Raw genomic sequence first — 55641 nt, 5'->3', positions numbered from 1 at the left:
CGCTTGGCAGGCTGGCCGCATTTCGGGCAGCTGCATTCGTAGAACTCGGGCATGCGTGCCAGTGGCGAGCCAGCGCCGTCCGGCACCACGTCTTCCGGCAGGACGACCGGCAATTGGTCTTCCGGTACTGGCACGTCGCCACAGCTTTCGCAGTGGATGATCGGGATCGGGCAGCCCCAGTAGCGCTGGCGGCTGATGCCCCAGTCGCGCAGGCGGAACTGGGTGCGCGAGGCGCCGAGGTTTTTCTTGATAAGTGCGACTTCGATGGCGTCGAAGGCGCCCTGGAAGTCCAGGCCGTCAAACTCGCCGGAATTGATCAGCTCACCGTGCTCGCCGTAGGCGTCTTGCCACGGGGCCGGGTTGGTGTCGCCCGAGCTGGTGCGCACCACGGATTTGATCGGCAGGCTGTACTTAGTGGCGAATTCGAAATCGCGCTCGTCGTGGGCCGGCACAGCCATGACTGCGCCATCGCCGTAGTGCATCAGCACGTAGTTGGCGACCCAGACCGGCAGCTTTTCACCGGTGAGTGGGTGCTCGACGAACAGCCCGGTCGGCAGGCCTTTTTTCTCCTGGGTGGCGACGTCGGCTTCGGCCACGCTACCGCCTTTGCATTCGGCGATGAACGCTTGCAGCTCAGGGTTGTTCTGGGCGGCCTGGGTGGCCAGCGGGTGTTCGGCGGCCACGGCGACGTAGGTCGCGCCCATCAAGGTATCCGGACGGGTGGTGAAGACTTTGAGTGCGCCCGCTTCGCCGATCGAGTCGACGTTGTACGGGAACTGCACTTCCATGCCCTTGGACTTGCCGATCCAGTTGCGTTGCATGGTCTTGACCTGCTCGGGCCAGCCCGGCAGGTCGTCAAGGCTCGACAAGAGTTCATCCGCGTAGGCGGTGATCTTGAAGTAGTACATCGGGATTTCGCGCTTTTCGATCAGCGCGCCGGAACGCCAGCCGCGCCCGTCGATCACTTGCTCGTTGGCCAGGACGGTCTGGTCGATCGGGTCCCAGTTCACGGTGCCGCTTTTTTTGTAGATCACGCCTTTTTCGAACAGGCGAGTGAACAGCCATTGTTCCCAGCGGTAGTAGTCCGGCTTGCAGGTGGTCACTTCGCGGGACCAATCCACCGCCAGGCCCAGGCTGCGCAGCTGGTTCTTCATGTAGGCGATGTTTTCGTAGGTCCACTTGGCGGGGGCCACGTTGTTTTTCATCGCGGCGTTTTCCGCCGGCATGCCGAAGGCATCCCAACCCATGGGTTGCAGGACGTTCTTGCCTTGCATGCGCTGGTAGCGCGAAATCACGTCACCGATGGTGTAGTTGCGCACGTGCCCCATGTGCAGCTTGCCGCTGGGGTAAGGGAACATCGATAGGCAATAGAAAGTCTCCTTGCCTGGCTGTTCACTGACTTCAAAGGACTTCTGCTCGTCCCAGAAGGTTTGGGCGGCATTTTCTATTTCACGGGGCTGATATTGTTCGTGCATGGCTACTTTTGAACTGAATAGGGGTGGCCTAATCCTCTTCGGTGCATGGCTCGGGTTGATCGACACCAAAAAGCGGCGCGTCCGTGCCCAAACCCTGCGGGAAGTGGAGTTACAGGAAGCGCCGTAGCATACATGACCCCACTCTATCGAGGGAAACCCTGATTGCGCAGGCAGGGCCGTCTGTCGCGGCGCCAGGCAGGTACAGCCACGGGGGCTACGCTGTTTATTGGGGAGTGAGTCATATCTTCAATGAGGTGAGGGGATGGTTGAATCGCAGCGAATCGTATCGAAACCGGATATCTACGAAGGACTGATCGACCGATTGGGTCGTGCATTGGATGCAGCGAGGACGGCGGGCCGATTGCGTGATGAACGACCTGTCGAGTTGGAACTGCGCGGCTTGAGCCGTGCGGAGCTGGAACTGATCAAGGCTTATCTGGAACGCAATGGGTGCAGCGCGCCTCCTTGGGTGGCAACCCCGCCCATCAAGGAGCCTACGCATTCAGCCAAGGTGGTGTGGCTCAAGGACTTGTCGGCCGGTCGTGGCCCGGAAAAGCTCCGGTCCGCCCGCTACAAGTAATTCATTGCCCCCCTGAACGGCATCACCGCCATTTCACTGTAAAGATTGTCGCTAAACCCCGTTACACCTTAGGCTTCGGGCATCTATGGAGATGCCCGATGCCTATTCGTTATTTCATCAAACAACTGCTGCTGCCGCCCGGCATTTTCTTGCTGCTGCTGGCGTTTGCCTGGTGGTTTCGTCGCAGCCGCCCGCGCTTGGCGGCTGGCTGCTTCGCCCTGGGTTTGGGGGGCATGTGGCTGATCAGCCTGCCGGTGGCGGTGGAATGGGGCGCACGGGCGCTGGAAAGCGAGCCGCCGTTGGCCCGTGAGGACTGGTCGACCCTGGCCCAGCGCGCCGATGCCATCGTGGTCTTGGGCTCGGGGCGTGAACGCGGTGATCCGGCCTGGGGCACCGACCAGCCCACGGGTATCGGCCTGGAGCGCCAGCGTTATGCCGCACGATTGGCCAAGGCGTCCGGGCTGCCGGTGCTGACCACCGGCGGCCTGCATTACGGCACGCCGCCCAGTGAGGCGGCGTTGATGGCGGTGTCGATGCAGGATGACTTTGGCGTGACGGTGCGCTGGAAAGAAGAGCGCAGCCGTACGACCTGGGAAAATGCGCAGATGAGCGCCGAGATCCTACTGCCCGAGGGTATCAAGCGCGTGGTGGTCGTTACTCAAGCCTGGCATATGCCGCGTTCGGTGTGGAGCTTTGAGAAGGCCGGCTTTACCGTGGTGCCGGCACCCGTGGGTTTCCTGGGCGTGGACAACGCCAGGCCGCTGGGCGGGTGGATGCCGGAGTTCAAGTCGGTGTGGCAGAGCGGGCAGTTGATCAATGAAGCGGTGGGGCAGATAGGCTACCGGTTGTTTTACCGATAACACCGCAAATCCAAATGTGGGAGGGGGCTTGCTCCCGATCGCGGTCTATCAGTATCGGAGGTACCGACTGACATTCCGCTATCGGGAGCAAGCCCCCTCCCACATTAAGCTCGATTTGATTCTGTCAGACGGTTTTGGCCATCCGGCCCGCCAGCAATGCCCAACCAAACAACCCCAGGCACACGATGATCAACGGCCATGAACGCCATTGCAGGTACGGCGTGAGGTTGTGCATTGGCACGACTTCTCCGTAGAGGATGCCTCGCTCGAATTGCGGGATTTGCGCGGTGATCTGCCCAAAAGGGTTGATCAGGCCGGTCACGCCGTTGTTGGTGGCACGGATCATCCAGCGTCCGGCTTCCAGCGCACGCATCTGCGCCATTTGCAGGTGCTGCAGGGGACCGATCGAGCGGCCGAACCAGGTGTCGTTGCTGATGGTCAGCAGCAAATCGCTCTGGGCTGACAGCCCGGCAGCGAATTCCGGGTACACCACTTCGTAGCAAATGAACGGCGCAATCTGATAGCCCTTGGCCTGGAGCATCGCCTGGTCGGACGGGCCGCGCGCGAAGTCCGACATCGGCAGGTCGAAGAAGGCAATCAGGCCGCGCAGCATGTCCTGCAGCGGCACGTATTCACCAAAGGGCACCAGCTTCTGTTTCAAGTAGGTACCGTCGCCTTCGCCGACCACGGTGATGCCGTTGAAGTAGCGCTTCTGGTGGTGCACTTCCTGGCGGATCGGTACGCCGGTGATCAGCGCGGTGTGCCGGTCGGCGGCGAACTTGCCCATCATGCCCAGGTAGCCCTCGACGGACTCCTTGAGCACCGGCACCGCTGTTTCCGGCCACACCAGCAAATCGACACGCTTGGAACTGAAGCTCATGTCGCGATACAGCGCGAGCTGCGCGTTGAGCTGCTCCGGGTCCCATTTCATGCTTTGTTCGACATTGCCCTGAATGGCCGCCACGCTCAGCGGCGCGCCAGACGGGCTGGTCCAGGCGTGATGCTTGAGTGCCAGGCCGATCGCCCAGGGCGCTACCAGCAACACCAGGCCTGCGCCAATAAACGCGTTGCGCTTAGTGGCCAACAGGCGCGGCAGGTTGCACAGCAGCGCTGCGGTGAGCGCCAAGGCAAAGGAAATCAGCCACATGCCGCCCACGGGCGCCAGGCCAGTGAGGGGGCCGTCGAGTTGGCTGTAACCGGAGTACAGCCACGGGAAACCGGTAAGGAACCAGCCGCGAAATGCTTCCTGGCCGACCCACAACGCGGCAAACGTCAGCGCATCCGCCAACGGCGCCTCATTGCGGCGCAACCAGCGCGCCCACAGCCAGGCGGGCAGGGCGAAGAACCAGGCAATCGCGGCGGTAAACAGCAGCATCAAGAAGCCAGCCAGCAGCACCGAGGCGCCGCCGAAATGGTGGATGCTGTAGTAGATCCAGCTGGTGCCAGCGCCAAACAGGCCAAAACCGAAGCACCAGCCACGGCCCAGCGCCTGCCGAGGGCTCAATTCACGCAGCCCTACATAGAAGAATCCGACCGCTACCAGTGCAAATGGCCACAGATCGAACGGCGCCAGCGCCAGTGTAGTGATAGCACCGGCCACCACGGCCAGCACATTACCGGGCCAGCCGGGAGCGGTGAGACGGCGCATTTCAGTCCTTAGCGAGCAATAGGTGTCAGGCGGATCAAGTGAATCCGGCGGCTATCGGCATTCAGGATGCGGAAGCGATAAGCGCCGATTTCGGTGGTTTCGTTACGTTTTGGCAGATGGCCAAACGCACTCATCACCAAGCCGCCGACGGTGTCGAACTCGTCGTCGGAGAATTCGCTGTCGAAGAACTCGTTGAAGGTCTCGATCGGCGTCAATGCCTTGATCAGGAAGTCACCGCTGGGCAGTGGCTTGATGTAGCTGTCTTCTTCAACGTCGTGTTCGTCTTCGATGTCGCCGACGATCTGTTCCAGCACGTCTTCAATCGTGACCAGGCCCGCCACGCCACCGTATTCGTCGATCACAATGGCCATGTGATTGTGGTTGGCGCGGAACTCGCGCAACAGCACATTCAGGCGCTTGGACTCAGGCACGAAGGTGGCCGGACGCAGCAGGTCCTTGATGTTGAAGCTGTCGCCATTCTCCTTGAGGATCAGCGGCAGCAGGTCCTTGGCCAGCAGGACGCCCATGACGTCGTCATGGCTTTCACCGATCACCGGGTAGCGCGAGTGCGCCGAGTCGATCACGGCCGGGAGGAATTCCCGTGGAGTCTGGGTCGCCTTGATGCTGATCATCTGCGAGCGCGGGACCATGATGTCCCGTACTTGCAGGTCAGCCACCTGGATGGCGCCTTCGACAATGGCCAGCGCTTCGCTGTCCAGCAACTTGTTCTGATGGGCCTCGCGCAGCAGCTCAAGCAGCTCCTGGCGGTTTTTCGGCTCGTGGGCAAAAGCCTGGGTCAGTTTACCCAGCCATGACTTCTGCCCGTTGCTCGATCGGTCTTCGCTCATAGCGATTACTCTGAATCCTTTATTGTTACAGTTGAGTGTTTTTAAGCGTCGTCGTCTGCATACGGGTCCGGATGACCCAATTCTGCAAGCAACGTTTGTTCCAGTGTTTCCATTTCCTCGGCTTCGTCATCGTCTATATGGTCGTAACCCAAGAGATGCAAGCAGCCGTGGATGACTAGATGAGCCCAGTGGGCCTCAAGTTCCTTGCCCTGTTCCTTCGCTTCGCGCTCCACCACCTCGACACAGATGACCAAGTCGCCCAGCAACGGGATATCCAGCAGTTCATCCGGCACGTCGGCGGGGAAGGACAGCACGTTGGTCGCGTAATCCTTCTGGCGCCAGGTGTGGTTCAGCTCGCGGCCCTCGGGCTCGTCGACCAGGCGAATGGTCAGTTCCGAGTCGGCGGTGCGCTGGCGCAGGGCCAGGGCGCACCATTCACGGAACTGTGCTTCGCTGGGGGCGGGCGCTTCGGTGGCCAGCTGCAGGTCTAGCTCAAGCATCGCGGCGCACGTCCTTGGCCGGCGCATCGTCGCGATGGTCGAAGCGCTCGTAGGCTTCGACAATACGCTGCACCAGCGGATGGCGGACCACGTCCTTGGGCATGAAGTGCGTGAAGCTGATGCCCGGTACGTCCTTGAGCACCTCGATCACCTGGGCCAGGCCCGACTTGGTGCCCTTGGGCAAGTCGACCTGGGTGACGTCGCCAGTGATCACGGCGGTAGAGCCGAAACCGATCCGGGTGAGGAACATCTTCATTTGCTCGACCGTGGTGTTCTGGCTTTCGTCGAGGATGATGAAGCTGTTGTTCAGGGTGCGCCCGCGCATGTAGGCCAGCGGGGCGATCTCGATCACCTGGCGCTCGATCAGCTTGGCCACGTATTCAAAGCCGAGCATCTCGTAGAGTGCGTCGTAGAGCGGGCGCAGGTACGGGTCGATCTTCTGGGCCAGGTCGCCGGGCAGGAAGCCGAGCTTTTCGCCCGCCTCGACCGCCGGGCGCACCAGCAAGATGCGGCGCACTTGCTCGCGCTCCAGTGCGTCGACCGCGCAGGCCACGGCCAGGTAGGTCTTGCCGGTACCGGCGGGGCCGATGCCGAAGTTGATGTCGTTGCCGAGGATTTCCTTGACGTACTTCTGCTGATTCAAGCCGCGCGGGCGAATCATGCCTTTTTTGGTACGCAGGGCCACGCTGGCTTCGGCCACAGGATTGTTGGCCAGGTCTTCCACTGCCGATTCCTGCAGGTACAGGTGCACCGTTTCCGGCGACAGTTCACTGCCTTTGGTTTCGCGGTAGAGACGGCGCAGCAGGTTTTCTGCGGACGTGGTGTGTTGAGGTTCACCAATGAGCTCGAACTGATTGCCGCGGTTGCGGATCTCGATGCTCAGGCGTTGTTCGATCAGGCGCAGGTGCTCGTCGAACTGTCCGCACAGGTTGGCGAAACGGCGAGCTTCAAAAGGCTCGAGGAGAAAACGATGGGGTTCTACTATGGGTGCGTTCAAGGTCGCTTTTAGCCGCCCTTTGGCTGTTGAGGTGAAATAGAGAATAACGCCAGAGGCGCGGGTACGAAAGCACTTATCTAACCCTGATGCCATGCAGTTCAAATGTGGGAGGGGGCTTGCCCCCGATAGCGATGTGTCAGCAATAAATGTGTGATCTGATTCGCCGCCATCGGGGGCAAGCCCCCTCCCACATTGACTCGGTGTTAATCAGGTCATTATTGCAACAACGACCCACGCAACGAATGGGGCTGAGCCGCATCGATGTGCACATCGGCAAACTGGCCGATCAGGGTCGGATTGTCGCAACGGAAGTTGACGATTCGGTTGTTCTCGGTACGGCCCTGCAGTTCACCCGGGTCTTTTTTCGAGTAGTCGGTGACCAGGATGCGTTGGGTGGAACCGACCATTTGTCGGCTGATCTCGAAACCCTGCTGGTTCAAACGATGTTGCAAGGCGTTGAGACGCTCTTTTTTCAGCGCTTCCGGGGTTTCATCCACCAGGTCGGCCGCCGGGGTGCCGGGGCGCTGGCTGTAGACGAACGAGTAGGAGAAGTCGAAACCGACGTCTTCGATCAGCTTCATGGTCTGCTGGAAGTCTTTCTCGGTTTCACCGGGGAAGCCGACGATGAAGTCCGAGCTGATGCAGATGCCCGGCACCGCCGCGCGCAGTTTGCGCAGTTTGGACTTGTATTCCAGTGCGGTGTGGTTGCGCTTCATCGCTGACAAAATGCGGTCCGAACCCGACTGCACCGGCAAGTGCAGGTGCTTGACCAGTTCCGGCACTTCGGCGTGGGCCTGGATGAGGCTGTCGGAGAATTCCAACGGGTGCGAGGTGGTGTAGCGAATCCGTTCGATACCGTCCACCGCTGCGACCACGCGGATCAGCTCCGCCAAGTCGGCCAGGCGGCCGTCCTGGGTCAGGCCGCGATAGCCGTTGACGTTCTGGCCCAGCAGGGTCACTTCGCGCACGCCGTTTTCGGCCAGGTGGATGATTTCCGACAGCACGTCGTCAAATGGCCGGCTGACTTCCTCGCCACGGGTGTAGGGCACCACGCAGAACGTGCAGTACTTGCTGCAGCCTTCCATCACCGACACATAGGCGCTCGGCCCGTCGATACGCGGCTCGGGCAAGTGGTCGAACTTTTCGATTTCCGGGAACGAGACGTCAACCTGCGGCAGCTTGGTGATACGGGCGGCGTCGATCATTTCCGGCAGTCGGTGCAGGGTCTGCGGGCCGAAGACCACGTCGACATAGGGCGCGCGGTCGCGGATCGCAGCGCCTTCCTGGCTGGCCACGCAACCGCCGACGGCGATCACCATGTCCGGGTTGGCCAGCTTCAATTCGCGCCAGCGGCCCAGCTGCGAGTACACACGGTCCTGGGCCCGCTCGCGGATCGAGCAGGTATTGAGCAGGATCACGTCGGCATCTTCGGCGCGGGCGGTGACTTCCAGGGCCTGGTGTTCACCCAGCAAGTCGACCATGCGCGAGCTGTCGTACTCGTTCATCTGGCAACCGTGGGTTTCGATGTAAAGCTTCTTGGCCATGGGAATCGTCAACTGGTGGTAAAGAACCGCGCATTATAGGGGTCATGCCCATCGGTTCCTAGCGCTGTGCATCGGGTGCCATGCTATAGTTCGCGCCCTCTTTTATATCCCCCATGTGTTCCTCGCCCACCATGACCAAACGTGAAGCTCCAATCTATAAGGTGATTTTCCTCAACCAGGGCCAGGTGTTCGAAATGTACGCCAAGCAGATCTATCAGAGCGATCTGTGGGGTTTCCTGGAGGTGGAAGAATTCGTCTTTGGCGAGCGCACCCAGTTGGTCGTCGACCCGGGCGAGGAGAAGCTCAAAGCTCAGTTTGAAGGCGTGGTGCGCAGTTTTGTGCCGATGCATTCGATTGTGCGCATCGATGAAGTCGAGCGCCTGGGCACGCCGAAGATCAGCGAGGCGCGGGGCACCAGCAATGTGATGCCGTTTCCGATGCCGATGCCTGATAAGTAAAGTTCATTGTAAATTTGTAGGACGCTTCTGAAATGTTCCTGTTGTGCATGGACATTCTGCTGGAAAAGTAGCAGTTTTCGTCTGTGCGCCGAGGGCGTCATAGATGCATTAATAATAAAACGCCTCGAAGTTTCCCTTACTTCAGCACAGTTACATCTCGCCATTAGTTAACACCGAGTTTCTTAATCACGCAGTCATTTACGAACGTACCTGTTCGGGAGTAGCCCTGTGCGCGATCCTCGCTATGACATCCTGTTTGAACCGGTACAAATCGGCCCGGTTCGCACCCGCAATCGCTTTTATCAAGTTCCCCACTGCAATGGCATGGGCCATGTGCATCCATTGGCCATGGCACGCATGCGTGGGGTAAAAGCCGAAGGCGGGTGGGGCGTGGTCTGTACCGAGGAGTGTGAAATCAGCCCGCTGAGCGAGTTCTCTCCCTACATAGAGGCGCGCTTGTGGGATGAACGCGACATCCCGGCACTCGCGCGGATGTGTGAGGCGGTCCACCAGCACGGTTCGCTGGCCGGTGTCGAGTTGGCGTTCAATGGCTACTCCGCCCCCAACCGCTACAGCCGTGAAATCCCCTGGGCACCCTCCCATACGCCGGTGCGTGGTTACGACCCCGTACAGGCGCGGGCCATGACGCGTGCCGATATCCAGCAGTTGCGCGCCATGCACCGCGCGGCCGCACTGCGGGCGCGGGAGGCAGGTTTTGACATCATTTATGTGTATGCCGGGCATGACCTGAGCGTGCCGTTCCATTTCCTCACGCCTCGCAACAATCGGCGGACCGATGAGTACGGCGGGGTGTTGGAGAACCGCGTGCGGCTGCTGCGCGAGCTGATTGAAGACACCCGCGATGCGGTAGGAGACCGGTGTGCTGTGGCGGTCCGCCTGGCGGTGGATGAGCAGACAGCGGGTGGCTTGAGTCGCGAGGGCGAAGGCGCTGAGATTTTCTCGATGTTGGCGGACTTGCCGGATTTATGGGATGTGAATGTCGCCGATTGGTCCAACGACAGCATGACGTCGCGCTTTGCCCCGGAGGGGTACCAAGAGGCCTTCCTGTTGGGGCTCAAGGCGCTGACCCGCAAGCCGGTGGTCGGTGTTGGGCGGTTTACCTCGCCGGACACCATGGTCTCCCTGGTCCGCCGCGGCGTACTCGACCTGATTGGCGCGGCCCGCCCTTCGATTGCCGATCCTTTTTTGCCGAAGAAGATTGAAGAGGGGCGCGCGGAGGAAATTCGTGAGTGCATAGGCTGCAATGTGTGTGTCAGCAGCGACCACACCAGCACGCCTTTACGTTGCACCCAGAACCCGACCATGGGCGAGGAGTGGCGACGCGGCTGGCACCCCGAGTCGGTCCAGCGAGCGCATCAGCCTGGGCGCGCGCTGGTGGTCGGCGCCGGGCCCGCAGGGCTCGAGTGCGCACGGGTACTGGGAGCGAGGGGGATGGATGTAGCGCTGACCGACAGCCTGCGCACGCTGGGTGGGCGTGTGGCGCTGGAGGCTCGCCTCCCCGGACTGGCGAGTTGGGCACGGGTTATCGACTATCGACTGGATGCCCTGAGCCGCCTGGCGTCGGTCGAGATTTATCGGGAAAGCCCCTTGCAAGTCCAGGACGTGCTCGATTTCGCGGCCGAGCACGTGTTTATCGCCACCGGCTCACACTGGCGGCGGGACGGCTTGGGACGCGCCCTGCGTCATCCGTTACCGGGCCTGGAGTGCCTGCCCGTGCTGACGCCGGACGACGTGATGGCCGGTGTGTTGCCGCCGTCACCGGTGCTGCTGTTCGACGATGATCACTATTACATGGGCAGCGTGCTGGCCGAGTATTTGGTGGCGCGGGGTGTGGAGGTGATCTTCGTTACGCCGGCGGCGGATGTGGCGACCTGGACCCATAACACCCTTGAGCAGCATCGCATCCAGCGTCGCCTGCTGGAGTTGGATGTCACGATCCTCGCGTCCCACACGCTGGTCGGCGGCATGCCGGAAGGCGTGATCGCCGGGTGTGTCTACACCGAGCGAACCCGCTTCATTCCCGCAGCGTCCTTGTTGTTGGTCACCTCGCGAGCGCCCGAGCAAGCGTTGTATCAGGCGTTGCATAACGCCCCCGAACAGATGCGCGCGGCCGGTATCACCACGCTGACGTTGATCGGCGACTGCGTGGCGCCGGGCACCCTTGCAGCAGCGGTGTATTCAGGGCATCGCATGGCACGAGAGTTTGATATGCCTGCTGATTCCTTAGTTGTACGTCGAGAGATTCCTTTTATCGAAGTGTAGTCAGTCCTGCTGTTTCATTAATAACGAGGAATACAATAATGAAAAAAATACTCCTGATGTTATTCGTCACACTGTTTATAAACACGCCTCTCTTTGCCAACGAATATACGGTAATACGTTTCGGTGTTGATCCCAACTACGCCCCGTTTGCTTACAAGGACAGTAAGGGAGCGTTGACAGGTTTCGAAGTTGATGTAGGCACTGCCATTTGCAGTAACCTCAACGTTCGTTGCCAATGGGTCGAAAGCGACTTCGACGGCCTGATCCCCAGCCTGAACGCCGGCAAGATCGATGCGATCCTGGCTTCAATGACGGTCACTGACGCACGACAGAAGGTGATCGATTTCTCCTCGGAGGTTTTTTCCAGCCCCACCGCCATGGTGTTCCGCCCAGGCACCGAGTTGTCCAAGGGCAAGGCCGTAGGCTATTTGCAGGGCAGCACCCAGGAAGCCTACGCCCGGCAAGTGCTCGCCAAACAAGGCATGAGGATCGTGGCTTATGCCGATCAGGAGCAGGTGTATGCCGATCTGGTGGCGGGTCGTTTGCACACTTCACTGCAGGATGCCCAGCAGGCGCAGAGCGGTTTTTTACACTCCGACCAAGGTGCGAAGTTTGTACTGGGGCCGTTGATTGAGAGCGAACTGATGCCTTCCAAAAGTGCCATCGGCATCGCCAAAGGCAATCAGGCCTTGAAAACCCTGCTGGATAAAGGGCTGGCGGCGCTACACGCTGATGGTACTTATGCCCGGCTGCAAGAGCAGTATTTCCCGGGTGTGAGCATGTTCAGCGGCCAATGACCGGCGAGGGCGCAAAATGCTACCCACTTTTACGCAATTCGCCGCGACCCTGGACGGTTTTGCGCCGCTGTTATTGCGCGGTGTCTGGGTCACGCTGCAACTGGCGTTGCTGTCACTGCTGCTGGGGCTGGTCTTCGGCTTGCTGGGGGCCGGCGCCAAGTTGTCCAAGGTCAGGACCTCGCGCATCTGCGCACAGCTCTACACCACCCTGATCCGTGGGGTACCGGACCTGCTGTTGATGTTGTTGATCTTCTACGGGCTGCAAACAGGCTTGAGTCGTCTGACAAAGGCGGCGGGCTGGGTCTACATCGAGATCGACCCTTTCAGCGCTGGCGTGCTGACCCTGGGGTTTATCTACGGCGCCTATTTCACAGAAACCTTTCGCGGCGCCTTGCTGGCCGTGCCCCGCGGCCAGTACCAGGCCGCCAAGGCCTTGGGGATGACCTTCAGCCAGGGTTTTGTGCACGTAATATTCCCTCAAATGATGCGCTTCGCCCTGCCTGGGCTGGGCAATAACTGGATGGTTTTGCTCAAGGCCACTGCGTTGGTGTCGATCATCGGCTTGGCGGACTTGGTCAAAGTGGCCCAAGTGGCGGGCAAAAGCAGCCAGCAGTTGTTGGCCTTTTTGCTACTCGCAGCGTTGATCTACTTGGTGCTCAGCAGTGTTTCAAACGCCGCATTGCGCTGGCTGGGGCGCCGCTACGGCGCCGGTGTGCAGGAGGCATCATAATGATTGAGCTGATCCAGGAATACTGGCGACCATTCCTCTATTCCGACGGTCAACAATTGACCGGCCTGGCCATGACCTTGTGGCTGACCAGTGCCTCGCTGTGTTTCGGCCTGCTGCTGGCATTGCCGTTGTCCATTGCCAGGGTGTCGTCCCGGCGTTGGCTGCGCTGGCCGGTACAAAGCTTTACCTACCTGTTTCGCGGCACGCCGCTGTATATCCAGTTGCTGATCTTCTACACCGGTATCTACAGTATTGCCGCGGTGCGTGAGCAGCCGCTGCTGGATGGTTTTTTCCGCGAAGCACTGAACTGCACGCTGCTGGCGTTCGCCCTTAACACCGGCGCCTACACCACGGAAATACTGGCGGGCGCCATTCGTGCGATGCCGCGCGGTGAAATCGAGGCCGCGCGATCCCTGGGGTTTGACGGCTGGAAGCTCTATGTCCACCTGATCATGCCCTCGGCCTTGCGCCGCTCATTGCCGTATTACAGCAATGAAGTGATCTTCATGCTGCATTCCACCACGTTGGCGTTCACGGCCACGGTGCCGGACATCCTCAAAGTGGCCCGGGATGCCAACGCCGCTACCTTCCTGACCTTCCAATCATTTGGCCTCGCCGCAGCCCTTTACCTGTGCATCACCTTTGCCTTGGTCGGTCTGTTCCGCCTGGCTGAACGGCGTTGGCTGCGCTTTCTTGATCCCGGCCGATAGGGGACCGATATGCAGACTCAAGTGCACGCATTACTGGCGGCTGTGCCGGGTACGGCGCGGCAGATCCATAGCTTTCATTACGGCCCCCTCCATGCGGCGGGCAAGGTCTACCTCCAGGCGGCGCTGCACGCCGATGAACTGCCGGGGATGCTGGTTTTATCGCACCTCAAGCAGCAGCTCGCGTATCTGGAGGCGGCCGGGTTGTTGCGCTGGTCGGTCGTACTGGTGCCGATAGCCAACCCGCTGGGGTTGGAGCAAGTGTTGATGGACGTACCGCAGGGACGCTTCGATAACGACAGCCGGGAGAACTTCAATCGGTTCTTCGTGGATGTCAGCCAGCAGGTCGGTGATTGCGTGCAAAGCCTGTTGACTGATGAGCCAGCCGGCAATCTGCAATTGATCCGTTCGGTCCTGAGGCAGACGCTTACCCGCCAAGTGCCGGCGACGTCATTGCAATCCATGCGCTTGGCCCTGCAGGCGCTAGCCTGTGACGCCGATATCGTGCTGGACCTGCATTGTGATTTCGAAGCCGTACAGCACTTGTATCTTTCACCGGATTTCTGGCCACAGGTGGAGCCCTTGGCCCGCTACCTGGGGGCTAGAGCCTGCTTTCTGGCAAAAGAAGCCGGTGGGCAATCGTTCGATGAGTGCTTTACGTTGTTTTGGGCGCAGATGCAGGCGCGTTTTGCCGGGCGCTTTGCGGAGCCAGGGTTCGCCGTGACCTTGGAATTACGCGGTGTTGCCGATGTGGACCACGGGCTGGCGCGTCAGGATTGTCAGGCGTTGATCAACTACCTGATTCAGCGCGGTGCCATTGATGGCCAGGCGCCGCAGCTACCGCCATTGCTCAGCCCGCCCACACCGCTGGCGGGCGTTGAGCCGGTGATGAGCCCGGTGGGAGGCTTGATCGTGTTTTGCGCGAAGGTGGGGGATTACCTGGCGGCGGGGCAAGTCCTGGCGGAGATTATCGATCCGATCACCGACCGCGTGACGCCCATTGCGTGCAGGCGTGAAGGGCTTTTGTATGTCAGGTCCGTGCGGCGAATGGCGACTGCGGGTATGACGATTGCCCATGTCGCAGGCACGAAGGCTTACCGGCAGGGGTATCTGTTGTCGCCTTGATAATCAGGGCAGGGGGGAGAAGGGCGAACGCCCATCCGCGCTCTGCAGTTCTTGCAGGTAATTACGGAAAATCTGGCCGAGTACCTGGGTCGCCACTTCGAGTTCATCGCGCTGCATGTGCTCGGCCACTTCGTCGGCCGTATCCAGCGCATCTTCCGCACCGTTGACCGCCGCCATTTTCAGCACGATATACGCTTGGACGTTATTGGCCGGTACGCCTTCGCCTTTGAAGAACATGTTACCCAGCTCGAATTGCGCTTGCGCATGGCCCTGCAACGACGCTTTCTCGAAGTAGCTCAAGGCTTTGTTGAGGTCGCGTGCAGGGTTTTTGCTGTCGTGGAAGTACTCGCCCAACTCGTATTGCGCTTGCGCATCCCCGCCGTCAGCCTGTTTCTGGCACGCGCTCAGGGATTCGGCCTGGCTGTCTGGCTGGGTATTGAGGGTGCAGCGACCCATCGCTGGGATTAACAACGAGTTGCCGCCTGCTTGTGCATGTGCCAGCAGCGGCTGAAGGAGCAACAGGCAGCCCAGAACCAGGGTGCGGCCGGTGCGTTTCATGGGAATCGACTTACCTCTGACGGGGCACGCGGACCCTCGTGGGATCCAATAAGCGCGCATTATGAAATAAGCAGGCCTCTGCTTACAAAGTCTTTACTCGTTTTTCTGCTGGTTGGGCAAGTTATCTGCCGGATTGCAGGTAATTTCTCGAAAAAACTCGGAAAGCTCTGTAGGCAAAGTAGCAAATCAGACACCGTTTGGGCGGTGTCTGATTTTTGCGGCCAATTATTTCAGTGCGGCGAAGGCGCGTTCAGCGGCGTCGAGGGTCAGTTTCAGCTCGGCGTCGCCATGGGCGATTGAGGTGAAGCCGGCCTCGAAGGCGCTCGGCGCCAGGTACACGCCGCCTTCCAGCATCAGGTGGAAGAAGCGTTTGAACAGGTCGGCATCGCTGCCCATCACGTCATCAAAGGTGACGATATCGTCGGCACCGCTGAAGTACAGGCCGAACATACCGCCCGCCTGGGTGGTAACAAAGGGGATACCGGCGGCATCGGCGCGCTGTTGCAGGCCGTCGAGCAAGCGCGTGGTGTAGTCGGTCAGCTCGGCGTGGAAGCCTGGACGGCTGATCAGGCGCAGGGTGGTCAGGCCGGCGGCCATCGCCAGCGGGTTACCGGACAAGGTGCCGGCCTGGTACACCGGGCCCAGCGGCGCGATGTGCTGCATGATCTCGCGTTTACCGCCGAAGCAGCCCACTGGCATGCCGCCGCCGATGATCTTGCCGAAGGTGCTCAGGTCCGGCGTGACGCCGTAGTGAGCCTGGGCACCGCCGAGGGCGACACGGAAACCGGTCATCACTTCGTCGAAAATCAGCACCACGCCGTGCTTGTCGCACTGCTCGCGCAGGCCTTCGAGGAAACCCGGCGCCGGCGGTACGCAGTTCATATTGCCGGCCACCGGCTCAACGATTATGCACGCCACGTCCTGGCCCACTTCATTGAGCATCTGCTCGACAGCGGCGATGTCGTTGAACGGCAGGGTCAGGGTGTGTTTGGCAAACGCCGCCGGGACACCGGCCGAGCTCGGCACGCCCTGGGTCAGTAGGCCGGAGCCGGCTTTCACCAACAGGCTGTCGGAGTGACCGTGGTAGCAGCCTTCGAACTTGATGATGCTGTCGCGGCCGGTGAAACCACGGGCCAGGCGGATCGCGCTCATGGTGGCTTCGGTGCCGGAGCTGACCATGCGCACCATTTCCATCGACGGCACGATGGCGCACACCAAGTCCGCCATTTCGGTTTCCATGGCGGTCGGCGCACCGTACGACAGGCCGTGTTCCAGCTGCTTGCGCACCGCGTCCAGCACGTCCGGGTGGCTGTGGCCGAGGATCATCGGGCCCCAGGAACCGACGTAGTCGACGTAGCGTTTGTCATCTTCGTCGGTGACGTAGGCGCCTTCGGCATGCTTGAAGAACAGTGGCGTGCCGCCGACGCTCTTGAACGCACGCACGGGGGAGTTCACACCGCCGGGGATGTGTTTCTGGGCATTGGCAAACAGCGTTTCGGAACGGGACATGAGGGGGCTCTCTAAACTGAAATTTTAAGCAGATCGTTGAACGCGCGAGCGCGGCGCGTGACTTCCTGCGTACTGTCGGCGCCAAACAGGCCGTGCACCACCGCCAGCAAGTCGGCGCCGTGCGCCACCAGCGGTTCGGCGTTCTCCAGGGTGATGCCGCCGATTACGCAGATTGGCAGCTGCACGCGCGCACGGGCCTGGGCCAGCATCTCGACCGTGGCAGCCGGAGCGCCGGGCTTGGTGTTGGAATTGAAGAAGCGGCCGAAGGCGACGTAGCTGGCGCCTTCCTTGGCGGCCTGCTCGGCCAGTTCGATCTGGCTGTGGCAGGTCGAGCCGATAATGGCTTTGGAGCCCAGCAGTGCGCGGGCCGGGGTCAGTGGGCCGTCGGTCTGGCCCAGGTGCACGCCGACGCCGAGGCGCGCGGCCAGTTCAGCGTCGTCGTTGATGATCAGTTGGGTCTTGTAGCGCGAGCACAGCTCCCGCAGCTTTTCGGCTTCGCGCAGGCGGCGGGCTTCGTCGCTGCTTTTGTCGCGGTACTGCAGCAGGGTCACGCCACCGTCCAACGCCGCTTCGACGTAGGCGAGGAATTTGCCGGCCAACAGTTGGCTGTCGGTAATGGCGTAAAGGCCACGTAGTTTCATCAGGCAGGCCTCGTGCTTTTAAGAGCAGAAATCCAGCGGCAACCGGCGCGGTACAAACTGGCCCTGGCCGAGTTGTTCAGCGTCACGCAGGGTGCGCCAAGTGTAGTTGAGTGCCGATTGCACGGCGCTGACCAAGCCTTCGCCGTGGGCAATCCGACCAGCCAATGCACTGGCCAGCGTGCAGCCCGAACCATGATAGCTGCCGGGCAGGCGCTGGCAGGTAAAGGTCTGGCGCGTGCCGTCGCGGCTGTATAAGCGGTTGTGCACTTCGTGCTCGTCGCCGTGGCCGCCGGTGATCAGCAGGTGCTTGATATACGGCAGCAGCTTCTCGGCGCATTCGTCCGCGGTGCCTTCAGGCAGTTCAGCGAGGATGCGCGCTTCGGGCAGGTTCGGCGTGGCGATCAGCGACAGCGGTAACAGCCGCTCGCGCATCGCATAGCCGACTTCGTCCTTGCCCAGGCTGCCGCCGCCGCCGGCACGCAGCACCGGGTCGCATACCACCGGCAGATGCGGATGCGCCTGCAGCAGCTCGACCACGGTGTCGACCATCGCGGTGGAGCCGAGCATGCCCAGCTTGACCGCCGCCACGTCCGAGTCGCTGAGCACGGCATTGGCCTGGGCCAGTACCCACTCGCGGTCGAGCACGCGGAAATCGCTGACATTGACGGTGTTCTGCACGGTCAGGGCGGTGACGGCCGGGGCCGCATGGCAACCCTGGGCGAGCAGGGCTTCGATATCTGCCTGCAAGCCGGCGCCACCACTGGGATCATGGCCGGAGAGACAGAGGACAACGGGGCGAGAGCTGTAGGTATTCATGGTGCGCGAGCTTACCACCAAACGCTTTTGGCGGGGCCGTCTGGCGATGGTTGAATTTTGTCCGGATTACCGCGCTTTTTTGGCACGGTGCTGGCCGTTAAAACCGTCTGGGACGCTTGTTCTAGAGCCTTTCAAAAAATTATTTCAATGGTGTCCAATAGCCTTTAATGGCTATGCTAGAGTGGATCCAAACGACTAACTGTATGACCGGTGTACGTCATCTCAAAAGGAATGGGGGGGCTTTTTGACATAACCGGACAGGCCACGCTGGGGCTCTATGCGCTATTTGCTGATTTTATTGTTGTGCGGGCTGCCGATGCTCGCCAGCGCCATCGAGTTCAACCAGGACACGCGAAGCCTGCCGCTGGGCCGAGCCATGCAAGTGCTCGAAGACCCGACCGACGCCCTCACGATTGCCGACGTCAGCGCGCCTTCCGCCGCCACGCAGTTCAAACGCCACGATAAAGACACGCTCAACGCCGGCTACTCGCGCTCGGTGTTCTGGCTGAAGGTCAATCTGCATTACCTGGCCCAAAACCCCGACGTGCAACGCACTTGGTTGCTGGAGCTGGCGTACCCGCCGCTCGACCACCTCGACCTCTACCTGCCCGACAGCGCCGGCACCTACCGCCTGGCCGGGCGCACGGGGGATGCGCTGCCGTTTTCCGCCCGTGAGATTCGCCAGAACAACTACCTGTTCAAGGTCGACTTCACGCCGGGCGAGACAAAAACCGTCTACCTGCGCCTGCAAAGCGAGGGTTCGATCCAGGCGCCATTGACGCTCTGGTCCAGCACGGCCTACCTGGAACAACAACCGCTGCGCCTGTATGTGTTGGGCCTGATCTATGGCGTGTTGCTGGGGATGCTGGTCTACAACCTGTTCATCTACCTCAGCGTGCGCGACACCAGCTACCTTTATTACATCTTGTATATCGCTTCGTTCGGCATGTATCAGCTGTCGGTGAATGGCGCGGCGGTGGAGTATTTCTGGCCGAACAACCCCTGGTGGGCTAATGCCGCGACGCCGTTCCTGATCGTTGCGGCAGCGCTCTTCGGCAGCCTGTTTGCTCGCAGCTTTTTGCACACCGCCCAGCACAGCCGCTGGATCAACCGTCTGCTGCTGGCGCTGGTGGCGGGTGGTGGCGTAGTGATGCTGTTGTCGTTGATGACCAGCTACGCCCTGGCGCTGCGCCTGGCCACCGGTTTGGCATTGGTGTTTACCGTGACCATCTTTGTCGCCGCCATCAAGGCCTGGTATTGCGGCCAGCGGGTGGCGCGCTATTTCATCATCGCCTGGTCGGCGTTCCTGCTGGGTGGGGTGGTGAATACCCTGATGGTGCTGGGCTACCTGCCCAATGTGTTCCTGACTATGTACGCCAGCCAGATCGGCTCCGCCATTGAAGTGGCGCTTTTGTCCCTGGCCCTGGCCGACCGCATCAACGCCATGCGCGAACAACAGGCGCAGATCCTCTTCGATGCCAGCCAGAAGCTCGAGGTGCTCAACGCGCAACTGGCCCGCAGCAACCGGCTCAAGGATGAATTCCTCGCCACCCTGACCCACGAACTGCGCACCCCCATGAACGGTGTGATTGGCTCCCTTGAGCTGATGCAAACCGTGCCCCTGGACGCGGACCTGGCGCAGTACCAGCAAACCGCAGCCGGTTCGGCGCGAGACATGATGCGCATGGTCAACGGCATTCTCACCCTGACCGAATTGCAGGCCGGACGCCTGAATGCCCAGCCCCAGGTGTTCAGCCTGCGCGGTACGCTCGACACCTTGCGCCAGCAGTTCAGCGCCAGTGCACAGAGCAAAGGCCTGGCGTTTTCCATCGACGTGGCGGACGAACTGCCGGACCGTGTGCTGGGTGACGCCGACAAACTGCTGCAATGCCTCGATTGCCTGCTCGATAACGCGTTCAAGTTCACCCACGAAGGCTCGGTTCGCCTGCGGGTGGTCGGCGTGCCCCACAGTGACGGTGGCTTGCGCCTGAGCTTTATCGTCACCGACACCGGTATTGGCTTCGCTTTCCTCGACGAGGCTACGCTGTATCAGCGTTTCTTCCAGCTCGATGGTTCCACCACCCGCGAATACGGTGGCCTGGGTATCGGCCTGGCCATTTGTCGGCAGCTGATCGAGTTGCTGGGCGGGCGCCTCACTCATCATTCCGAACCGAGCAAAGGCAGTCGCTTCCAGCTGGAAATGAAAGTCAGCCCGCTGCCGGCCGAATCCAGCCCCGTCCCGGATAAGCAGCGCGCCCCGCAGGACTGCTCGGTGCTGCTGGTGGATGACAACAGCGTCGGCCAACTGGTGGTACGCGGCATGCTGCTCAAGCTCGGCTATCGGGTGAAAACCGTAGACAGTGGGCCGAATGCACTGGCGGCCTTGCAGGGTGGGAATTTCGACGCGGTGTTGTTGGACCTTCCAGAAGGTGGCTTCTCATTGTGCTGTCAGATCCGTGCACTGCCTGGCTGTGGCGAGTTGCCGGTAATCGCCTTGAGTACCTCACTGAATGTGTCGGAGCGCGAGCACTGCCATGGCATCGGCGTCTCCGAGCGCCTCGCCAAGCCCGTACGGTTCGAGGCCTTGCAGGCGGTGTTGGCGCGGCGGTTGCTGGGCACGGTAGAGGGCGAAAGCGCCGGACATTCGGCGGGTATGCCACTGTTTTAAGGCGTATGACGGTGCTTAACTGAAATTCAGGCCTCAAATAAACGTGGCCTTTTCCAGGAGGCCCGTCATGAACCTGCATCAGTTCGCCGAAACCCACGACGTCACCAACCAGCCCCCGTCCCTGGACGGCACCAACCTGTACCGCATCGATTTGCCCCTGCAGGAATGGTCGCGCCGCTTTGGCGCCGGCTGGGCACACGCGCGCATTGATGCGTATGGTGCGCTGGCCGGCGGGCCGCTGATGGAGGCCGGATTCCTGGCGAACCAGAACAAACCGGTGTTCAGCAGCCACGACCGTTATGGCCATCGCATCGACCTGGTGGAGTTTCACCCGGCTTACCACGAGCTGATGCGCACGGCCGTCGAGCACGGCCTGCCGTCGCTGCCGTGGGCTCATCCGCAGTCCGGCGCCCATGTGGCCCGCGCCGCCATGACCTACCTGCACAGCCAGGCCGAAGCAGGCACCGGCTGCCCGCTGACCATGACCTTCGCCTGCGTGCCGGCCCTGCGCCTGCAACCGGACCTTGCGAAGACCTGGCTGCCGAAAATCCTCAGCACCGACTATGACCCGCGCAACGTCGGCATCGCCCATAAGGCCGGAGCCACCATCGGCATGGCCATGACCGAAAAACAAGGCGGCACCGACGTGCGCGCCAACACCACCCGCGCTTACCCCGTAGGCGCGGGCGGCCCCGGCCAGGCGTATGAACTGGTGGGCCACAAGTGGTTCTGCTCGGCGCCGATGTGCGATGCCTTCCTGACGCTGGCCCAGACCGACAAGGGCCTCACCTGTTTCCTGCTGCCCCGGCACCGCCCGGATGACACGCGCAACGAGTTCTATATCCAGCGCCTGAAAAACAAGCTCGGCAACTGCTCCAATGCCTCCAGCGAAGTGGAGTTCCGTGGCGCCCTGGCCTGGATGATCGGCGAGGAAGGTCGTGGCGTGCCGACCATCATCGAGATGGTCGCCATGACCCGCTTTGATTGCATGGTCGGCTCCAGCGCCCTGATGCGCCAGGCGCTGACCCAGGCCAGCCATCATTGTGCCCATCGTTCCGTGGGTGGCCGCGTGCTCAGCGAGCAACCGCTGATGCAAAACGTGCTGGCCGACCTGGCGCTGGAAAGCGAAGCCGCACTGGCCTTGAGCCTGCGCATGGGCCGGGCGCTGGATCACCTGGGTGATGAGCAGGAAGCCAAGTTTTCCCGCCTGGTGACAGCGGTGGGCAAGTATTGGATCTGCAAGCGCGCCCCGGCGATGATCAACGAAGCCGCCGAGTGCATGGGCGGTGCCGGGTATGTCGAGGACAGCATACTGCCGCGTCTGTACCGTGAGGCGCCGGTGAATTCGACGTGGGAAGGTTCCGGCAATGTGCAGTGCCTGGACGTGCTGCGGGCGTTGTCGAAAGAGCCGGGTGTGTTGGAGGCGCTGTTTGTGGAGTTGGGGGATGGACATGGCGACCGGCTGTTGGCGCGGCATATCGAACAGCTGAAGTCGGCGTTCATGGACACCCAGGACATCCAATACCGCGCGCGGCAGCTCACCGAGGACATTGCCGTAGCGCTGCAGGCCAAGTTGCTGCTCGAGGCGGGGATTGCGGCGGTGAGTGATGGGTTTATCGCCAGTCGGTTGGGCGAATCGTCCGGCCGGGTGTATGGCACCTTACCGCGAGGCGTTGATGTGGAGGCTCTCGTCGCCCGCTCCACCCCCAATCCATCGATGTAAATGCGGTAAAAATGTGGGAGGGGGCTTGCCCCCGATAGCGGTTTGTCAGCGATAGAGGTGTTGGCTGACAGTCAGCTATCGGAGGCAAGCCCCCTCCCACATTTACTGCATTCCAACTCTGGTGTTTCGGTGCGGCCGGGATACAGGCAAGATAAAGGCCTGCAAGTCAGAACACAGGATGCTTACCGTGACCGAAGCTTTTGTTGTCGTTCAAACCGCCGAAGAGGCCGTCGATCGGCTGGCGGCTCTGCATGAGCGTGCTACCGGCGCGCTCAATCAAGCCCTCAAGCAATACCTCAAAGACCGCGTCGAGCCCGACGCCGCACAACGTGCGCTGTTTCGCTACCCGGAACTGCGCCTGACCTACCACTGCCACGGCGAAGTCCCTCAGACCACCCGCGCCTATGCCAAGGTCCAGTTGCCGGGGACCTACAGCGTCACCGTCACCCATCCTGCAGCGTTTCGTAAGTACCTGCTGGAACAACTGGTGCCGCTGATGCACGACTTCACCGTGACGGTGGAAGTCGGCGTCAGCCAGCAGAACATCCCGTACCCGTACGTGGTGGAGCAGGGCGACGAACTGGCCGGCTCCGGCGTGACCGCCGCGACCCTGGCGCGCGTGTTCCCCAGCACCGACCTGTCGGCCGCCACCGATGGCATCGCCGATGGCCTCTACGATTGGGAAAACACCGACCCGCTGCCCCTGGCGCTGTTCGATGCTGCCCGCGTGGATTTCTCGTTGCGTCGCCTGGTGCATTACACCGGCAGTGACTGGCGCCATGTCCAGCCGTGGATCCTGCTGACCAACTACCACCGTTATGTCGACCAGTTCATCCTGCATGGCCTGGAGCAACTGCGCAGCGACCCGCGCTTTATCCGCATGGTGCTGCCGGGCAACGTGGTGATCGACAAGGCCATGGACCACGGCGAAGCGTCGGCGATTGCCGCAGGCGTGGTGTGGCACCGTTACCAGATGCCGGCCTATCACCTGCAAGCCACTGATGGCCACGGTGTGACCCTGGTGAATATCGGCGTCGGCCCGTCCAACGCCAAGAACATCACCGACCACCTGGCGGTGCTGCGCCCGCATTGCTGGTTGATGATCGGCCACTGCGGCGGACTGCGCCAATCCCAGACCATCGGCGATTACGTACTGGCCCACGCCTACATGCGCCGCGACGGGATTCTCGACCGGGTGGTGCCGCCGAATATCCCGATCCCGGCCTTGGCCGAAGTGCAGATGGCCTTGCAGCAAGCGGCGGCCAATGTCACCGGCGAAAAAGGCGAAGAGCTGAAAAAACGCCTGCGCACCGGCACCGTATTGACCTACGACGACCGTAACTGGGAACTGCGCTGGGCCCAGGAGCGCCCGCTGATCAACCTGTCCCGCGCCGTCGCCGTGGACATGGAAAGCGGCACCATCGCGGCCCAGGGTTATCGCCTGCGGGTGCCGTACGGCACGTTGCTGTGTGTGTCGGACAAACCGCTGCACAGCGAAATCAAGCTGCCGGGTTCGGCCAACGCGTTCTATGAACGTGCGGTGAGCCAGCACTTGAAGATCGGCATTGAGGCCGTGGATTTGCTGCGTACCGAACTTAACTCGCTGCACTCGCGCAAACTGCGCAGCTTCGACGAACCGCCGTTCCGCTAAGCGGTTGGGATGGTTATTTAACGGTCAGGCCACTAGCATTGTCGGTCCTGACCGTTAGATGTTCCTTTGCCATGTCCCGTCCCTCCCGTCCCGATTCACGCCGCCCTGGTGTGAAACCCCCGTATTCCGCTGCGCGGCGTGTCGCCAAGGCACCACCGGCCGAGCCGAAGTTGATCCTGTTCAATAAGCCGTTCGATGTGCTGACCCAGTTCAGCGACGAAGGCGGGCGCGCGACCCTCAAGGATTTTATCGACATCCCCGGTATCTACCCGGCGGGCCGCCTGGACCGTGACAGCGAAGGCCTGTTGCTGCTGACCAACGACGGCCAGTTGCAAGCGCGGATTGCCGACCCCAAGCACAAACTGGCGAAAACCTACTGGGTGCAAGTGGAAGGCGAGCCCACCGAAGAGCAGCTGCAACGCTTGCGCGACGGTGTAGCGCTTAACGACGGCAAGACCTTGCCCGCCGAAGCGCGGCTATTGGAAGAACCGGCGTTATGGCCACGTAACCCGCCCGTGCGCTTTCGCAAAAGCGTGCCGACCCATTGGTTGGAATTGGTGATTCGTGAAGGACGTAACCGCCAGGTGCGGCGTATGACGGCGGCCGTGGGCCTGCCCACGTTGCGCCTGGTGCGTGTACGAATTGGCGATTGGACAATCGATGGCCTGGATCAGGGCCAATGGAAAGAAGTGCCGGCGCGCTTATAAAGCGCCGGACTCGATCAGGCCGATCACCACGCTCTTGATGATGAACGCGGCCACGCCCAGGCCCAGTACGAAGAACAGGATGAACGAGCCAAAGCGCCCGGCCTTGGACTTCTTCGCCAGGTCCCAAACGATAAAGCCCATGAAAATGATCAGGATCGTGACCAGGCCGGTCATCATCCATTCTTCGAAGAGGGCGGGGTCGATGTTGTTCACGGGGTATTTTTCCGACAGGGCAGGCGGGAAGTATACGGCAGCGTTACAGACGCAACATTGACCTGGATCGAAGTGCAATCCAAATGTGGGAGGGGGCTTGCCCCCGATAGCGGTGGGTCAGTTGATAAATAACTGACTGACACTCAGCCATCGGGGGCAAGCCCCCTCCCACATTTGACCTTCACCGATCTTAAGTGCGCAGGTGGGTCAGGGGCAGTTCGGTGCTGTTCAATACCTGATTGAGCACAAAGCTGGAACGCACGCTGGTCACGCCTTCAATGCGGGTCAAATGCCCCAGCAGCAGTTTCTGGTAGTGATCCATGTCCGGCACCACCACTTTCAACTGATAGTCAGCATCCATCCCCGTCACCAAACTGCACTCCAGCACCTGCGGCAGGGTGCGGATCGCCGCTTCAAAATTCTCGAAGCGCTCGGGGGTGTGGCGGTCCATGCCGATCAGCACGTAAGCCGTCAGGCTCAGCCCGAGCATCTTGCGGTCGAGCAAGGCGACCTGACGGGAGATGTAGCCGTCGTCCTCCAACTGCTTGACCCGGCGCGAGCACGGCGACGGCGACAAGCCGATGCGTTCGGCCAACTCTTGGTTGGAGATCCTCGCGTCGCGCTGCAATTCCGCCAAAATACTCAGGTCGTATCGGTCAAGCTTGCTCATTGGGATGGCCTTTGTCGTAACTATTGCGGTGAATTATCCATGAAGGGTTAAAAATTGCGCAAGCACTGTTTATTGACGCAATCTTCGCAATCATCTGTCGGGCGCAGGCGGGTATCTTTATCAACAGAATCACCGCCTGGACAACAGTCCACAGCAGCTCGCCCAATCAGGCCTGCTGCGGCCGCCACCCCAGCAGGGTTGAGCCGGCCTCCAGGCTGCACACTGTCCACAAGACGGCGTGAGGTGAGCCAACGTCAAAAGCGTTGAGCCAGGACGAAGTTCTCAAGGGGTGGCCGACGGGTCACCCCTTTTCTTTTGCCTGCTGATAACCTGTGCGAGAACCGGGCCTGGCTTTTCCAGTCTCATGGACAGGCCCTAATCCGCAGTGAGGAATAGCATGAAGCGCATCTGGCGTTTGGCAGGTGTAGGTTTGCTGATGGTCACCGTTGGCGCCCAGGCAGTCGCCGACGAGCGTGACAACGCACCGCGCGGTGACGGCGGTGGTCAGCATGAAAGAGGGCCGGAGGGCGGTCGGCCTGGTGGAAATGAACAGCCGCGTCCGCAGAACAACCCACCGCGCCCGCAAAATGCCCCGCAACGGCCGGAAAACACTCAGGCCCGGCCCGAAAACAATCAGCCGCGCCCACAGAATCAGCATTTTGATCGCGGTGGCCAGAATGGTGGTGGCCAATGGCAGGGGCGCCCCCAAGGCAATGAGCAGGGGCGACCGGTGCAACCGCCGCAACCGCAACCGTCGAATAACCTGCCGATCCAGAGTCGCCCCGACACCGTGCGCCAGACCCAGGAACCCCGGCAGGGTTATTACCGCGACATCCCTCGACGCAATGATGGCAACTCGCACTGGGAAGCCGGCGGCCCAGGCTCTCGCCCCGGTGACAACCGCTGGCCAGGCCGCCCCGACGGGCACGGCAATGGCTGGGGCCCAGGCCCGCAACATCGCCCCGGCTACGTAGTCGACCGCTTCCCCGATCACAATTACCGCGTGCCTTACCGTGGCCAGGATTACTTCTACTCGGGCGGCTACTGGTACCGCCCGCAAGGCCCACGTTATGTGGTGGTGACGCCGCCGTATGGCATCCGCGTGCATTCCCTGCCGGACTATGCGCGTGAAGTGTGGATAGGCAGTGCGCTGTTCTTCCTCGCCGCGGGCTCTTACTACACCTACGAAAGCAGCTCCCAGCAGTACGTGGTGGTGCAACCGCCGACCGCCGTGCCGTCGCCACAGCCTACGCCGCAAGGTAATGGCTATGACGTGGTGGCGTATCCCGCCAACGGCCAGTCACCGGCCCAGGTGCAGCAGGACGGTTATGACTGTTATCGCTGGGCGGTGCAGCAAAGTGGTTTCGACCCGCAGCAAGTGACCTACGCCCCCGACCCGGCGGTGGTGCAAACCTACCGCCAGGCCCAGGGCAACTGCCTGAGCAGTCGCGGTTATCAGGTGCAGTACTAGGTTTTATTGCCCGTGACCACTTCCCGCGGGTCGGCGTGCACCAGCACTTCGGCGCGCGGGTAGGCTTTGTGAATGGCGTCGGCGGCCTGGTCGCTGATGCCATGGGCCACTGATAGCGTCAATTCCCCCGGCAGTTCCAGGTGCAGTTGCACAAACCAGTGGCTGCCGGAAATCCGCGTGCGCAAATCATGCGCACCCAACACCCCCGGTACGCCACGGGCCAGTTCCAGCATGTGCTGGCTGACGTCCGGCGGCAGCTCTTCATCCATCAGCACCGCAAAGCTTTCCCGGGCGATTTGGATCGCGCTCCACAAAATGTAGGCGGCGATGCCCAGGCCAAACCAGGCGTCGACTTGATGAAAGCCCATGCCCGCCAGCACCAGTGCCACGAGAATGCTGCCGTTGAGCATCAAGTCGGAGCGGTAGTGCAGCGAGTCCGCACGCACGGCGTTGGAGCCGGTTTCGCGGATCACCCGGTGTTGCAGCATCAACAGCGCCACCGTCAGTACCAGGGAAAAGATGATCACGCCAATGCTTAACCACGGCGCGCCCACCGGCTCTGGATGTTGCAGGCGCTCGTAGGCCTGGAACGCGATCAATACCGCACTGCCGCCGATAAACAGCGCCTGGGCCATGCCCGACAGCGACTCGGCCTTGCCATGCCCGTAACGGTGATCGTCATCGGCCGGGCGCAGGGCGTAATGCACCGCGACCAGGTTCAGCAGCGAAGTCACGCCGTCCAGCAGGGAGTCGGTCAAGCCGGCGAGCATGCTCACCGAGCCGCTGAGCCACCAGGCGATGGCCTTGGTGATAATCAGTGCACAGGCCACGCCCACCGACGCGCGGGTGGCCAGGCGCAGGAGCCTGGCGTGTTCGGGGCTGATGGTCATAGACGGTCCTTAAGCGGCGGGTTGCAGGCCCAGGCTGGCGAGTTGTTGCACGCTGCCCTTGAACTGGATCATGCGCGGGTCGTCGAGCGGCAGGGTGCGGCCGGTTTCTTTCTGGATGATGCTTTGCAGTTTGGCGTTGTCGACCTTGCCGTCGGCGCCAATGGCTTCGTGGAGTTTTTGCGGGTCGACCTGGGCGGTCTTGCCCGGTTCGAAATAGATTGCGCCGGTGGCGAAGTCCACGCCAAACGCGATCAGGCCAGGGATCACATAAAACAGCAGGCCCACGGCATCGAGCACGGCAATCGTCGGGTCGATCTTGCCGTCGATCTGGCCACGGCGGTCGGGGTAGAAAATCGAGCCGCAAGCCGTCAGTTGGCTCAGCAGGGTGACGGCGAGGACACCGCCGATGACACGGGAAGCGATACGCATGGAAACTCTCCTGAACACGGTTGATACGGGACTATATAGCAACGGTCTTATGGCAATGGCCTTGAGACCATCGTCGGCACTCGGCAGTTCGCCGTTATACTCGCCGCTCTGCTTTGGAGCCAGTATGAATTCGTTGCCGATTGATGATGTTTTACCCGCCCTGCGTGACGCCTTGGCGATTCGCCATGAGGCCGTGCTGGAAGCGCCGCCCGGCGCCGGTAAAACCACCCGTGTGCCGTTGGCGTTGTTGAATGAGCCATGGCTGACCGGGCAGACCATCCTGATGCTCGAACCCCGTCGTCTCGCCGCCCGTGCGGCGGCCGAACGCTTGGCCAGCGAGTTGGGCGAGAAGGTCGGTGAAACCGTCGGCTATCGCATCCGCCTGGACAGCAAAGTCGGCCCCAACACCCGCATCGAAGTGGTCACCGAAGGCATCCTCACCCGCCGCCTGCAGGACGACCCGGCGCTGGACGGCGTGGGCCTGCTGATCTTCGATGAGTTCCACGAACGCAGTCTTGATGCCGACCTGGCGCTGGCCCTGAGCCTGAACGGCCGCGAGCTGTTTCGCGATGAGCAACCGCTGAAAATCCTGCTGATGTCCGCCACCCTCGAAGGCGAACGCCTGGCCAGCCTGCTGGATGACGCGCCGATCCTGCGCAGCGAAGGGCGCATGTTCCCGGTGCAGATGCGCTGGGGGCGGCCGTACCAGCCGGGTGAATTCATCGAGCCGCGTGTGGTGCAAACGATCCTCGAAGCCCTGCATGACGAAACCGGCAGCGTGCTGGTGTTCTTGCCGGGGCAGGCGGAGATTCGCCGGGTCAACCAGCAGTTGGCCGATGCCTTGGGCGATCGCACCGATGTGCTGCTGTGCCCGTTGCATGGCGAGCTCGACCTCAACGCCCAGCGCGCCGCCATCGACCCGGCGCCCGCGGGCAAACGCAAAGTCGTGCTGGCGACCAACATCGCCGAGACCAGCCTGACCATCAACGGCGTGCGCGTGGTGATCGATGCCGGGTTGGCGCGGGTGCCGCGTTTCGACCCCGGCAGCGGCATGACCCGCCTCGACACCCAACGTATCTCCCGCGCCAGCGCCACCCAGCGCGCCGGCCGGGCAGGGCGCCTGGAACCTGGGGTGTGTTATCGCTTGTGGTCCGAGGACCAGCATGAAGGGTTGGCCGCGTACGGCAGTGCGGAAATTCTGGCGGCCGACCTGGCCGGCCTGGCGCTGCAGTTGGCGCGCTGGGGCGTCACGCCTGCGCAGTTGGTATGGCTGGATGTGCCGCCGACCGCTGCGTATGCCCAGGCTCAGGATTTGTTGCAGCGCCTCGGCGCCTTGAATGACGACACGCTCACCGCCCATGGGCAGAAGATGGCCGAACTGCCGGCCCATCCGCGTATCGCCCATTTGTTGCTGCGCGGGCAAGATCTCGGGTTGGCGGCGACGGCATGCGACGTGGCCGCCTTGCTGGGAGAGCGCGATATCTTGCGCGGTGGCGGTGCGGATTTGCACAGTCGGCTGGCGCTTCTGTCCGGCGAGGAGCGCGCACGCGGCACCCAAGGCGGCGTGCAGCGGGCCAAGCAACTGGCGCGACAATATCGTGGCTACTTGAGAGGCCAGGCGGCTCAACCCGTTGCCGACCCCGATCACCCGCGCTGGCTCGGTGCCTTGCTGGCCCTGGCCTACCCGGACCGTGTCGCCCAGCAACGGCGCCCCGGTGGTGCCGAATACCGCCTGGCCAACGGCCGCGCTGCAGTGTTCGCCGAGGCTGACAGCCTGATGAAGCAACCCTGGCTGGTCATCGCCGATCTGGGCAGTCGCCAGGGCCAGCGTGAAGAACGCATCTACCTGGCGGCGGATTTTGACCCGATGCTGTTCGACACGGTGCTCGCCGAACAAGTGTGCAACGTCGACCAGTTGGACTGGGATGAACGCGAAGGCGTGCTGCGCGCCGAACGCCAACGCAAAGTCGGCGAATTGGTGCTCAGCCGTGAGCCGTTGACCGGTCTCGACGAATCCGCACGCAGCCAGGCGCTGGTCAACCTGGTGCGCCGCAAAGGCCTGGAACTGCTGCCGTGGACGCCGGAGCTGCGCCAGTGGCAGGCCCGCGTCATGCTGCTGCGCCAGCTGGACGCCGGTAAAACCAGCGAATGGCCCGACATCAGCGACAAGGCGTTGCTCGCCAGCCTCGAGCACTGGCTGATGCCCTACCTGGGCAAAGTCTCGCGGCTGAGCCACTTTGCCAGCCTGGATATCTCCAGCTTCCTGCATAACCTGCTGCCCTGGCCGCTGCCCCAGCGCCTGGACGAACTGGCGCCGCAGCATGTGAAAGTGCCGTCGGGTTCGTCGGTGCGGCTGGACTACAGCGAGCAGCCGCCGATTCTGGCGGTGCGTTTGCAGGAATTGTTCGGGCTGGCGGATACACCGCGCATTGCCGGCGGACGCCAGGTGGTGAAGCTGCACCTGCTGTCCCCGGCGCGTCGGCCGGTGCAGGTGACGCAGGACTTGGCGAACTTCTGGCGCAGTACCTATGCCGAGGTGAAGAAGGATTTGAAGGGGCGGTATCCGAAGCACTATTGGCCGGATGATCCGTTGGTGGCTGAAGCAACTGCGCGGATAAAACCTCGCAAGTCGTAACGCCACAGGTCCAAATGTGGGAGGGGGCAAGCCCCCTCCCACATGGGTTTTGCGGTGTTGGTTATGGCGCGGCGGGCAGCAGGAAGCGGGCAATCACCGGAAGATGGTTGGAAATACGCAACGTATCCTCCTGGCGCACCTTCGCCTCCACCCGCTTGATCCGCGGGCTGTAGAACAGGTAGTCCAGCGTGCGGTCGGGCCCGTCCACGCTCGGGTCGTTGGGGAAGTGGGTCAACCATTTCTCACGGTCAATCCCGCTGGATTGGCTATTGCTCGGGATCATCGGGTACTTGTCCCACAGCAAATGCAGCTCGCTGTCCGGCGAATACTGCCCGCGCTTGCCGGCGTCCAGGCGCAGGAATTGCCCCAGGGGCAGCAGGTTGAAATCGCCCCCGATCAGCCAGGGCGTGCCACGGCCTTCGAATTTATCCAGCAGCTTGACCGTGGTTTTTACCTGTTCCTGCACCGCACTGCGCCCAGGGCTGTCACCGTCCAGGCGGGTATTGAGCACGGCCAGTTGGCCACCGTCGCTCAGCGGCAGGTAGGTCAACAGCAGGGCGGGCTTGGGTTGGAACTGGCGGCTGATGATATTGGCTTCGGGCGCCGGCAGCTGCAGGCGTTCGGCGTGCTCGATCTGGTAGCGGCTCAGTGTCGCCAGCTTGCGACCGACGCTGCCGAAGATATGCCAGTCGGGAACAAAGTCGGCCTTCCAGTCGAAGGCCTGGACGCTGCAGGGGTAGAGGTCGACCAGGCGCTCTTGCAGCAGGGCAAGCTGGTCCTGGTAATGGGAGGGCTTGGCGTTTTCGTCGAGTTCCTGCAGCAGCAGGATGTCGGGTTGTTCATCGCGAATCACCCGTGCCACTTCGTCGAGGCTGGCGGCCATGTCTTCCACGGTGGGACGGTCGTCCGGGCCACTGCCGTCGGCGGTGTCGTACCAGAACACGTAGTTCTTGCCGGCCAGGTATTGGACGTTCCAGGTCATGACCTTGAGCGCCTGCCCCGGCAGCAGCGTGGGCGCACGCGGTGCAACGCAGCTCACCGGCAGGGTTTCCTTCGGCTCGGGGCGCCAGGTCAGGCTGTAGATCAGGGTGACGAGCAGGCCTGTGATGATCAACAGGCCCAGCAGGGTGATGCGCAATAAACGGGTCATCGGCTCGGCTTATAGCGTTTCAGGAGTGGCACGGAGCATATCACCGTGCGTCTGCATCGCCACCGATCAGCATGAATAAACGAAACAGCACCACGCTGGTAAACAGTTGCAGGAAGCTGTGGGCGCTGTCCAGCAACAGTCCCAGCAGCGGCGCAGGCTCGGGATACGCCGCAACACTGGCGCCCTTGAGCAGCCACAAGGGGGTCATCACACACAGCAGGCACACCAGGATCATCCAGAAATGCCCACGGCTCAGGCGGAAGCTTTCCTTCATCGCCTCCAGCGCCGGCATGCCGCGCAGCACCAGCAGGTACTCGGCAAAGGCCAGCACCACCATCAGCCACAGGCCCGGCAGGAAGTACAGCGACAGCCCCAAGAGGATCAGCAGCGTGCTCATGGCCGTCAGCAGGGCGAAGCGCGGCCACAGGGTGAGGGCCATGGCCCATATATCTTTAGTGCGCGGCGACTCGCCCCGTGTGCGAGCATCCAGAAACAGGATCAGCGCGCCGGTGTACAGCGGGTACACCAGCAACCCCACCACCACGCTGTAGCCGGGGAACGCATCCGGGCCCACCACGTGGTTGAGCACCTGTTGCAGCAGGGCTTCGAAAATCACCAACGGCAAGCACAGCTGGACGATGGCGCCCAGGTTGCGTTGGGTGAAGCGGAAAGAGTCGCGCAATACGTCTAACGGATTCATCAAGTTCATCGCAGGCCTGAAAGCAAGGGCAACACTTTAACCGATCATCACTGGCGGTAAGCAAACGTAAACCTTGAGTAAAGACCATTGAAACAACTCGTAACACCCCCATAACTAGGACGGCGCCTGATTAAAGGCGACACCACGATTTCTACCGGCAATCTAACGAGGTCGCCATGAACAGCGAAGAGCAAACCCTGATCGATGGACTGTTTTCACGGTTGCAACAAGCCGAAACGGACTCAGCCCCCCGCGACGCCCAGGCCGAAGCGCGGATCAAGGAGCACATGACTCGCCAACCTGCCGCTGGGTACTACATGACCCAGTCGATTTTGGTGCAGGAACACGCGCTCAAGAGTCTCGACGCGCAGAACAAACAGCAGGCGCAGCAGATCCAGCAATTGCAGGATGAGCTGCAACGGGCTAAATCAGCACAACCTGCGCCTTCGAGTGGCGGGGGGTTCTTGTCGAGCATCTTTGGCGGCGGCGGTTCCCGTGACCCGCAACCCGCCCAAACTGCGCCGACGTCCTCCGGCGGTGGCTGGCGTGAACCGGCACGGCCGTCCTTTGGCCAGCCGGCGCCGCAGCAGAATTATCAACAGCCGCAACAGGCGCCCGCCGCAGCGCCAGTGGGCAGCGGTTTCCTCGGCGGCGCGATGAAAACCGCTGCCGGCGTGGCCGGTGGTGTGTTGCTGGCCGAAGGTATCAGCAGCCTGTTCAACCACAACTCGCAACAACCGCAAGTGGTGGAAGAAATCATCCGCGAAGAGCCGGCGCCTGCCAGTGACAACGGCAACTGGGGCAATGATGACCAGAAGTTTGCCGGTAACGACAGTTGGGGCAGCAACAGCTCGGACAGCTTCGCCGACAGCGATTATTCCGACGACTCTTCCTCTTTCGGCGATGACGATTCCTTCGTCTGACGCATCTTGGCCGGGGCGCTTCGTCGCCCCGGTCTGATTTTTACCGGCAACTCACTCGCGGCTGGCATACTGGCACCCTTTCCGGGCCCTGGCGCCTGGCTGTCATGAGGAAGTGCGGTGAAGAAAATTGCAGTGTTCGCCGATGTTCAGAACCTCTATTACACCGTCCGCCAGGCCTATGGTTGCCACTTCAACTACGCCGCTTTGTGGGCTGATATCAGCTCGCGCGGGCAGATCGTCGAGGCGTATGCGTATGCCATCGACCGTGGCGACAGCAAGCAGCAGCAATTCCAGCAGATCCTGCGCAACCTGGGCTTTACGGTAAAACTCAAGCCCTACATCCAGCGCAGCGACGGTTCGGCCAAGGGCGACTGGGACGTGGGCATCACCATCGACATCATGGACGCCGCCGACCACGTCGACGAAATCGTGCTGGCTTCCGGCGACGGTGATTTCGACATGCTGCTCGACCGCATCATCAATAAGCATGGCGTCGAAGCGGTGGCCTACGGCGTACCGGGGCTGACGGCCAACTCGCTGATACGCGCGGCCAGCCGCTACGTGCCGATCGAAGGCGCGCTGCTGCTCAAATAGAGCGCGGCGGCTTAATAAACAGTTAGACGGAGTGGGAACAGGTTTGGAACGTATAGCGGTCATCGACTTTGAAACCACCGGCATTACGCCGAACAGTCATTGCCGGGCCACGGAGATCGCCGTGGTCATCCTTGAGCGTGGCCAGATCGTTGACCGCTACCAGAGCCTGATGAACGCCGGCGTGCGCGTGCCGGGCTTTATCGAACAACTCACCGGCATCAGCAACGCCATGCTGCGCAGCGCGCCACCGGCCGAGCGGGTGATGAACGAAGTCAACGAATTCGTCGGGACTACGCCACTGATGGCGCACAACGCCGCGTTCGACCAGAAGTTCTGGGACTACGAACTGGGCCTGATCCGCCGCACCCGCCTGCAAAAATTCGCCTGCTCTTTGCTACTGGCCCGCCGCCTCATGCCGGCCGCGCCCAACCACAAGCTCGGCACCCTCAACGCCTACGCGCAACTGCCCCACACCGGCAAGGCTCACCGGGCGATGGCGGATGCGGAAATGGCGGCCAACCTCACAGCCCATTTGGCCCAGGAACTGCGCCGTACGCACGGCTTGCGCGAACTGTCCCATGAGCTGCTGTGCACCTTGCAGAAAGTGCCGGCGGCGAAGATCAATGAACACCTGAAGAAGCATCGCGGGTTCTGACCTCGCCACAATGCCCTGCGGGCGTGTGCTTTTGTGGTGAGCGGGCTTGCTGTGGTGAGCGGGCTTGCTGTGGTGAGCGGGCTTGCCCCGCGCTGGGCTGCGAAGCAGCCCCAAAACCTGATACTCCGTTCTATCTGACAGAACGCGGCGTCCTTAGTGGGGCTGCTCCGCAGCCCAGCGCGGGGCAAGCCCGCTCACCACAAAAAGCCCGCTCACCGCCCGCTGTTGCGCCTTCATCGCTTCACTCGACGCATGCGCCGTCTCCACCGCGCAATGCAGTAAATCCGCCGCATGGGCGAGGGCGTCTTCGAAACTCAGGTTGTCGTTCAGGGCGAAATGAGGTGCGTCCGGGGCGCAGGCTTTGAGGTAGTAGTCGATGGCTCGGCGGTTGAGCAGGTCGTCTTCGCTGGGGAAGGCCACGCCGTTGTCAGTTGATGCGGAAGTTGCTTTAACCATGTTGAGACCTCCAGGATATTTAACTCGCTCCTTCCGTCAATTTCGGCTTGCACTTCCGGTCATCGAGAGGCCGATGACGCGAGGCAGGTTAGTTGTGCTGTCTCAGCGGGACAAGGGGGGCAAACCTCACTCGGAAATTTCCCGCATATGAATACGATCGATCTTGCTGGCCATTAAAAACTGCCCTCTGGTATCTATTCAGTTATTCAGGGGGGAAGGAGACTGGGTAAATGAGGGCCGATATCAGCGAAAAGGTCATGCAATTGTTTGTCGACATCTGCGGCTTCATCGACCGAAGCCAGGTGTCGGAACAAACGGATTTTATTCACGACTTTAAGATCATTGATGACGACCTGACCTGCTTTGTCATGCAGATCAAATGGCAGTTCAATCTACACGCCACTCAGGCGGATTGGGACCACATCACCACGATCAACCAGATTGTCGATTTGATTGTTCAGCGCTCATAGCAGCGTTGAAGCAACTGAGTCGTCAGGGGATAAACGCCATCACCGATGCGGGTGATCCTGAACCGCCCTCCAGTCCCAGTACACCGATCACTAAGGTGGCGCCCCTGGCCGGTAAGCGGTCGAGATTGCTCAAACATTCCAGCACAATCCCATTCCTGCCCAACACGGCGTGGTTTGTCACAAATGCAGCGCTCTGTCCCGGATCAACCCCGTGAGTATCTATCCCGACTCCGGCAATCTGGCGTTGCTCAAGCAAGAACCGGATCGCCGCCTCGCCAATGCCCGGGAAGTGGGAGCCTTGCGCGTCCAGCCCGAAAAACGCTGTCGGATCGTTCCAAAGATGCTGCCAGCCGGTGTACATCAGTACCACGCAACCCGCTTCGATGAGGCCGTGCACGCGTTCCCACGCTTCAATATCCTGCGGGCAGATTTCGTAATTCGGGTTGCTTTGGGTTCTACCGCGCACATCTATCACCACGGCAGGGCGTACCAAGTCTTCGGGTTGATAGCCTTCAATTCCCATTCCGTCAGCATAGAAACTATTCGGCGCATTCATATGCGTGGCGCTGTGTTCACCCATGCTGAAGCGCCGTAGGAAATAGCCGTCCTTTTCCAACGAAGCGACGTCTTCGAACGCCACGGGGGGATCGCCCGGCCACAGCGGGATACGCGGACTGATCGGGTGACTGAGGCTGACGACCTTGCTGAGCTTACCCACCATTTTTGCCCTCCAACTGCCCCAACGGCACCCGCCGCTCTATCGCACTCGACAAAATAATCGAGGTCTTGCTGAACCCGAACTTCGCGATCCGGTTGATCAAATTCTCCAGCTCAGGCATCGACCCCACCGCCGCCTGCATGATCACGCACGGATCGCCGGTCACCCGATGGCACTCCGTCAGTTCGGGGATTTCCGCCAGCGCGTCGTACACCTTCTGACTGCCATGATTGGTCAACCGCAGCTCAATCACGCATTGGATCGGCAACCCCACCTTGGATAAATCCACCTTGGCCTGATACCCGGTGATCACCCCGCTGGCCTCCAATTTGGCCACGCGCTCGGCCACGGCGGGGGCGGAGAGGTTTACCGTGCGGGCCAATTGCGCGTAGGACGCGCGGCCGTCTTCGAGCAGGGCGCTGAGGAGCATACGGTCGTATTTGTCCATGATAAGGCTCCAGTTGCGTGCGGCTTTCGAAAACACGGGTTATAGCGTTCATAACCATGCTTTGAAAAGTGTAACGGCGTTTTAAACAGGTTTTGTAACTTATGTTTAACGACCTGCTTTTTTAGAATAAGCCTCCTATCTCCTGCCGCAGAGCTACCCAATGCCTGGCCCACGTCGCTTCCCCTTACCGTTGATCGCTGCCTTTTTTGCGTTGTATGTGATTTGGGGGTCCACCTATTTGGTGATTCGCATCGGCGTGGAGTACTGGCCGCCGCTGATGCTGGGCGGAATTCGTTTTCTGGTGGCGGGTGCGGCGATGTACGGGTTTTTGCGCTGGCGTGGAGCGCCGGCGCCGACGTGGGAGCAGTGGAAGGCGGCGGCCAAGATTGGCATTTTGCTGCTGACCTTCGGCAATGGCGCAGTGAGTGTGGCCGAGCACACTGGCGTGTCGTCCGGCGTGGCGGCACTGGCGGTGGCGACCGTACCGCTGTTCACGTTGTTGTGCGGTTATTTCTGGGGCGCGCGCAATACCCGGCTGGAATGGGCGGGCGTGATCTTGGGGATGATCGGCATCGCTATGCTCAATATGGGCAGCACGTTGCAATCGAGCCCGATGGGTGCTGCTTTGCTGCTGTTTGCTGCGGCGTCGTGGGCGTTTGGTTCGGTGTGGAGCCGGCGCCTGCCGTTGCCACCGGGAGCCATGGCCAGCGCTGCGGAAATGCTGGTGGCCGGCGTGACGCTGTTGATCGCCAGCGCGCTCACCGGCGAACGCCTGCAAGCCATGCCGCCGCTGGAAGGCTGGCTGGCCCTGGCGTACCTGGCCGTGTTCGGCTCGATCATCGCCTTCAACGCTTATATGTACCTGCTCAAGCACGTACGCCCCGCAGCGGCGACCAGTTATGCCTACGTCAACCCCGCAGTGGCGGTGTTGCTGGGGATCGTGTTTATCGGCGAGACCATCGGCCTGGAAGAAGCCTTGGCGATGTTGGTGATCATCAGCGCGGTGCTGCTGATCAGCTTGCCCCAGTGGCGAAAGCCCAAGCCGGAAATAAGGTAAACTGCGGCGCATTACGCCCTTGCGCTGAATTTTTCCTACGGTAAACACATGACTTTCGCCTCCCTTGGCCTGATCGAACCCTTGCTGCGCGCCCTTGAGACGCTTGGCTACCAGACCCCGACGCCGGTGCAGGCGCAAGCCATTCCGGCGGTGCTGGCCGGTCGCGACCTGATGGCCGCGGCCCAGACCGGCACCGGCAAAACCGCCGGTTTTGCCGTGCCGCTGCTGCAACTGCTGACCACCGAAGGGCCGAAAGTCGCCGCCAACTCGGCGCGTGCGCTGATCCTGTGCCCGACCCGCGAGCTGGCCGAGCAGGTTCATGCCAGCGTCGCCGAGTACGCCCAACACCTGCCACTCACCACCTACGCGGTGTACGGCGGCGTGAGCATCAACCCGCAGATGATGAAGCTGCGCAAAGGTGTCGATATTCTGGTCGCCACGCCTGGCCGCCTGATCGACCTGTTCCGCCAGAACGCGCTGAAACTCAACCAGCTGCAAACCCTGGTGCTGGATGAAGCCGACCGCATGCTCGACCTGGGCTTCTCCGAAGAGCTGGCGAACATCTACCGCATGTTGCCGAAAAAGCGCCAGACCCTGCTGTTCTCCGCGACCTTTTCCGATGAGATCCGCCTGCTGGCCGGGCAGATGCTCAACGACCCGCTGACCATCGAAGTCAGCCCGCGCAACGTCGCCGCCAACACCGTGAAGCAGTGGGTGGTGCCGGTGGACAAGAAGCGCAAGCCGGAGCTGTTTGTGCACTTGATGCGCAAAGGCCGCTGGAAGCAGGTGCTGGTGTTCGCCAAGACCCGTAACGGCGTGGATGCGCTGGTGGATAAGTTGCAAGGCCTGGGCATCAACGCCGACGGTATCCACGGCGACAAGCCACAAGCCACTCGCCAACGTGCGCTGGACCGCTTCAAGTCGAGCGAAGTGCAGATCCTGGTGGCCACCGACGTGGCGGCCCGTGGCCTGGACATCGAAGATTTGCCGCTGGTGGTCAACTTTGACCTGCCGATCGTGGCCGAGGATTACATCCACCGCATCGGTCGTACCGGGCGTGCGGGCAACACCGGCGAAGCGATTTCCCTGGTGTGTGCCGATGAAGTAAACATGCTGTCGGCGATCGAGATGCTCACGCGTCAGACCCTGACGCGCAAGATGGAGCCGGACTTCGAACCGGAGCACCGTGTGCCGGACACCGACGCCAGCGGGCAGGTGGTGAAGAAGCCGAAGAAACCGAAGAAGCCTAAGGCGTCAGGGGGTGGCGGTAAGCGCAACCTGGGCAAGTGGGTGGACAGCGGGGATGCGGCGCCGGTGGAGCCTTCGATCAAGCCGGTGCGCAAGGTGCCTGTGTTTAATACGGGGCCGCGTAAGAAGAAGTGATTTTTCGGCGCTGCTGATGGCCTCATCGGGGGCAAGTCGAATCGTCGCACCGCCCCTCCCACATTTGACTGTATTCACACATCAAAATGTGGGAGCTGGCTTGCCTGCGATGCCGGCTCTGGATTCACCGCACATCTCAGCGCTTAAGCCATTCCAACATCCCCCGCCCAGCCGCCCTTCCGCTGGCAAAGCATCCTGTCAGTAGGTAGCCCCCGGTCGGCGCTTCCCAATCCAGCATCTCCCCCGCACAAAACACCCCCGGCAACTGCTTGAGCATCAAACGCTCATCCAACGCCTCAAACGGCACGCCACCTGCGGTGCTGATGGCTTCATCCATCGGCCGTGTCTTCACCAATATCAGCGGCAAGGCCTTGATATCCACCGCCAGTTGCGCCGGGTCATTGAAGTGCCCGGCCGGTGCCAACTCACGCAACAGCGCGGCCTTCACCCCCTCCAACCCCAATTGACTGTGCAAATGCTTGCTCATCGAACGTGAACCGCGCGGCTTGGCCAAGGCGGCCTGGACCTTGTCCAGCGGCTTGCTCGGCAGCAAGTCGATATGCACGGTGGCCGATCCGTTGCGATTGATCGCCTCACGAATCGGCGCCGACAGTGCATAGATCAAACTGCCTTCGATACCGGTCGCCGTGACCACGCATTCGCCCAGCCGAGGTTTGTCATCCGCCAGCCCAATGGCAACGTTCTTCAGCGGCGCGCCGGCGAATTTGCTGACCATCAATTCGCTCCAGGCCGACACCTCGAAGCCGCAGTTGCTCGGTTGCAGGGGGGCGTAGGGCACGCCTTTGTCTTCCAGCAACTTGAGCCAGGCACCGTCGGAACCCAGGCGCGACCAACTGCCACCGCCCAACGCCAGCAGCACGGCGTCGCTGTGGACAACTTTATCGCCGTCCGGGCTGTGGATAAGTAAACCACCCTCTGCATTCCACCCCACCCAACGATGCCGGGTGTGGATAACGACGCCTTGTTCGCGCAGGCGCTTGAGCCAGGCGCGCAGCAGCGGGGCGGCTTTCATATCGGTAGGGAATACTCGGCCGGAGGTGCCGACGAAGGTCTCGATGCCCAGGCCGTGAATCCATTCGCACAACGCCTCGGCGCCAAACCCACGCAGCAGTGGCGCCATGTGCGGCGCACGTTCGGCATACCGGGAGAGAAACGCCGGGTACGCCTCGGAGTGGGTGATGTTCATGCCGCCCACGCCGGCCAGCAGGAATTTGCGCCCCACCGAGGGCATGCCGTCGTACAGGTCCACGCGCACGCCCGCTTGGCTCAGGACTTCGGCCGCCATCAGCCCGGCAGGGCCGCCACCGATCAGGGTGACGTGGTGAGGTGAGGTCTGGGGCATGGGCAGGGCTTTGGTGGCTTGAATAGGCCGCGTATTCTACCCGACGACAGCGTGGCTGCCTGATCAAAAAACGTACACTTTCCTACAAGCCTTACGGCTGCTTGCTTTCAGAGGCTTACGCTCAAGTTATCCACAGGTGGTTCCACAGGCAATGTGGGTAACGCCCACGGTTCAATGACAACCTGATGACGTCCACACCCGTTGCGCACTGTGGTGCAGGATGCCGTGGCGACGGGCCAGGGCGGGGCGGTCCTTGCTGTAGCCGCCGCCGATCACACCCATCACCGGAATATCGCGGCCCAGGCAGTGGCGCATCACGCTTTCGTCGCGGGCGGCGACGCCGGCGTCTGTCAGCTTGAGGTAACCGAGGGCGTCGTCCTTGTGCACATCGACGCCGGCGTCGTAGAGCACCAGGTCCGGTTGATACAGCGGCAGCAGGTAGTTGAGCGCGTCGTCCACCACCTTGAGGTAATCGGCATCGCCCATGCCCATGGGCAGCGGAATGTCCCAGTCGCTCTGGGCCTTGCGTGCGGGGAAGTTCTTTTCGCAGTGCAGCGACACGGTGATGGCATCCGGCGTGTCGTGGAGGATGCGCGCGGTGCCGTCGCCCTGGTGCACGTCGCAATCGAAGATCAGCACGCGGTTGACCCGGCCGCTGGCCAGCAGGTAATGGCTGATCACCGCCAGGTCATTGAAGATGCAAAAGCCCGCCGGGTAATCGTAATGGGCGTGGTGGGTGCCGCCCGCCAGGTGGCACGCCAGGCCGTGTTCCAGCGCCTGTTCTGCCGCGAGAATCGAGCCGCCGACCGCACGCACGGTGCGCCGGGCCAGGGCTTCGTTCCACGGCAGGCCGAGGCGGCGCTGGTCTTCGCGGGACAGTTCGCCACTCATGTAGCGTTCGATATACCCCGTGTCATGGGCCAGGGCCAGAATCTGCGCTGGGCACAGCTGCGGGCGCAGCAATTGGCTGTCCTCGGTCAGGCCACTGTCCACCAGGTGGTCGCGCAACAGGCGGAATTTGTCCATGGGGAACCGATGTTCCGCCGGGAACTCGGGGCTGTAGTCATCGTGGTAGATCAATGGCAAAGGCATGGGATTTTCTGACGGGAACCTGCGAGGGATCTTAACAGCGCGGTACACTCACGCACATGGCAAGGGAGGGGACCCATGGAGCCGATACTTGAATTGGAAAGCGCACGCCTGGTGCTGCGCCAATGGCGCGACAGCGACCTGCTGGAATTTGCACGCATGTGCGCCGACCCGCAGGTGATGCGCTATTTCCCGGCCACGTTGAGCCACCTGGAAAGCGCCGCCTTGATCGGCCGGATTCGCGGCCACTTCGCCGAATACGGCTTTGGCCTGTGGGCGTTACAGCGCAAGGACACGGGTGAATTCATCGGCCTCACCGGGCTGGCGAATGTCAGCTTTGAAACCGACTTTACCCCGGCGGTGGAAATCGGCTGGCGCCTGGCCCGCGAGCACTGGGGCCTGGGATACGCCAGCGAGGCGGCCTGGACGGCGTTGCGCTGTGGTTTCGACCGTTTGCAGTTGGACGAAATCGTCGCGTTCACCACCGAAGCCAATCTGCCATCACAAAAAGTCATGCAGGCCATCGGTATGCATTACGATCCGCTGGCAGATTTTGAACACCCCAAGGTCGCAGCCGATGACCCGCTGCGCCATCATGTTTTGTATCGCATCACCCGCGCCCAATGGTTGGACACGCTGCACGGATAGGCAGCCCGGAATGCCCCGTAGATTTTAGGAGTTGCTCTATGAGCCAAGTATTGGAAGATCTGGTGGACTTGCTGACCCTGGAGCCGATCGAGGAAAACCTCTTTCGCGGCCGCAGCCAGGACCTGGGCTTTCGCCAATTGTTTGGTGGCCAGGTGCTCGGCCAGTCGTTGTCGGCAGCCAGCCAGACCGTAGAAGAAGCGCGGCATGTGCATTCCCTGCACGGTTATTTTCTGCGCCCTGGCGACGCGAAGTTGCCGGTGGTTTACTCGGTGGACCGCGTGCGCGACGGCGGCAGTTTCAGTACGCGCCGCGTGACGGCGATCCAGAAGGGCCACCCGATCTTCACCTGCACCACTTCGTTCCAATACGACGAACAAGGCTTCGATCACCAGACCACCATGCCCGTAGTGGTCGGTCCGGAAAACTTGCCGTCGGAGCTGGAACTGACCCAGCAGCGGGCGCACCTGATCCCCGAGCACATGCGCGACAAGCTGCTGTGCCCCAAACCGATCGAAGTGCGCCCGGTGACCGAGAAAGACCCGTTCAACCCGCAGCCCTCCGACCCGGTCAAATATGTGTGGTTCCGCGCCGACGGCGCCCTGGCCGACACGCCGGCGTTGCATAAGTACCTGCTGGCCTACGCCTCGGACTTCGGCCTGCTGACCACCTCCTTGCTGCCCCACGGCAAGACCGTGTGGCAGAAAGACATGCAAGTCGCCAGCCTCGACCACGCGTTGTGGTTCCATGCCGACCTGCGTGCCGATGATTGGCTGTTGTACGCCATGGACAGCCCGTGGGCCGGCAATTCCCGTGGGTTCTCCCGTGGCAGCGTGTACAACCGCGCCGGGCAATTGGTGGCCTCGGTGACGCAGGAAGGTTTGATTCGTCATCGCAAGGATTGGGCATGAGCCTGGCGGACGTCAGGCACTGGGTGTTCGACATGGACGGCACCCTCACGGTGGCCGTGCATGACTTTGCGGCCATTCGCGTGGCGCTGGAGATTCCACCCGAGGACGACATCCTCACTCACTTGGCGGCATTGCCGGGGGAGGTCGCGACGGCCAAGCATGCCTGGCTGCTGGAGCATGAACGGGAGCTGGCGCAGCGTTCCGTCGCGGCTGAAGGCGCCGTGGAACTGGTGCGCGAGCTGGCCGGGCGGGGTGATCGCCTGGGTATCCTGACCCGCAATGCGCGGGAATTGGCACATATAACGCTGGAGGCGATTGGCCTGGCGGACTGCTTTGCCGTCGAGGATGTGCTGGGGCGTGACGATGCGCCGCCGAAGCCGGACCCGGGTGGTTTGCTGAAACTGGCAGCAGCCTGGGACGTGGCGCCCAGCGAGATGGTGATGGTCGGCGATTATCGCTTTGACCTGGACTGTGGCCGGGCGGCGGGGGCGCGGACGGTGTTGGTGAACCTGCCGGAAAATCCCTGGCCTGAATTGGCGGATTGGCATGCCGAGGATTGTGCGGTGCTGCGCCGGATGATCCAGCCCATACGCTGACAATCAAATGTGGGAGGGAGCTTGCCCCCTCCCACATTTTTAATCCGGTTTCGGCAGTTATTTCCCGAAGAGTACTTTCTGGCCTTCCGGCGACGTAAACATCCCATCCCCGTTATGCCCCACCCCCGGCACCTCCACCAGCCTATGGCTCAACTGCGGATGCCGCTGCTTGAGGTAGTCAAAATAGTTGTGCCCGCGAATCAGGCGATACGCGCCCTGGGTCTCGGCGGCGCAGCTTTTATCCAGCGCGGGATGGTTCGGGTCGGTGTCTTGCTGGCCCAGCAGGTAGGTGATGTTGCGTGACACGTACGTTTTTTCAAGCTGCTCGGCGCTCTGACCTTTGGCGTAGTCCGGCAGGTTTTGCATGCCGTATTTCCAGTCGTTGAAACCGGGACAACTGGCGGTGTCGAACTTCACCGGGCGCTGCGGGCTGAAGTAGGCGTAGGACGACGGGTTGGCCACCACGTAGCGCAAGCTGATGCCTTCGGTCTGCAGCATCGGGTGGTCGTGGCCCGTGAGGGCGAAACGCTGCACCACCTGGCCGCCGCCGGAGTGGCCGGCGACCACGATTTCTTTCAGCGCCGGGAACAATGTGCGGTTGCCCAGGTGCTTGATAATCTGGTCCAGCGCGCCGTAGGAACTGATTTGGCCCGGCCCGGTCGAGGGCTCGCCGGCCATCCAGTCGTTGCCCTTCCAACGCAGTACCGAGTTGCCCAGGTGGTTGCGCTTCACGTCGGACGCGTTGAGAAACTGCGGCGCGATCACCAGCGTGCTGGCGGTAAGCCCGGCATGCTCGGCGGCATCTTCACCGCTTTGCAGGTAGGTCTGCGCATTGCGCAGGCGGCCGTGCACGATGATCAAGGCGCGGGTGACCGTGGGCAGTGGCTGTCGCCAGTCCTGGCTCAAGCCCAGGCTGAGGTCGCCGGCCTCCAGGTGGAAACGATCGGGACTGACTTCTTTGACGCCATGCTCTTTTACGACAGGCTCGGCGGCCAAGGCGGAACAGGTGACTAGCGCACCCAGCAGCAATCCCAATCGTTTATTCATCTAGAGGCTCTTGGCGGCAAAGGTGTCGCATTGAGTGATCTGGCCCTGGGCGAAGCCGGTCTTGAACCAGCGCACGCGCTGCGCCGAGGTGCCGTGGGTAAACGAGTCCGGCACGACGCGCCCTTGACCCTGTTGCTGCAAGCGGTCATCGCCAATGGCGTTGGCCGCATTCAGTGCTTCCTCAATGTCACCGGGTTCCAGCCAGTTCAGGCGCTTTTGCGCACGGTTGGCCCACACCCCGGCGAAGCAGTCGGCTTGCAGCTCCTGACGCACCAACAGGCCGCCGTCGCCTTGCATCTGGCGGCCTTGCTGGCGTGCGGCCTGGATCTTCGACGAAATGCCCAGCAGTGTCTGCACGTGGTGCCCGACTTCGTGGGCGATCACATAGGCCTGGGCGAAGTCGCCGGCGGCCTGGAAGCGTTGCGACATTTCCCGGAAGAAGTCCAGGTCCAGGTACACCTGTTGGTCAGCCGGGCAATAGAACGGGCCACTGGCCGAGGTGGCGCCACCGCAGGCGGAGTTGACCCGGCCACGGAACAGAATCAGTTTCGGGTTCTTGTACGCCAGGCCGTTTTCCTTGAACACCTGGCCCCAGGTGTCCTCGGTATCGCCCAACACGGCCCGTACAAAATCGGCTTGTTCATCGTTGGCCGGCGGCGCCTCGCGCGATTGGGTGCTCACCGAGGGCGCCTGTTCCATCTGGCCGGTCAGTTGGCCGAGGATCTGCAACGGGTCCTGGCCGGTCATCCAGCCGATGCCGACGATCAGCACAATCGCCGTCAGGCTCAAGCCTTTACCGCCCCCAAAGCGCATGCCGCCGCCACCCCCGCCACTGTCATCGCGGGCATCCACCACGTTGTCGCTGCGTCGGCCTTTTTTCCATAGCATGGGGCAATCCTCTTGATGAACGGTCCTACAGGGATGTTGGTTGAGTATGGCCGTTATTAGCGGCAATACCCTTCGCCGGTATCGACAATCAGGCAGTCCTTTTTATCCGCCAGCCATTTCAGCCCGGTGGCTTCACCGTCACCGGCGCGCAGCAGTTGCGGGCCGTCCGGGCGGTTGAAGGCGATGCCGTCTTCATTGGCCTCACCTTTGAAGGTGCCGGCGTCATCGGCGTCGAGGCCGTATTGCATGGTGAGGAGGTAGTGACCACGGCCGATGCTGTCATCCTTGGCGATGGTCAGGTACAGGCCTTCGACGCCGATCCACTTGCCCACCCATTTGTCGGTTGGCGGCGTTTGCGGCACGAGGGTCGCTTGTACGGACGCCGGTGCGGGTTTTGGCGCTTCCTTGGATTCCTGATTACAGGCAGTCAGCAGAGCAAGGGCAGACAGAATAAAAAGCGTTTTTTTCATAGCGGCAAGGCCTTGGTTAAAAAGTGTACAGCGCGAGGGCAATCGTGCAGCGTTGGACTCGAATCCCGTGATTTAGTGCGCTGTTCGCCCGGTGTTTGGTTATGCTCTTGGGGCAGACTCCGGCCCGGCTGCTAGATTACCGGGTTGAGCGCTGCTTCGTTCAGTGCTCAGCGTTCAGCTCGCCACGCAAGAGAATCCAATGACTGTCAGTACCCCCCTTTCCGGCATCAACCATCCTTTCAAAGGCATTCTGCTGATTGTACTGGCGACGTTCCTGTTCTCCAGCCACGATGCCCTGTCCAAATACCTGGCCGGGTTCTACCCGATCGTGATGGTGGTGTGGGCGCGGTACCTGGTGCACACCTTGTTGATGGCCGGCATTTTCCTGCCGCAATCGGGGTTGCGCGTACTGCGCAGCAAACGGCCGGGGATGCAGGTGGTGCGGGCGCTGTGTCTGCTGGGCACCAGCTTGTTCTTCACGGCGGCGCTGCATTACATCCCCTTGGCCGAAGCCACGGCAGTGAACTTCCTGGCGCCCATCCTGGTGACGGCGCTATCGGTGCCGCTGCTGGGTGAGCACGTGACACGCGGCCAATGGCTGGCGGTGATCTGTGGCTTTATCGGGGTGCTGGTGATCATCCATCCAGGCGGCGAACTCTTCACGCCGGCGGTGTTGCTGCCGCTGTGTTCGGCGCTGTTCTTCTGCTTCTACCAACTGCTCACGCGCATCCTGAGTAAGTTCGACACCCCCACCACCAGCAACTTCTTTGCCGGGCTGTGCAATACCTTGGTGATGAGCGCCATGGTGCCGTTCTTCTGGCAGATCCCCACGCTGTGGCATGGCGTGTTGATGCTGGCCCTGGGCACGTGCGGCATGACCGCGCACTTGATGTTGACCCAGGCGTTCCGCTTCGCGGCGCCGGCCTTGCTGGCGCCGTTCGGCTATTGCCAGATCGTGTTTGCGGGGTTGTTGGGCTGGCTGGTGTTCAACCATACCCCCGATGTGACCACGGTGGTCGGCATCGGGGTGATCTGCATGAGCGGGTTGGCCGCTGCCTGGCAGCAGCGGCGCAGATAGCTCTGACGGTTGCTCAGACGTCTACGGTAGGGATCTTGCGCGGCGCCATGAAGTACATCCAGGTCAGCGCAATGAAGTACATCGCCGGGATCAGGGTGAACAACACTGTGTAGTTGTTGTTCGTCACGGTGAGAATGTGGCCGACGATCTGGGTCATGAACATACCGCCGATGGCCGCGCACATGCCGCCGAAACCAAACACCGTACTCATCATGTGCTTGGGCGTGTAGTCCATCACCAGGCTCCAGATGTTGGCGGTCCAGGCCTGGTGCGCACCAATCGCCAGGGAGATGGCAAACACCGCGACCCACAGCTGGCTGGAACCGGCGGCCATGATCACGCCGACGATGCAGCAGGCAAACAGCAGCATCGACAGCAGGCGTGCCTTGATCGGGTTCATGCCTCGGCCGATCAGGAACGACGACAGAATCCCACCCCCCACGCTGCCGAAGTCGGCGGTCAGGTAAATGATGATCAGTGGAATGCCCATCTGGGTCACGTTGATGCCCAGGTTGTATTGCTGGTTCAGGAACGGCGGCAGCCAATACAGGTAGAACCAGAACACCGGCGCGGTGAGGGCATACGCGATGGCGAAGGCCCAGGTGCCGCGCATCCGCAGGATACGGCTGAAGGGGACGCCCGGTTGTTCCGGCTCGACTTGCTGCTGCACGTAGTCCAATTCGGATTGTTTGACCGAAGGGTGGTCTTCCGGGTTGTAGTACTTCAAACCCCAGAACACCAGCCAGATCGCACCGAGCGAGGCCATGCACAGGAACGCCGCCTGCCAGCCCCACACATGCAGGATCAACGGCAGCAGCATCGGGGTCATCATCGCGCCGACGTTGGTGCCGGCGTTGAAGATGCCGGTGGCCACGGCACGTTCACCCGCCGGGAACCACAACCGCGTGGTCTTGACGCACGCCGGGTAGTTGGCGGCTTCGGTCAACCCGAGGATAAAGCGGCAGACCATAAAGCCCACCGCCGAGGTGGCCAGGCCGTGAGCGCCGGTTGCCAGGCTCCACAGCAGTACGGCGAAGAAGAACACGCGTTTGACGCCGACCCGGTCGATCAGGCGGCCTTGCAGCACAAAGCCGACGGCGTAGCCGACCTGGAACCAGAAGTTGATGTTGGCGTAGTCCATCGCCGTCCAGCTCATCTCTTTGGCCAGGATCGGTTGCATCACGCCCAGTGCGGCGCGGTCGATGTAGTTGAGGGTGGTGGCGAAAAACACCAGGGCCAGCATGCCCCAGCGCGTTTTGCCCACGGCCAGGGCGCCGCGGATCTTGTCGCCGATGCCGGCGTGCGGGTTGCCCGGGCGGTCGGCCAGGACGGAGTTTTGCAGAGGCATGTGGTTGTACCCGTTTTTTGAAATTTTTATGGTGTGTTCTGGGTCTTTGTTACTGGATCGATGGTGCGCAGCGCTTAAAAAATCGTCAATTCGCCAAACAGGCATAGTGTTCGATAATCGCACCAAAAACTAACCGGTTCGTACATTTTAATTGCTGTCGACAGTTTAGCGGCCAATAATTTGCCGTAAATAAGACCAGCCTCAAATGCCGGGAGTCGCCCATGCAACGCTCTATTGCCACCGTTTCCTTGAGCGGAACCCTGCCGGAAAAACTCGAAGCCATCGCGGCCGCCGGGTTTGATGGCGTCGAAATCTTCGAAAACGATCTGCTGTATTACGATGGCAGCCCGCGTGAAGTTAGGCAGATGTGCGCCGACCTCGGCATTGCTATCACGTTGTTCCAGCCGTTCCGCGACTTTGAAGGTTGCCGCCGTGACCGCCTGGCGCGCAACCTCGAGCGTGCCGAGCGCAAGTTCGACCTGATGCAGGAGTTGGGCACCGACTTGGTGCTGGTGTGCAGCAATGCCTCGGCCGATTGCGTGGGTGATGAACGCATTCTACTGGATGACTTGAGCCTGCTGGCCGAACATGCTGGCCGCCGTGGCCTGCGTATCGGCTATGAAGCCTTGGCCTGGGGCAAGCATGTGAACACCTGGCAACAGGTGTGGAACCTGGTGCGTCAGGTCGATCACCCCAGCCTGGGCGTGTTGCTCGACAGCTTTCACACCCTGTCGCTCAAGGGCGACCCGAGCGCCATTGCCGACATCCCCGGCGACAAGATTTTCTTCGTGCAAATGGCCGACGCGCCGGTCCTGGCCATGGACGTCCTGGAGTGGAGCCGGCATTTTCGCTGCTTCCCCGGCCAAGGCGAATTCGACCTGGCGGGTTTCCTCGCGCCGATCATCAAGAGTGGCTACACCGGGCCACTGTCCCTGGAGATTTTCAACGACGGCTTCCGCGCCGCGCCAACTCGGGCGAACGCAGCGGATGGCCTGCGCTCCTTGCTGTACCTGGAAGAGAAAACCCGCGAGCGTCTGAAACAGGAAGCGCCCGCGCAACCTGCCGAGATTCTGTTTGATACCCCGGCGGCCAGCGAATACGACGGCATCGAGTTCCTCGAGTTTGCCGTGGACGAAAGCCTCGGCGCCAAGCTCACTCATTGGTTGGAACGCCTGGGGTTCGTCAAGGCCGGGCAGCATCGCTCCAAGAGCGTGAGCCTGTTGCGCCAGGGCGATATCAACCTGATTCTCAACTGTGAACCCTATTCGTTTGCCCACAACTTTTTCGAAGCCCACGGGCCGTCGTTGTGCGCCACTGCGATTCGGGTCAAGGACAGCGCGAAGGCGCTGGAGCGGGCGGTGGCGTACAAGGGCCAGCCGTATCGCGGCCTGGTCGGGCCCAACGAGTTGGAGCTGGCGGCGGTGCGCGCGCCGGATGGCAGCCTGATTTACCTGGTGGACCCGAGCGAAGGCGGGCTGTACGACACCGACTTCAACCTGCAGCCCGCCGCTTCAACCAGCGGCGGCTTGTTGCGCATCGACCACATGGCCATGGCGTTGCCGGCCGACAGCCTCGACAGTTGGGTGCTGTTCTACAAGAGCCTGCTGGATTTCGAAGCCGACGACGAAGTGGTGCTGCCTGACCCTTACGGCTTGGTGAAAAGCCGCGCCCTGCGCAGCCGCTGCAGTTCGATCCGCCTGCCGCTGAATATCTCCGAGAACCGCAACACGGCCATTTCCCACGCACTGTCGAGCTATCGCGGCTCGGGCGTGCACCACATTGCCTTCGACTGCGCGGATATTTTCGCCGAAGTGCGCCGCGCCAAAGACGCGGGTGTGCCGCTGCTGGATATTCCGCTCAACTATTACGATGATCTGGCGGCGCGTTTCGATTTCGACGACGAATTCCTCAGCGAGCTGGCGTACTACAACGTGCTCTACGACCGCGACGCCCAAGGCGGTGAGTTGTTTCACGTGTACACCGAGCCGTTTGAAGGGCGGTTTTTCTTCGAGATCATCCAGCGCAAGAACGGTTATGCCGGCTACGGCGCGGCCAACGTGGCGGTGCGCCTGGCGGCGATGGCCAAATCGCGCAGCGGTGCGGTGCGCCAGGCGCGTTTATAACGGCTGGCGAGGTGCTTCCTTCGGGAGGCCTCGCGGCCCATAATCAGCGCCTGCATAACACTGGCCGTGAGCGCACCATGACCTCCGAGGCACCCCGCAAGAGCCGGAAGAACAACCCGGAAAAGACCCGCGAAAACATACTCCAGGAAGCCATTGTCGAGTTTGTCCAGCAGGGCCTTTCCGGCGCTCGCGTGGATGCGATCGCCGAGCGCATCCACACCTCCAAACGCATGATCTATTACTACTTCGGCAGTAAGGAGCAGTTGTACGTCGAGGTGCTGGAGAAGCTCTACGGTGACATCCGCAACACCGAAACCCGCATGAACCTCACCGCCCTGGAACCGCGTGATGCTATTCGGCGGCTGGTGGAGTTCACGTTCGATCACCACGACCAGAACGTGGATTTCGTGCGCATCGTCAGCATCGAAAATATCCACAATGCCGAATACGTAAAGCGTTCGGATTCGATCAAGGCGATGAACAGCAACATCCTCGAGGCGCTGGGTGCGACGTTGCGTCGTGGGGCCGAGATGGGCGTGTTTCGGGAAGGGTTGGAGCCGCTGGATGTTCACTTGCTGATCAATTCGTTCAGCTTTTACCGGGTGTCCAACCGCCATACGTTCAGTGAGATCTTTCAGATCGAACTGTCGGATGAGGCGATCAAGCAGCGGCACCGCGAGATGATTTGTGAGTCGGTGATGCGGTACCTGCAGGCCTGAGTACTCAGGTTGGAATGCAATCAAATGTGGGAGGGGGCTTGCCCCCGATTGCGGCAGGCCAGTTCCTGATAAGGTGCCTGATCCACCGCCATCGGGGGCAAGCCCCCTCCCACATTTTGCTCCGGTTTCTACCGTCAGGTATTCATGCTTTGGAAGTGCAGCAGCATCCGCTGTGCATCCGGCGCTTCTCCACTGAACAACTCAAACGCCTTCACCGCCTGAAACACCGCCATGTTGCCGCCATCCAGCGTGCGGCAACCCAAGGCGCGGGCGTCGCGCAGCAGTTGGGTTTCCAGCGGGAAGTACACGATTTCGGCGACCCATAATTCAGCCCGCAACAAGGACGCAGGCACCGGCGTGCCGGGCAACTTGGCCATGCCCATCGGTGTGGTGTTGACCAAGCCATCGGCCTCGGCCATCGCATTTTCCAAGTGTGTGCCGACCTGCGCACGCCCTGTGCCGAAGCGCTGAGCCAGGTTATCCACAAGATCGCGCGCTCGGCTGGCGTCCACATCGAAAATACTCAAGTGCTGCACGCCTTCCGCCAGCAGCGCATGGGCCACTGCTGCACCTGCACCGCCGGCGCCCATCTGCACCACGCGTTGGCGGGCGACGTCGTTCAAGTTGCGCCGAAACCCTTCGGCGAACCCAAGGCAATCGGTGTTGTGGCCGATGCGTTTGCCGTCCTTGAACACCACCGTGTTAACCGCGCCAATGCCCCGGGCTTCGTCGGACAATTCATCGAGCAATGGCAGGATTGCCTGCTTGCACGGGTAGGTGATGTTCAGCCCGGTAAAGTGCATCAGCTCGGCGGCTTCCAGCAAGTCGGGCAGGGCATTGATGTCCAGGCGCAGCGGTTCAAGGTCGATCAGGCGATACAGGTAGCGCAAACCTTGGGCATCGCCTTCCTGTTCATGCAGGGCAGGGGTGCGCGAGGCCTGGATGCCGCTGCCGATCAAGCCGGCGAGAATGCGCGGTTTCATCGGGCTGCCCCTTTGAGCAGGTGGCTGAAATGTTCCAGGGCCAGGTGGTAGCCATGGCTGCCGAACCCGGCGAGCACCGACTTGGCGATGGGCGATACGAAAGAGTGATGACGGAACGCCTCACGGGCATGCACGTTGGACAGGTGCACTTCGATCACCGGCACTTCGCTGGCGACCAGTGCATCGCGAATCGCCACCGACGTGTGCGTCCAGGCTGCCGGGTTGATCACAATACCGGCGCAACGGGCGCGGGCGCCGTGGATCCAGTCGAGTAATTCGCCTTCGTGGTTGGTCTGGCGAAATTCGATTTTCAGCCCGAGCTGTTCGGCGCTGCGGCCACACAGGGCAGCGACATCGGCCAGGGTTTCATGGCCATAGGTGGCGGGCTCACGGGTGCCGAGCAGGTTGAGGTTGGGGCCATTGAGCACCAGCACGATGGGCGGCATAGGGAGGGTCTCCACAGTTATTGTTCGTTGTGGGGATAAAATGTACTGGTTAGTTAATTTGGTCAATTGATGGCAGCGGATCTGTTCGATTACCGAACTGTTAATCAGACCCGTCACGCGCTGGAATCAGATTAGATATCAATTGAAAATCATTCTCGACAACGCTTAAGATGCCCGCCTGTTTCCTTAACATTCCAGGGAGTCGGTTTGTCGGACGTGGATCTCAAAGGCCTGTTTCTCAAGCACGCCGATACCCTGCGCGGGTATCTGGCGCGCAAGGTACGGGACCCGCAGTTGGCCGCAGACCTGGTGCAGGAGAGCTTCCTGCGCCTGGCGGAAAAACCGGCCGGCGAGCGCATCGACAACTCCCAGGGCTATCTCTATCGAACGGCGAGCAATCTGCTGATCGACCATATTCGCCAGGAAGCACGGCGCAAGACAGACTCCGTGCCCCATGAGGCGCTGGCCGAGATTGAAGATGACGTGGCCGGGTTGGAGGCTCAGGCAATGGCGCAGCAACAGCGACAGGCATTGAAGCAGGCACTGGCGGAGTTGCCGGAACGCACCCAGCAGATTTTCCGTCTCAATCGCATCGAAGGCATGACCCACGCCCAGGTCGCCCGGCACCTGGACATTTCTGACAGTTCCGTGCAAAAGCACTTGGCCAAGGCGTTGGCCTACGTGATGCAGCGCTTGCAGGAAGGCGAGGTGGCGCCATCCGACGAATGAATTACCGAAAAATGCCAGGTCAGTCGTCACAGCGTTACATAACGAAAAATTCGAGATTCACACGTGAATAGCCAGGGTCCGCAACAGCACAGCATTACCGAGGCAGCCGCCGAGTGGGCGGTGCGCTTGCACGCCGGTGCCCTGACCGACCAGGAGCAGGCCGAGCTGCAGCATTGGATCGCCTGCGACAGCCGCCACGAAGCGGCCTTGCGCTTTGCCGAACAGACGTGGGCGGCATTGGGTGAGGTGTACAAGGACGAACCGCTGCAGCGTCAACGCCCGCCGGCGGCGACGCTGCCGGTGCGCCGGTCCAAGCGGCGCAGGCCATGGCAACGTGCGGCGGCTGTCGCGCTGGTCGTGGTGGTGGCCGGTGTTGGCTGGGTGCGCGGGCCGGACGTGCTGTTGCGCCTGCAAGCCGACTACATCACCCAGAAAGGCGAGGTGCGCACCGTGCACCTCGCCGATGGCAGTACCGTAGAGCTGGATTCCGGCAGTGCCATCCGCCTGGACTACGACGGTGTGCAACGCCGTATCAGTCTGCTCCAGGGCTCGGCGATCTTTGATGTGGCGCCGAGGGTGGGCCAGGAAACCCGGCCGTTCGTGGTGCAGAGCGCCGGGGGGCAAACCCGTGCGCTGGGCACGCGGTTTGTGGTGGCGCGCGAGGGCGATAGCCAGGCGTGGGTTGGGGTGCTGGAGCACAGTGTTGAGGTTTCCCTGCAAGCTATCCCGAAAAAAGGTCCGGCCGACAGGGTGCTTAAGGAGGGCCTGGCTGCACGCTACAACCTCCAGGAAGGCATCGTGCCCATCGACCAGCTCGATGTAGAGCGGGCCACCAGTTGGCGGCGCGGTGTGTTGATCTTTGATCGCCAGCCGCTGGCCAAGGTCATCGAGCAACTTAACCGCTATCGTCCTGGGCGTGTGGTGCTGGCGGATTCGGCGCTGGGGGATCGCGAGGTCAGCGGGGTGTTTCGGCTTGATATGCTCGACACTGCCCTTGGCATTCTCACCCAGGAGCTGCACGTGCAGCGTTTGGATCTGGCGGGCCTCAGCTTGATCTATTGATTGTCCTGTAGGTGTGGGCTGGACCTGTGGTGAGTTAGGCCTGCTCCCGCTGGCGGCCTGACAGCTGACCGCGATCCAAATGTGGGAGGGGGCTTGCTCCCGATAGCGGTGTGTCAGTCAATTCATCAGGTGACTGATTCAGCGCCATCGGGGCCTCGGTATCTACACCATTTTGGGTATGGCGCTGGACCTGTGGCGAGGGAGCTTGCTCCCGCTGGCGGCCTGACAGCTGACCATAATCTAACGGTTACCCCGCGATCCAAATGTGGGAGGGGGCTTGCCNTGGCGAGGGAGCTTGCTCCCGCTGGCGGGCTGGCAGACGACCAGGATGTTGGATCAGACCGGGTACATATCCGTTATTTAGGTCACGGCCACTATGGGTTCCGCCCTTACGGCCATCCCTTTCAAGGTCTTTAGTAAAATCCCCTGAAATTTCATTCAGGGGTACCGAAAGATG

Annotated in this window: 55 protein-coding genes (1 of these 55 only partly in view); 28 read left to right on the top strand and 27 right to left on the bottom strand. The window is 61.5% G+C overall.

Annotated features, from left to right (window positions below; all coding sequences use genetic code 11):
- Nucleotides 1-1475 carry the 5' portion of a leucine--tRNA ligase gene (gene leuS / locus AO064_RS08185; protein WP_064052970.1) on the bottom strand. 1132 nt of this gene lie to the left of the window's left edge, so only the first 1475 of its 2607 coding nucleotides appear in the window; its start codon is at nt 1473-1475; its stop codon lies beyond the left edge, outside the window.
- Nucleotides 1476-1737: 262 nt separating this feature from the next.
- Between leuS and AO064_RS08180 the strand changes: the two genes are divergently transcribed.
- Both AO064_RS08180 and AO064_RS08175 read left to right on the top strand, forming a co-directional pair.
- On the top strand, nt 1738-2055 hold the full coding sequence (locus AO064_RS08180; RefSeq protein ID WP_064052969.1) for a hypothetical protein: 318 nt from the start codon (nt 1738-1740) through the stop codon (nt 2053-2055).
- A 98-nt stretch (nt 2056-2153) separates the two neighbouring features.
- A complete protein-coding gene (locus AO064_RS08175) occupies nt 2154-2915 on the top strand; it encodes a YdcF family protein (protein ID WP_064052968.1) in 762 nt (253 codons plus the stop codon).
- Nucleotides 2916-3039: 124 nt separating this feature from the next.
- On the opposite strand, the gene lnt is transcribed toward AO064_RS08175, so the two are convergent.
- From lnt to miaB, 5 genes are all read right to left on the bottom strand, one after another.
- Entirely contained in the window at nt 3040-4563 is a 1524-nt protein-coding gene (gene lnt, locus AO064_RS08170) for an apolipoprotein N-acyltransferase (RefSeq protein ID WP_064052967.1), read from the bottom strand.
- An 8-nt stretch (nt 4564-4571) separates the two neighbouring features.
- Nucleotides 4572-5411, bottom strand: coding sequence for an HlyC/CorC family transporter (locus AO064_RS08165; protein ID WP_064052966.1), 840 nt, complete (start codon nt 5409-5411; stop codon nt 4572-4574).
- 41 nt (nt 5412-5452) lie between these two features.
- A complete protein-coding gene (gene ybeY, locus AO064_RS08160; protein WP_046036575.1) occupies nt 5453-5911 on the bottom strand; it encodes an rRNA maturation RNase YbeY in 459 nt (152 codons plus the stop codon).
- Nucleotides 5904-6908 carry a PhoH family protein gene (locus AO064_RS08155; protein ID WP_015886050.1) on the bottom strand — a complete coding sequence of 335 codons (1005 nt, stop codon included), beginning with the start codon at nt 6906-6908 and terminating at the stop codon, nt 5904-5906. Before AO064_RS08155 ends, ybeY begins: the two co-directional genes overlap by 8 nt.
- 215 nt (nt 6909-7123) lie before the next feature.
- On the bottom strand, nt 7124-8452 hold the full coding sequence (gene miaB / locus AO064_RS08150) for a tRNA (N6-isopentenyl adenosine(37)-C2)-methylthiotransferase MiaB (protein ID WP_015886049.1): 1329 nt from the start codon (nt 8450-8452) through the stop codon (nt 7124-7126).
- A gap of 131 nt (nt 8453-8583) precedes the next feature.
- Between miaB and AO064_RS08145 the strand changes: the two genes are divergently transcribed.
- From AO064_RS08145 to AO064_RS08120, 6 genes are all read left to right on the top strand, one after another.
- Nucleotides 8584-8910: a DUF1820 family protein gene (locus tag AO064_RS08145; RefSeq protein ID WP_064052965.1), complete on the top strand. Its 327-nt coding sequence runs from the start codon at nt 8584-8586 to the stop codon at nt 8908-8910.
- A gap of 228 nt (nt 8911-9138) precedes the next feature.
- A complete protein-coding gene (locus AO064_RS08140; RefSeq protein WP_064052964.1) occupies nt 9139-11193 on the top strand; it encodes an oxidoreductase in 2055 nt (684 codons plus the stop codon).
- 38 nt (nt 11194-11231) lie between these two features.
- Nucleotides 11232-11990 (top strand): transporter substrate-binding domain-containing protein, encoded by a 759-nt coding sequence (locus tag AO064_RS08135; protein ID WP_064052963.1) that lies wholly within the window; start codon nt 11232-11234, stop codon nt 11988-11990.
- 16 nt (nt 11991-12006) lie between these two features.
- On the top strand, nt 12007-12720 hold the full coding sequence (locus AO064_RS08130) for an ABC transporter permease (RefSeq protein ID WP_064052962.1): 714 nt from the start codon (nt 12007-12009) through the stop codon (nt 12718-12720).
- Nucleotides 12720-13430 (top strand): ABC transporter permease, encoded by a 711-nt coding sequence (locus tag AO064_RS08125; RefSeq protein WP_064052961.1) that lies wholly within the window; start codon nt 12720-12722, stop codon nt 13428-13430. Before AO064_RS08130 ends, AO064_RS08125 begins: the two co-directional genes overlap by 1 nt.
- Before the next feature lie 9 nt (nt 13431-13439).
- The gene (locus AO064_RS08120; protein WP_064052960.1) at nt 13440-14552 is read left to right on the top strand and encodes a succinylglutamate desuccinylase/aspartoacylase family protein; all 1113 of its coding nucleotides are present in this window, start codon (nt 13440-13442) and stop codon (nt 14550-14552) included.
- A 3-nt stretch (nt 14553-14555) separates the two neighbouring features.
- On the opposite strand, the gene AO064_RS08115 is transcribed toward AO064_RS08120, so the two are convergent.
- The 4 genes from AO064_RS08115 to AO064_RS08100 all read right to left on the bottom strand — a co-directional run bounded on the left by AO064_RS08115 (nt 14556) and on the right by AO064_RS08100 (nt 18076).
- Complete coding sequence (locus AO064_RS08115; protein ID WP_015886048.1) at nt 14556-15110, bottom strand: tetratricopeptide repeat protein; 555 nt, start codon at nt 15108-15110, stop codon at nt 14556-14558.
- A gap of 225 nt (nt 15111-15335) precedes the next feature.
- Nucleotides 15336-16619, bottom strand: a complete 1284-nt coding sequence (gene hemL, locus AO064_RS08110; RefSeq protein ID WP_015886047.1) for a glutamate-1-semialdehyde 2,1-aminomutase — start codon at nt 16617-16619, stop codon at nt 15336-15338.
- A gap of 11 nt (nt 16620-16630) precedes the next feature.
- Nucleotides 16631-17260: a thiamine phosphate synthase gene (gene thiE / locus AO064_RS08105; protein ID WP_015886046.1), complete on the bottom strand. Its 630-nt coding sequence runs from the start codon at nt 17258-17260 to the stop codon at nt 16631-16633.
- A gap of 18 nt (nt 17261-17278) precedes the next feature.
- Nucleotides 17279-18076 carry a hydroxymethylpyrimidine/phosphomethylpyrimidine kinase gene (locus tag AO064_RS08100; RefSeq protein ID WP_064052959.1) on the bottom strand — a complete coding sequence of 266 codons (798 nt, stop codon included), beginning with the start codon at nt 18074-18076 and terminating at the stop codon, nt 17279-17281.
- Between the two features lie 277 nt (nt 18077-18353).
- Between AO064_RS08100 and AO064_RS08095 the strand changes: the two genes are divergently transcribed.
- The 4 genes from AO064_RS08095 (at nt 18354) to AO064_RS08080 (ending at nt 24825) form a co-directional block, all read left to right on the top strand.
- Nucleotides 18354-20744 carry a hybrid sensor histidine kinase/response regulator gene (locus AO064_RS08095; RefSeq protein ID WP_064052958.1) on the top strand — a complete coding sequence of 797 codons (2391 nt, stop codon included), beginning with the start codon at nt 18354-18356 and terminating at the stop codon, nt 20742-20744.
- 67 nt (nt 20745-20811) lie between these two features.
- Nucleotides 20812-22467, top strand: a complete 1656-nt coding sequence (locus tag AO064_RS08090) for an acyl-CoA dehydrogenase family protein (RefSeq protein ID WP_064052957.1) — start codon at nt 20812-20814, stop codon at nt 22465-22467.
- A gap of 178 nt (nt 22468-22645) precedes the next feature.
- The gene (gene amn, locus AO064_RS08085; RefSeq protein WP_162471075.1) at nt 22646-24118 is read left to right on the top strand and encodes an AMP nucleosidase; all 1473 of its coding nucleotides are present in this window, start codon (nt 22646-22648) and stop codon (nt 24116-24118) included.
- Between the two features lie 71 nt (nt 24119-24189).
- Nucleotides 24190-24825 (top strand): pseudouridine synthase, encoded by a 636-nt coding sequence (locus AO064_RS08080; protein ID WP_046036578.1) that lies wholly within the window; start codon nt 24190-24192, stop codon nt 24823-24825.
- On the opposite strand, the gene AO064_RS08075 is transcribed toward AO064_RS08080, so the two are convergent.
- Complete coding sequence (locus AO064_RS08075; RefSeq protein ID WP_025999909.1) at nt 24820-25029, bottom strand: DUF2788 domain-containing protein; 210 nt, start codon at nt 25027-25029, stop codon at nt 24820-24822. The two genes, AO064_RS08080 and AO064_RS08075, sit on opposite strands and share 6 nt — an antisense overlap.
- A 199-nt stretch (nt 25030-25228) precedes the next feature.
- Complete coding sequence (locus tag AO064_RS08070) at nt 25229-25708, bottom strand: Lrp/AsnC family transcriptional regulator (RefSeq protein ID WP_003176264.1); 480 nt, start codon at nt 25706-25708, stop codon at nt 25229-25231.
- A gap of 397 nt (nt 25709-26105) precedes the next feature.
- Between AO064_RS08070 and AO064_RS08065 the strand changes: the two genes are divergently transcribed.
- Nucleotides 26106-27179, top strand: coding sequence for a DUF6515 family protein (locus AO064_RS08065; protein ID WP_064052956.1), 1074 nt, complete (start codon nt 26106-26108; stop codon nt 27177-27179).
- Here the strand turns inward: AO064_RS08065 and AO064_RS08060 are convergent.
- Together AO064_RS08060 and AO064_RS08055 are read right to left on the bottom strand one after the other, a co-directional pair.
- Nucleotides 27176-28069: a cation diffusion facilitator family transporter gene (locus AO064_RS08060; protein WP_015886039.1), complete on the bottom strand. Its 894-nt coding sequence runs from the start codon at nt 28067-28069 to the stop codon at nt 27176-27178. The two genes, AO064_RS08065 and AO064_RS08060, sit on opposite strands and share 4 nt — an antisense overlap.
- Nucleotides 28070-28078: 9 nt before the next feature.
- Nucleotides 28079-28498 (bottom strand): hypothetical protein, encoded by a 420-nt coding sequence (locus AO064_RS08055; RefSeq protein ID WP_043205945.1) that lies wholly within the window; start codon nt 28496-28498, stop codon nt 28079-28081.
- 124 nt (nt 28499-28622) lie between these two features.
- Here AO064_RS08055 and hrpB point away from each other — a divergent pair, with 124 nt between their 5' ends.
- Nucleotides 28623-31133 (top strand): ATP-dependent helicase HrpB, encoded by a 2511-nt coding sequence (gene hrpB / locus AO064_RS08050; protein ID WP_064052955.1) that lies wholly within the window; start codon nt 28623-28625, stop codon nt 31131-31133.
- Between the two features lie 61 nt (nt 31134-31194).
- Here the strand turns inward: hrpB and AO064_RS08045 are convergent, their stop codons facing one another.
- Nucleotides 31195-32283: an endonuclease/exonuclease/phosphatase family protein gene (locus tag AO064_RS08045; RefSeq protein ID WP_015886036.1), complete on the bottom strand. Its 1089-nt coding sequence runs from the start codon at nt 32281-32283 to the stop codon at nt 31195-31197.
- 40 nt (nt 32284-32323) lie between these two features.
- Nucleotides 32324-32983 (bottom strand): YciC family protein, encoded by a 660-nt coding sequence (locus tag AO064_RS08040; protein ID WP_015886035.1) that lies wholly within the window; start codon nt 32981-32983, stop codon nt 32324-32326.
- Between the two features lie 176 nt (nt 32984-33159).
- Here AO064_RS08040 and AO064_RS08035 point away from each other — a divergent pair, with 176 nt between their 5' ends.
- The 3 genes from AO064_RS08035 to AO064_RS08025 all read left to right on the top strand — a co-directional run bounded on the left by AO064_RS08035 (nt 33160) and on the right by AO064_RS08025 (nt 35155).
- Entirely contained in the window at nt 33160-33906 is a 747-nt protein-coding gene (locus tag AO064_RS08035; protein WP_064052954.1) for a DUF2076 domain-containing protein, read from the top strand.
- 117 nt (nt 33907-34023) lie between these two features.
- A complete protein-coding gene (locus tag AO064_RS08030; protein WP_015886033.1) occupies nt 34024-34500 on the top strand; it encodes a LabA-like NYN domain-containing protein in 477 nt (158 codons plus the stop codon).
- Between the two features lie 43 nt (nt 34501-34543).
- On the top strand, nt 34544-35155 hold the full coding sequence (locus tag AO064_RS08025; protein ID WP_046036583.1) for a 3'-5' exonuclease: 612 nt from the start codon (nt 34544-34546) through the stop codon (nt 35153-35155).
- A gap of 153 nt (nt 35156-35308) precedes the next feature.
- Here AO064_RS08025 and AO064_RS08020 read toward each other — a convergent pair whose 3' ends face one another.
- Entirely contained in the window at nt 35309-35611 is a 303-nt protein-coding gene (locus tag AO064_RS08020) for a DUF3077 domain-containing protein (protein WP_064052953.1), read from the bottom strand.
- Between the two features lie 230 nt (nt 35612-35841).
- Here AO064_RS08020 and AO064_RS08015 point away from each other — a divergent pair, with 230 nt between their 5' ends.
- The gene (locus AO064_RS08015) at nt 35842-36081 is read left to right on the top strand and encodes an acyl carrier protein (protein ID WP_064052952.1); all 240 of its coding nucleotides are present in this window, start codon (nt 35842-35844) and stop codon (nt 36079-36081) included.
- A 22-nt stretch (nt 36082-36103) separates the two neighbouring features.
- On the opposite strand, the gene AO064_RS08010 is transcribed toward AO064_RS08015, so the two are convergent.
- Both AO064_RS08010 and AO064_RS08005 read right to left on the bottom strand, forming a co-directional pair.
- The gene (locus AO064_RS08010; protein WP_064052951.1) at nt 36104-36802 is read right to left on the bottom strand and encodes a cyclase family protein; all 699 of its coding nucleotides are present in this window, start codon (nt 36800-36802) and stop codon (nt 36104-36106) included.
- Nucleotides 36792-37247, bottom strand: coding sequence for an Lrp/AsnC family transcriptional regulator (locus tag AO064_RS08005; RefSeq protein ID WP_053138029.1), 456 nt, complete (start codon nt 37245-37247; stop codon nt 36792-36794). Before AO064_RS08005 ends, AO064_RS08010 begins: the two co-directional genes overlap by 11 nt.
- A gap of 160 nt (nt 37248-37407) precedes the next feature.
- On the opposite strand from AO064_RS08005, the gene yedA reads away from it, so the two are divergent.
- Together yedA and rhlE1 are read left to right on the top strand one after the other, a co-directional pair.
- Nucleotides 37408-38304: a drug/metabolite exporter YedA gene (gene yedA / locus AO064_RS08000; RefSeq protein ID WP_015886027.1), complete on the top strand. Its 897-nt coding sequence runs from the start codon at nt 37408-37410 to the stop codon at nt 38302-38304.
- A gap of 48 nt (nt 38305-38352) precedes the next feature.
- Nucleotides 38353-39687 carry an RNA helicase RhlE1 gene (gene rhlE1, locus AO064_RS07995; RefSeq protein ID WP_064052950.1) on the top strand — a complete coding sequence of 445 codons (1335 nt, stop codon included), beginning with the start codon at nt 38353-38355 and terminating at the stop codon, nt 39685-39687.
- A 136-nt stretch (nt 39688-39823) separates the two neighbouring features.
- Here rhlE1 and AO064_RS07990 read toward each other — a convergent pair whose 3' ends face one another.
- Nucleotides 39824-41050 (bottom strand): TIGR03862 family flavoprotein, encoded by a 1227-nt coding sequence (locus AO064_RS07990; protein ID WP_064052949.1) that lies wholly within the window; start codon nt 41048-41050, stop codon nt 39824-39826.
- Nucleotides 41051-41221: 171 nt separating this feature from the next.
- Complete coding sequence (locus tag AO064_RS07985) at nt 41222-42142, bottom strand: histone deacetylase family protein (protein WP_015886024.1); 921 nt, start codon at nt 42140-42142, stop codon at nt 41222-41224.
- A gap of 75 nt (nt 42143-42217) precedes the next feature.
- Between AO064_RS07985 and AO064_RS07980 the strand changes: the two genes are divergently transcribed.
- The 3 genes from AO064_RS07980 to AO064_RS07970 are packed head-to-tail and all read left to right on the top strand — an operon-like array spanning nt 42218 to nt 44291.
- Entirely contained in the window at nt 42218-42787 is a 570-nt protein-coding gene (locus AO064_RS07980; RefSeq protein ID WP_015886023.1) for a GNAT family N-acetyltransferase, read from the top strand.
- A 38-nt stretch (nt 42788-42825) separates the two neighbouring features.
- Nucleotides 42826-43695, top strand: a complete 870-nt coding sequence (tesB, locus tag AO064_RS07975) for an acyl-CoA thioesterase II (protein ID WP_015886022.1) — start codon at nt 42826-42828, stop codon at nt 43693-43695.
- A complete protein-coding gene (locus AO064_RS07970; RefSeq protein ID WP_064052948.1) occupies nt 43692-44291 on the top strand; it encodes an HAD family hydrolase in 600 nt (199 codons plus the stop codon). The genes tesB and AO064_RS07970 overlap by 4 nt, the downstream gene beginning before the upstream one ends.
- 57 nt (nt 44292-44348) lie before the next feature.
- On the opposite strand, the gene AO064_RS07965 is transcribed toward AO064_RS07970, so the two are convergent.
- Genes AO064_RS07965 through AO064_RS07955 form a run of 3 tightly spaced genes read right to left on the bottom strand, consistent with a single transcriptional unit; the run spans nt 44349 to nt 46696 of the window.
- Entirely contained in the window at nt 44349-45338 is a 990-nt protein-coding gene (locus tag AO064_RS07965) for a hypothetical protein (protein WP_064052947.1), read from the bottom strand.
- Nucleotides 45339-46226 carry a KPN_02809 family neutral zinc metallopeptidase gene (ypfJ, locus tag AO064_RS07960; protein WP_064052946.1) on the bottom strand — a complete coding sequence of 296 codons (888 nt, stop codon included), beginning with the start codon at nt 46224-46226 and terminating at the stop codon, nt 45339-45341.
- Between the two features lie 56 nt (nt 46227-46282).
- Complete coding sequence (locus AO064_RS07955) at nt 46283-46696, bottom strand: membrane lipoprotein lipid attachment site-containing protein (RefSeq protein ID WP_064052945.1); 414 nt, start codon at nt 46694-46696, stop codon at nt 46283-46285.
- A gap of 199 nt (nt 46697-46895) precedes the next feature.
- On the opposite strand from AO064_RS07955, the gene AO064_RS07950 reads away from it, so the two are divergent.
- Nucleotides 46896-47774, top strand: a complete 879-nt coding sequence (locus AO064_RS07950) for a DMT family transporter (protein WP_046036589.1) — start codon at nt 46896-46898, stop codon at nt 47772-47774.
- A 13-nt stretch (nt 47775-47787) separates the two neighbouring features.
- On the opposite strand, the gene AO064_RS07945 is transcribed toward AO064_RS07950, so the two are convergent.
- On the bottom strand, nt 47788-49122 hold the full coding sequence (locus AO064_RS07945) for an MFS transporter (protein WP_064052944.1): 1335 nt from the start codon (nt 49120-49122) through the stop codon (nt 47788-47790).
- 221 nt (nt 49123-49343) lie between these two features.
- Between AO064_RS07945 and quiC the strand changes: the two genes are divergently transcribed.
- Nucleotides 49344-51245 (top strand): 3-dehydroshikimate dehydratase QuiC, encoded by a 1902-nt coding sequence (quiC, locus tag AO064_RS07940; RefSeq protein ID WP_015886015.1) that lies wholly within the window; start codon nt 49344-49346, stop codon nt 51243-51245.
- A 77-nt stretch (nt 51246-51322) separates the two neighbouring features.
- Complete coding sequence (locus AO064_RS07935) at nt 51323-51964, top strand: TetR/AcrR family transcriptional regulator (protein WP_043205941.1); 642 nt, start codon at nt 51323-51325, stop codon at nt 51962-51964.
- Between the two features lie 134 nt (nt 51965-52098).
- Here the strand turns inward: AO064_RS07935 and AO064_RS07930 are convergent, their stop codons facing one another.
- Both AO064_RS07930 and aroQ read right to left on the bottom strand, forming a co-directional pair.
- Nucleotides 52099-52947, bottom strand: coding sequence for a shikimate dehydrogenase (locus tag AO064_RS07930; protein ID WP_064052943.1), 849 nt, complete (start codon nt 52945-52947; stop codon nt 52099-52101).
- Nucleotides 52944-53393, bottom strand: coding sequence for a type II 3-dehydroquinate dehydratase (aroQ, locus tag AO064_RS07925; protein ID WP_015886012.1), 450 nt, complete (start codon nt 53391-53393; stop codon nt 52944-52946). Before aroQ ends, AO064_RS07930 begins: the two co-directional genes overlap by 4 nt.
- Nucleotides 53394-53600: 207 nt before the next feature.
- Between aroQ and AO064_RS07920 the strand changes: the two genes are divergently transcribed.
- Both AO064_RS07920 and AO064_RS07915 read left to right on the top strand, forming a co-directional pair.
- Complete coding sequence (locus AO064_RS07920; RefSeq protein ID WP_015886011.1) at nt 53601-54122, top strand: RNA polymerase sigma factor; 522 nt, start codon at nt 53601-53603, stop codon at nt 54120-54122.
- A 63-nt stretch (nt 54123-54185) separates the two neighbouring features.
- Nucleotides 54186-55184 (top strand): FecR family protein, encoded by a 999-nt coding sequence (locus tag AO064_RS07915; protein ID WP_015886010.1) that lies wholly within the window; start codon nt 54186-54188, stop codon nt 55182-55184.
- Nucleotides 55185-55641: the final 457 nt, after the last annotated feature.

This window comes from Pseudomonas marginalis (genome assembly GCF_001645105.1).
GTDB lineage: Bacteria > Pseudomonadota > Gammaproteobacteria > Pseudomonadales > Pseudomonadaceae > Aquipseudomonas > Aquipseudomonas petroselini.
This window is presented reverse-complemented; position numbering and strand designations above follow the sequence as displayed.

Excerpts from the sequence above, each read along its gene's own strand:
- AO064_RS08060 (WP_015886039.1), bottom strand. The coding sequence starts at position 28,069 with ATGACCATCAGCCCCGAACACGCCAGGCTCCTGCGCCTGGCCACCCGC.
- lnt (WP_064052967.1), bottom strand. The coding sequence starts at position 4,563 with ATGCGCCGTCTCACCGCTCCCGGCTGGCCCGGTAATGTGCTGGCCGTG.
- AO064_RS08045 (WP_015886036.1), bottom strand. The coding sequence starts at position 32,283 with ATGACCCGTTTATTGCGCATCACCCTGCTGGGCCTGTTGATCATCACA.
- amn (WP_162471075.1), top strand. The coding sequence starts at position 22,646 with ATGCTTACCGTGACCGAAGCTTTTGTTGTCGTTCAAACCGCCGAAGAG.
- AO064_RS08095 (WP_064052958.1), top strand. The coding sequence starts at position 18,354 with ATGCGCTATTTGCTGATTTTATTGTTGTGCGGGCTGCCGATGCTCGCC.
- ybeY (WP_046036575.1), bottom strand. The coding sequence starts at position 5,911 with ATGCTTGAGCTAGACCTGCAGCTGGCCACCGAAGCGCCCGCCCCCAGC.
- rhlE1 (WP_064052950.1), top strand. The coding sequence starts at position 38,353 with ATGACTTTCGCCTCCCTTGGCCTGATCGAACCCTTGCTGCGCGCCCTT.
- AO064_RS08115 (WP_015886048.1), bottom strand. The coding sequence starts at position 15,110 with ATGAAACGCACCGGCCGCACCCTGGTTCTGGGCTGCCTGTTGCTCCTT.
- AO064_RS08125 (WP_064052961.1), top strand. The coding sequence starts at position 12,720 with ATGATTGAGCTGATCCAGGAATACTGGCGACCATTCCTCTATTCCGAC.
- AO064_RS08100 (WP_064052959.1), bottom strand. The coding sequence starts at position 18,076 with ATGAATACCTACAGCTCTCGCCCCGTTGTCCTCTGTCTCTCCGGCCAT.
- AO064_RS08040 (WP_015886035.1), bottom strand. The coding sequence starts at position 32,983 with ATGAATCCGTTAGACGTATTGCGCGACTCTTTCCGCTTCACCCAACGC.
- thiE (WP_015886046.1), bottom strand. The coding sequence starts at position 17,260 with ATGAAACTACGTGGCCTTTACGCCATTACCGACAGCCAACTGTTGGCC.
- AO064_RS08090 (WP_064052957.1), top strand. The coding sequence starts at position 20,812 with ATGAACCTGCATCAGTTCGCCGAAACCCACGACGTCACCAACCAGCCC.
- AO064_RS07930 (WP_064052943.1), bottom strand. The coding sequence starts at position 52,947 with ATGAAACCGCGCATTCTCGCCGGCTTGATCGGCAGCGGCATCCAGGCC.
- AO064_RS08015 (WP_064052952.1), top strand. The coding sequence starts at position 35,842 with ATGAGGGCCGATATCAGCGAAAAGGTCATGCAATTGTTTGTCGACATC.
- AO064_RS08080 (WP_046036578.1), top strand. The coding sequence starts at position 24,190 with ATGTCCCGTCCCTCCCGTCCCGATTCACGCCGCCCTGGTGTGAAACCC.
- AO064_RS07950 (WP_046036589.1), top strand. The coding sequence starts at position 46,896 with ATGACTGTCAGTACCCCCCTTTCCGGCATCAACCATCCTTTCAAAGGC.
- AO064_RS07980 (WP_015886023.1), top strand. The coding sequence starts at position 42,218 with ATGGAGCCGATACTTGAATTGGAAAGCGCACGCCTGGTGCTGCGCCAA.
- AO064_RS07935 (WP_043205941.1), top strand. The coding sequence starts at position 51,323 with ATGACCTCCGAGGCACCCCGCAAGAGCCGGAAGAACAACCCGGAAAAG.
- AO064_RS08070 (WP_003176264.1), bottom strand. The coding sequence starts at position 25,708 with ATGAGCAAGCTTGACCGATACGACCTGAGTATTTTGGCGGAATTGCAG.
- AO064_RS08065 (WP_064052956.1), top strand. The coding sequence starts at position 26,106 with ATGAAGCGCATCTGGCGTTTGGCAGGTGTAGGTTTGCTGATGGTCACC.
- aroQ (WP_015886012.1), bottom strand. The coding sequence starts at position 53,393 with ATGCCGCCCATCGTGCTGGTGCTCAATGGCCCCAACCTCAACCTGCTC.
- miaB (WP_015886049.1), bottom strand. The coding sequence starts at position 8,452 with ATGGCCAAGAAGCTTTACATCGAAACCCACGGTTGCCAGATGAACGAG.
- ypfJ (WP_064052946.1), bottom strand. The coding sequence starts at position 46,226 with ATGCTATGGAAAAAAGGCCGACGCAGCGACAACGTGGTGGATGCCCGC.
- tesB (WP_015886022.1), top strand. The coding sequence starts at position 42,826 with ATGAGCCAAGTATTGGAAGATCTGGTGGACTTGCTGACCCTGGAGCCG.
- AO064_RS07985 (WP_015886024.1), bottom strand. The coding sequence starts at position 42,142 with ATGCCTTTGCCATTGATCTACCACGATGACTACAGCCCCGAGTTCCCG.
- AO064_RS08175 (WP_064052968.1), top strand. The coding sequence starts at position 2,154 with ATGCCTATTCGTTATTTCATCAAACAACTGCTGCTGCCGCCCGGCATT.
- AO064_RS08035 (WP_064052954.1), top strand. The coding sequence starts at position 33,160 with ATGAACAGCGAAGAGCAAACCCTGATCGATGGACTGTTTTCACGGTTG.
- AO064_RS08165 (WP_064052966.1), bottom strand. The coding sequence starts at position 5,411 with ATGAGCGAAGACCGATCGAGCAACGGGCAGAAGTCATGGCTGGGTAAA.
- AO064_RS08180 (WP_064052969.1), top strand. The coding sequence starts at position 1,738 with ATGGTTGAATCGCAGCGAATCGTATCGAAACCGGATATCTACGAAGGA.
- hrpB (WP_064052955.1), top strand. The coding sequence starts at position 28,623 with ATGAATTCGTTGCCGATTGATGATGTTTTACCCGCCCTGCGTGACGCC.
- quiC (WP_015886015.1), top strand. The coding sequence starts at position 49,344 with ATGCAACGCTCTATTGCCACCGTTTCCTTGAGCGGAACCCTGCCGGAA.
- AO064_RS08135 (WP_064052963.1), top strand. The coding sequence starts at position 11,232 with ATGAAAAAAATACTCCTGATGTTATTCGTCACACTGTTTATAAACACG.
- AO064_RS07970 (WP_064052948.1), top strand. The coding sequence starts at position 43,692 with ATGAGCCTGGCGGACGTCAGGCACTGGGTGTTCGACATGGACGGCACC.
- AO064_RS07945 (WP_064052944.1), bottom strand. The coding sequence starts at position 49,122 with ATGCCTCTGCAAAACTCCGTCCTGGCCGACCGCCCGGGCAACCCGCAC.
- AO064_RS07990 (WP_064052949.1), bottom strand. The coding sequence starts at position 41,050 with ATGCCCCAGACCTCACCTCACCACGTCACCCTGATCGGTGGCGGCCCT.
- AO064_RS08145 (WP_064052965.1), top strand. The coding sequence starts at position 8,584 with ATGACCAAACGTGAAGCTCCAATCTATAAGGTGATTTTCCTCAACCAG.
- AO064_RS07965 (WP_064052947.1), bottom strand. The coding sequence starts at position 45,338 with ATGAATAAACGATTGGGATTGCTGCTGGGTGCGCTAGTCACCTGTTCC.
- hemL (WP_015886047.1), bottom strand. The coding sequence starts at position 16,619 with ATGTCCCGTTCCGAAACGCTGTTTGCCAATGCCCAGAAACACATCCCC.
- yedA (WP_015886027.1), top strand. The coding sequence starts at position 37,408 with ATGCCTGGCCCACGTCGCTTCCCCTTACCGTTGATCGCTGCCTTTTTT.
- AO064_RS07955 (WP_064052945.1), bottom strand. The coding sequence starts at position 46,696 with ATGAAAAAAACGCTTTTTATTCTGTCTGCCCTTGCTCTGCTGACTGCC.
- AO064_RS08005 (WP_053138029.1), bottom strand. The coding sequence starts at position 37,247 with ATGGACAAATACGACCGTATGCTCCTCAGCGCCCTGCTCGAAGACGGC.
- AO064_RS08020 (WP_064052953.1), bottom strand. The coding sequence starts at position 35,611 with ATGGTTAAAGCAACTTCCGCATCAACTGACAACGGCGTGGCCTTCCCC.
- AO064_RS08010 (WP_064052951.1), bottom strand. The coding sequence starts at position 36,802 with ATGGTGGGTAAGCTCAGCAAGGTCGTCAGCCTCAGTCACCCGATCAGT.
- AO064_RS08055 (WP_043205945.1), bottom strand. The coding sequence starts at position 28,498 with ATGCGTATCGCTTCCCGTGTCATCGGCGGTGTCCTCGCCGTCACCCTG.
- AO064_RS08120 (WP_064052960.1), top strand. The coding sequence starts at position 13,440 with ATGCAGACTCAAGTGCACGCATTACTGGCGGCTGTGCCGGGTACGGCG.
- AO064_RS08130 (WP_064052962.1), top strand. The coding sequence starts at position 12,007 with ATGCTACCCACTTTTACGCAATTCGCCGCGACCCTGGACGGTTTTGCG.